Origin of the sequence: Eisenibacter elegans DSM 3317, from assembly GCF_000430505.1 — a bacterium.
Classification (GTDB): Bacteria; Bacteroidota; Bacteroidia; order Cytophagales; family Microscillaceae; genus Eisenibacter; species Eisenibacter elegans.
Genome location: NZ_AUMD01000011.1, coordinates 576,716 through 634,386, shown reverse-complemented (window position 1 = coordinate 634,386; position 57,671 = coordinate 576,716). Strand labels below are relative to the sequence as shown.

Here is a 57,671-nt window from a genome sequence, read left to right as displayed (position 1 = left end):
TTCATAGTAGCCTTAGGTGGATTTTATTGGTTGAATTGAAATACCACAAGGATTTAACAATATTTTTACTCTTATGCAAATATTAATGCTTTTTTTGATGATTGTCATTTTTTTGAATCAAAAATGTAGGTACTCCTACTTTCATACCTCATACCAAGATTTATTCGATTGTCATACTACTGGATATTTTGAAACCCTTAGTGTTTGCTTCACACACCGATACACGCTACCTTTGCAACACAGTAACTCAACTGGGGTGCTCCTTTGGCGGAGCTGAGAATATACCCATAGAACCTGATGCGGTTAGTACCGACGAAGGGAGTTGAAGACAAAAATATTTTTTGCCTTCTGACATAGGCTCTGGCCGATTCCAACGGTTTTTCTCACTTATCACAAGCGCGTGTTGGCTTCTTGTGTGCAGACCCCAATATTTCAAACTCTAACTTTACTTTCACCGATGAAAGGTTTAAATATTGGACTATGGCTCTGCTGTGTGTTTTTGTCGCTACCCTTGTGGGGACAAGGCACTACAGGCAATGTAATCGAAGGACGTGTACTAGACGAAAACGGCCAAGGGTTGGCCGGCGCAGCGGTACTGCTCCAAAACACCTACAAAGGCACTACTACTGACCATCAGGGGCGCTTCCGGCTAGGCCAGCTTCAGGCAGGCACTTACCAATTGCAAGTTTCTTTTATTGGCTATCAGCCACAGGTTTTGACCGTAAACACGGGCAGCAGTGCTGGCGAAATACGTCTAGTGCTCAGTACTACGCTCACAGAGGAGGTGCTCATCACAGCGACACGAGTGCCCGAAATCGCCCCAATGGCTTTTCAAAACATAGACCGCGCCACGATTCAGGCTCAAAACTTCGGTCAGGACTTACCTATCTTGCTCAATTTCAGCCCCTCCGTCGTAACTACCTCCGATGCAGGTGCGGGCGTAGGCTATACCGGCATGCGTATTCGAGGCTCAGATGCTACCCGAGTGAATGTAACCATCAATGGTATTCCACTCAATGATGCCGAAAGTCACGGAACATTTTTTGTCAATATGCCTGACTTTGCCTCCTCCGTAGAGAGCATCCAGATACAGCGGGGCGTGGGCAGTTCTACCAATGGGGCTGCTGCTTTTGGTGCTACAGTTGACATACAGACCAATGCCCGACGCGATACGGCCTACCTCGCTCTCGACAACAGCTACGGCGCTTTCAACACTTGGAAGCATACCCTACAGGTAGGTTCGGGTCTACTTCACGACCGCTTTACGGTCGACGCAAGGCTTTCGCGCATCAGCTCGGATGGATTCATAGACAGGGCTTTTTCTGACTTGCGCTCTTTTTATGTATCAGGGGCATATTGGGGCAAGAACAGCAGCTTGCGCCTCAATATATTTTCGGGTCAAGAACAAACCTATCAGGCTTGGTATGGCATTCCGGAAGCCAAGCTGCGCAACGATGCAGAGGGGATAGAAGCCTTCATTGTGCGCAACGGGCTCAACGCCGAACAAGCGGACAACATCCGTAACGCCAACCCGCGACGCTATAACTCTCAACTCTACGACAACGAAACCGACAATTACCAACAAGACCACTACCAATTATTTTATGACCACCAGTTCTCCCAACGTTGGTATGGACATCTGGCGCTACACTATACCAAGGGGAGGGGCTACTATGAACAATTCCGCTACAACGACCGACTGAGTGGCTACAACATCGCCCCTGTGGTGATTGGTACCGAAACCATCGAGCGCTCCGACCTCATACGCCGCCGCTGGCTCGATAATGACTTTTATGGAACTATTTTCTCTGTCAACTACCTTGCCCAACGCCTCAACTTTACCTTCGGCGGCGGGTGGAACCACTACGAAGGGGCGCACTTCGGAGAGGTTATCTGGGCGCGGTTTGCTGGCGACTCGCAAATCCGCGACCGCTACTACGACAATGATGCTACCAAAACCGACGGGCACCTCTTTGCCAAGGCTGTTTATCAGCTCAACCCTAAGCTTATGGCTTTTGCCGATATACAATGGCGGCAAGTAGGGTACAATTTTGTGGGCAAGGCCGTAGATGACAACCTCGGCGCTCGGGAGGTCGACCAAAGTGTACAGCTCAACTTCTTCAACCCCAAACTCGGCCTCACCTACCGCCACGAAGCCCATACTTTTTATGGTTCTTGGGCTGTGGGCAACAAGGAGCCTAACCGTAATGATTTTACCGAATCAAGTGCCGAAAGCCGCCCCCTTCCCGAAACCCTCCACGATTTCGAAACCGGCTATCGTTATCAAGCCCAACGCTTTGCAGCCAGCCTCAACTACTACTATATGTGGTACCAAAACCAACTCCTGCTCACGGGGCAGGTCAATGATGTAGGGGCATACACCCGTGTCAATGTGCCTGAGAGCTACCGCACCGGCATCGAGCTAGAGCTAGCTTGGAAGCCCTCTCGCCGTTGGACGCTACAGGGTAATGCTACTTGGAGCCAAAACATCATCCGAAACTTTCGGGAGTTTGTCGACGACTTCGACAACGGAGGCCAGCAGGTTACCGAGTTTGCCCGTACCACTATTGCCTTTTCGCCTACTTGGGTGGCCTCCGCACAAGTGCTCTATAGCCCGGTCAAGGGCTTGGAAATCGGCTGGCTACACAAGTACGTCAGCGACCAATTCTTGGACAATACCCAAAATCGGGCCCGCAAGCTCGATGCCTTCTACACCCAAGACCTGCGCATACGCTATCACCTGCCCACACGCCTCATCCCAGAGGTACAGCTCGGCTTGCTTGTCAACAACATCACCAATACCTTGTATGCGCCCAACGGCTATACCTTTGCCTACATTGCCGGCGGTGAACGCATCGACGAAAACTTCTTCTACCCGATGGCCGGCACCAACTTTCTGCTTTCTGTAGGGTTGCGGTTTTAACCTTCTTAAACGGCCTTATCTTGGAAGGATTTTAGCACGTTTGGCTTCCCTTGCCTCTCTCCGTGAAGCAAGGGAATGCTTTAGACTCCAACAATAAATATATTGTTGGATATCATTTCTTCGATTCTGTCCCGTTACTCAGTTGCACTGATTTTTTTAGACTTCAAGAAGCTTTCTAACAGAAAAATACTGATTTCGTGTTTGTTGTTGCCATCGCCCACCAGTGAGTATCGTATGGCAAGGTCTGCTCTACGTGTACTTACACGTTTGAGCTTCATTTGCTCTCCTTCGAGGTCTTCCATAACTTCACCTTCTTTTAGCTGGCCAATATCATAACAAACAATCATCTTGATGTTTTTGAAGGCGTGGTTGAATTTTTTATTCGTTAAGTTCTTTTTCAGTTCCACATATCCAAACGCTGTTTCAGGTGTCCCCGACAATGGTTTAGGTTTGTAGGTGAGGTCTCTAACCAAAAAGTCTACCCCCTTGCTGCTGTTATAGTCTACAATTTCGTATGGCAATACAGCCTCTTCTTGGAACTCTTGTAATACAGCAGCCAATAAAAGCGCTACTTCACTTTCAGATGAGGGAACTAAAAACCGATTTTGGCCTATTTTCAACATCTTTGGATTTCGTTTGGCTTTTTTGATACGCTTGCTCAGCTCTGCTTTTTCTTCGTCAGCCTTTCGCTCATTTTGAGCTTCAGTTTCGATTTCCAACCACTTAACATAATCTTGATTATCACCTTCTCCGTTTTCAATGCTTCTATAAAGCTTGGCTACTTCTTTTTTTAGTGCCTTCAATCGCTCTGTTGGGGTATTTTCAATACTGCTCCGATTAGCCGTAAGTGTAAAGCCGTCATAATTAACAAATCCGTGCAACTTCGTGTATGACCCTTTTCCTTCGAGCCAATGATCAATTCGTTGTATGGGGATAAAATTCTTACAAGCCCATAAACCATAGCGATCGGCTACTTTATACTCTATTTCTTCACTACCTTGTTGTAAGCGCTCAACAAGCATCGGGTTATAAATTCGTTTTTGAGAATCTCCCTCTGCCCATATTACGATTTGAGCTTTCACTTGCGTACCCCTAGTTTCACATCACCATCTAGAACTATACGTTTGGCAAAAAACTTTTCCCAATACTTCTCCGCATTTTGCTTTACAGATAGCGGAGCCCGTATATCGCCCTCTGCGACCTTTTTAGCATATCTTTTCAATTCCTCAGTGCTGGATACTTCCTTTTCTGGGAATCGATGCCCAAAAGGTATATGCTCATAACCATCTTTACCAATTTTGAAATCATACTTCTCTTGGTCTCTAGATTCATCATAGTTTACCCCTCTGAGCTTAATAATTTTCTTGGCATTTTCTTGACTGCCAAACTCTGCCTCTACTGACCCCCAAGCAGAAAACCATAATAAATAATCTTTAACTGCCGCATGATGAAAGGTTTTATCATTCCCTGAATCATAATCATCAGTTAGGTAGCCTTGAATTGTGATGCGTGTTCCCTGTTGTTTTTTCTCTTTATGGGGTACTTCCGCAGGCTTGGTATAACTAGGGACTTCGGGTGGCGACTTTTTGGTGAGTTTATATCTAGGCATATCCATTTCACTATAATACTTCTTTCCTTCGCACCAAGACTCTAACACCAGTTTATCAGAGTTGTAGCAGATTTTCGTCCCATGCCCTTTTTCCCCAATGTATTGTTTGTTTTTGGTACCTCTTTTAGTAGAGTTGCCTAAATCAAAAAAATTGCTAAATTGCTTTGGTAGTAAGCCTTCTCCATTGTCTTCAATGACAATGTCCAACCTTTTTGTCTCTTCGTTGTTATCGAGTGTGATGATGATTTCTGTTGCTCCGGCATCATAGCTGTTTTGTACGGTCTCGCGAAATATTTCTAACGGATTAGTGAAATCAGTCATAATTTCCTTAAACTCATTGACTGATAAAACTTTGGCTTGTACAGTATCTTTCATAGGTTAGAACTAAGGGTATAAATTTTTTCGATTAAAAGTTATTCAAATCCATCGGCTTGTCCAAATTCATATCAAGATTTACTTGATTTTAGGATTCATTGGAGTTGATTTTCAGTTTTTTGGCAATAAAGCTTGAAGCGCTAAGGAATTTGCATTCCCTATAGTACTCAAACTGCAAAAAAACCATATCAGGATGCTGGTTTTGCCTTCAACCCAACAGCCACTTCCAAGCCTGCTCTTGTTCTTGTTCGGCAAAATGCCGAATGACAAACTGATTGGGCAAGTTCATATCATAAAACTTCTGGAACATCTGGTCTGCGGAAAGGTTAGAGACAAGCTCTTGGGGCATAATATGCGCATAACGTTTGACCCCTGCGGCAATCCACCCCGGGTTGAGCAACTGTGCCATATAGGTCTGCTCTTCTATGCTGATGGGATACAAAAACTGCACGCAGTGGTCATAAATACGTGTGATACTAAGCTTCTGTGTAATCCGAAGCCATTCTTCCATTTCGTAGCGGAAATCTAGTTCACCCATCCGCTCTGTCGCCGGATGCCAGCGGGTCTCCAGCAACTGCTGAGTTTCATCCACCCAATGGGTTACATAGTGTGTGTGATATGCCTCTCGCATCATAAAAATCTGATAGTAATATGTGATACTGTTTTAGCACAGTTACGAACTATTGAGCCCGATGGTTTTCTTTGATTCAAAATATTCTCCACCCTTTTGCTTCTATATTGTGTGTTTGTTGTTTTGTGCTACTATGAAATTCACATTCAAGATTTTCATCTTTAGGCTTTTATCCTAACTTTGCATAGGCTAGGAAAAACCGCTATTCCATCGTGGAATAATGATATTTTGCCTGTGCGTCTATCATACACTTTTCCTTTTGAATAACTCCAAAACACCCAATAATATGTCTACAAAATACGATTTGATTGTCATTGGTGGCGGGCCGGGAGGCTATGTAGCTGCTATCCGTGCCTCACAGCTAGGGCTCAAAGTAGCCGTAGTTGAAAAAGAGTCGCTAGGCGGTGTATGCCTCAACTGGGGCTGTATCCCTACCAAGGCCCTACTCAAGAGCGCCCAAGTATTTGAATATATCCAACACGCCGACAGCTACGGCATTCAGGTAGGTAATGCCAAAGTAAACTTTGACGGGATGGTAAAGCGCAGCCGCGAAGTAGCTGGGGGGATGAGCAAAGGGATTCAGTTTTTGTTCAAAAAGAATAAAATTGATACCCTTGAAGGCTTTGGCAAACTAATGCCCAACAAACAAGTAGAAGTAACCGACGACAAAGGTAAGAAAACCGTCTACAGTGCCGACCATATCATCTTAGCCACCGGTGGTCGTGCGCGTGAATTGCCCAACCTGCCCATCGACAACCAAAAAATCATTGGCTACCGCAAGGCGATGGTGCTGGAGCAGCAGCCTAAGTCGATGGTAGTGGTAGGCTCCGGCGCTATCGGGGTAGAGTTTGCTTATTTCTACCATACCATCGGCACACAAGTAACGATTGTAGAGTACCTGCCCAATATTGTTCCTAATGAAGACGAGGAGGTATCGAAACAGTTGGAGCGTACCTACAAAAAAATGGGGATGAACATCCTCACCAATGCCGAGGTAACAGCCGTAGACACCAAGGGCAAAGGCTGTAAGGTAAGTGTGAAGACCAAGAAGGGCGAAGAAATTCTGGAGTGTGATGTGGTACTCTCTGCCGTAGGCGTAGTCGCCAATCTCGAAGGTATCGGCCTAGAGGATGTAGGCGTTGCTACTGACAAAGGCAAGGTGCTGGTCGATGAATATTACCGTACCAATATCCCCGGAGTGTATGCCATTGGCGACATTACCCACGGCCCGGCGCTGGCACACGTAGCCTCTGCCGAAGGCATTATCTGTGTCGAAAATATCGCGGGTCATCATCCCGAGCCACTCGACTATGCCAACATCCCCGGCTGTACGTATTGCAGTCCCGAAATTGCCTCTGTCGGGATGACCGAAAAGGCCGCCCGCGATGCCGGATATGATATCAAAGTAGGTAAATTCCCTTTCTCGGCCTCTGGCAAAGCCAGTGCCGCCGGCGCCAAAGATGGCTTTGTCAAAGTAATTTTTGATGCCAAATATGGTGAGTGGTTGGGCGCTCATATGATTGGAGCCAACGTAACAGAAATGATTGCCGAAGTTGTGGTGGCGCGCCGTCTCGAAACCACCGCACACGAAATCATCAAGTCGGTACACCCACACCCTACCATGTCGGAAGCTGTAATGGAAGCCGCCGCCGCCGCCTACGGTGAGGTAATCCATATGTAAGCTCTCGGGACACACACCCCTTTCACAATATGCTACCACAGCAATAGGATAGCTCCTGTTGCTGTGGTTTTGTTGTTTTTTAGCTAGCTTGTGTCATCAGAATCAGCCGCCTATTGTAAATCTTAGCAAGTAGCTATGCGTTTTTAGTTTTGAGTGCTCAGTTGTTTTATTCTCTTGATTTTCAATATACTACATCATAAACAAAACACAGGCTGTTTGTGCATTGCTACTTATGATATGAATCTTGTTATAAAATAAGCACAATAACGACAACAACGAAAGTCAAAAATACCAATGGTGGTATTTTCTTGATTCACATAGGTATCTAAGCCGTCTGTTTTGGAGCTTCACTAGGTTGCGGGCTGAATTTGCTGAGCAGGTATACCAGTCCGAAGCCCAACACGGCCAACAAGACACAGTACAGTAGATAGTCTGCTTGGCCGGTGAGGTCGGTATACTCCCAAGGCCATACATTCTGTTGTACCAGAGGCTTCGCCTCCCCGTGTCGGTCGGTATACGTTTTTAGTGTCTGTTTCCAAGGCCATACCTTGTTGAGCGCTCCTACCATAAAGCCCGTCAGCAGGGCGATTGTCAGGTCGTGGTAGCGGCGCAAGGCCCACGAAATCAGGTGAGAAAAAGAAAGCAAGCCCATTACTGCCCCTACTATAAAAACGGCGATATCTTTGATTTGCAAAGTCTTGATGGCCTGCATCATATATTCATACTTGCCCAAAAGCACCAAGATAAAACTACCTGAGATACCGGGCAAAATCATCGCACAAATGGCAATGGCTCCACTGAGGAAAATAAACCACAGTGCCGTTGGTGTTTCGGCAGGAACGGCTACGGTGATAAAATAGGCCACCAAAGCCCCTACAATGCCTACAAGCCAAACAGCCACATTGGCCTGCCGCACCTGTTTGCTCACCACGAAGGCCGAAGCCGCTATCAGTCCGAAGAAAAATGCCCATAGCATTTCGGGGTAAGCCTTGAGTAAAAAAGTAATGAGTTTGGCCAAGCTCACAAAGGCTGTCCCCACTCCCAATACCAGCACCAGCAAAAAAGTAGCGTCGGTGTGTTTCCAAAACTCGGCGATACGCCCTCGTAAGAGTAGCTGCAATGCGGTGCCGTTGACAGAACGAATCGCATTGAGCAAGCGCTCATAAATACCAGTAATAAAAGCGATGGTTCCGCCGGAAACTCCCGGCACCACATCGGCTGCGCCCATAGCCAGCCCTTTTAGAAACAAGAAGAAGTATGATGCTTGCATATTTTTGAAAGGAGAAGCATTTGTTAGTGATGAGTATATTGTTGAGGCTGGGTAATTAGGAAAAAAGAAGGCCTGTTAGGGTTTTGTCAAGCCCAACAGGTCTTCTCAAGACGAATATTTCACCCTATTTGGCGATGTTGCCGCGCAACTGCATCCCTTCATTGATGTCTTCAGCGCGCAAGAAATGGCTAAAGGTATCGGAACGCAAACCTAGTCGGAGCGTTTCGAGTGGGATTACCTCATTGGGGGCAATATTGCCTAGGTTTACATTGGCTCCTAGGAGCTTGATAAACCAAGTTTGCTGTGATTTTTGGGGGGCTTCCCAGATAATCTTGTCTGAGGGGATAGAGTGAATAATCTCTTTGACCAACCCCTGACGCACCTCGCCCGAATCACGGAATAGGCCGACGTTTCCGCCTTCGCGGGCTTCGCCAATTACTTTCCAAGCCCCTGCGTCTAGCTCTGCCTGCATCAGCTTAATCCACTGATAAGGGGGGATGATATCATTGACATCCTTCGAGCCTACTTCCGAAAGCACAGTTACCTGCTCTTTGAGGATGCTGATGTATTTACATTTTTCTTCGTGAGGCAAAGAAATAGACCCATCCGATACCTCTACATACTCCATATCGTACTTCTCGAGTACACGGCGGTAGTCTTCAAACTGCTTGCGAATCAAAAAGGCCTCAAACAGCGTCCCCCCAAAATAATAGGGGATACCGGCCTGCTTGTATACCTGTAGCTTTTCTTTCAAATTAGGCACTACATATGAAGTAGCCCAGCCTAGCTTGACAATGTCGATATAATCAGCCGAGACGCTGAGCATATCTTCTACTTCGCGTGTCGAAAGCCCTTTGTCCATTACCATGGTGTAGCCGTTGTCGCGAGGTTTGAGGCTACGTTCGGGGACTCCGTTTAAAACGTAGTTAGGATGTTCGTTCATGAATGGTCTTGTCTGTATTGATCAATGATTTTGAAAAGCGCTTTTTGTACGTCTAGGCTCGTAAAAAAGTCGAACAGTACAGTGTGCTTATCAAAGTCCAAAGTTAGGGCATTTTCTAGAAACGAGAAGGCTTGTTTGTATTTTCCTGCGTCGATGAGGTAGGCCGCCATCCGATAGTAGAGCAATGCTTCTTCAGGGCATTCTTCTATTCCTTCACTCAGGAGCTGTACGGCCTTGTCTTCTTCGCCTTGCTCGAAGCAAAGCAAAGACCAATTGAGCCATACTTCTGGGTTGGTCGGGTTGATTTCGCTGGCGCGCATATATGCTTCGAAGCTGGCTACGGTATTGCCGATTTGGTATTCGGCATTGGCCAAGACGAGCCAGTAGAGGTCGTTGTCATCGTTGTAAGTAACGGTTTTGCGCAAAAAATGTAGCGATTCGAACCATTTTTCCTGATAAAAAAGGCAAGCTCCAACCCCAAACCAAGCGTCGGCATAGGTAGGGTCGAGCTGTAGGGCTTGGTTATAATAGCGTATGGCGGGGCTATACTGTTGGTCTTTTTCGTAGGCCGCGCCTAGGCAGCAAAGCATTTCAGGGTCAGGGCTTGGGGTGTGGTCTATGGCCAGCAGGTAGGTTTGTTGGGCCTCGCGGTAGTCGCTATTGTTCATGTAGGCGTGCCCCATGGCATAGTGAGCAGCGGCAAAGTCTTCCTGAATCAGGACTGCATAGCTGAGCGCTTGTAGGGCTTGGCCATATTGCTCCATATTGGCGTGTAAGAGGCCAAGGTTATACCAAGCATAGTGTGCATAAGGATTTTCATTGATGACCTCTTCGTAAAAACGCACTCCCTCGGCAAAGTCATCGATAAAGTCTAGGCAGAAGGCCAACTCAAGCGCGGCGGCCTCGTGAGCTATATTTTCGCGCAGGGCTTTTTGGAAATAGCTGATGGCTTGCGGCATCTGCTCTTCTGATTGGGCATAGACATAGCCTATACGAAAATAAATCTCATCTTTGTCTTGTGCAAAAGGCAGGGCTTGCTCCAATGACTCAATGGCTTCGGTATACTGGCCACAGAGATAGAGTACATTTCCCTTCAAAAAAATCAGGTCTTTGTCTTGCGGATAGAGTACTTCGAGCTGCTCGATGAGTTCGAGCGCATCCTCAAACTCATCTAAACTTGCCAGTACCTGTGCTTTTTCAAATTTAATTTCGTTAGAAAAGGGATATTGCGATAAGGCCATCTCACAGGCCTGAAGGGCTGTTTCATATTCTTCGCGCTCACGGTAATACTCGATGATGCGCTCATAAGTTTCTACATCGAAAAAAAAGAATTCCTCTTGTCGGAGCATCTGCTCAAATCGGACAACGGTTTCTTCAGTTTCATCTCTGCTGTCAAAATCGTCTATCATAGGGCGCTTCTTGAGTGAAATACAGGGTCTATAGGTCAACAAAACCGTTCCTATGCCTAGCCCCGTATGGGCCTAGTAGTTTTGCTAAGTTAGTAAATTATACAACAAAAATGCTAGGCTTTTGGGTTTTTCTCACGCGCCAGCAAGGCTTGCCCAGTCCATTGAATTGCCTCTTGGGCGCTTTTGAACTGATAGTCGAGCCTCTTTTTTATTTTTTGATTGTCGAAAGTAAAAGAGTTTTGGGCTATCTGAGCTGTTTCGCGGGTGATGAAGGGGCGGCCTCCGGTAAGCCAAGATTGGAGGCTGGCCAAGCGCCAAGCTATCCCGGCCATACGGCCATTGACCTTGATACGAGGAGCCTTTTTGCCCAATGTTTCGGCCATATAGCCAAACATTTCGAGGTAGGTAATCGTGCCGGCGCTGACCACAAAGCGCTCCCCACGTATTTGGCGGGCAAGCAATAAAAGTATGGAAGTGGCTACATCGCGCACATCGACATAGTTGAGGTAGCCATCAATATAAAACGGCTTTTGGGTATAAACATAGTTGAATAGCTGGGTACTGCTTTTGTCTAGCTCTCCGGGGCCCAACACTACCGATGGGTTGACAATCACCGCCGAGAGGCCTTCGGCAATCCCGCGCCAGACTTCCATCTCGGCTAGGTGTTTGGACTGTGCGTATTGGCTGTTGAGGGGAGAAGTCTCCCATTGATTGCTTTCATCGATGAGCATCTGCCCCTTTTTGCGACCTAGCGCAGCCACTGAGCTGACAAAGCAAAAGTCTTCTATGCCTGTTGTGAGGGCCACATTGACCACATTGGCCGTCCCCTCTACATTGACCTTAAACATATGCGCGTAGTCGCGGGGGTGAAAAGAAACTGTAGCGGCGCAGTGAATTACAGACTGAACGCCCTCCATCGCTGCTTCGAGGCTATCCACATCCAACACATCTCCTTCGTGCCAATGTATCTGTTCATCAAGCCCTTCTAGCAGTAGTGGGGTACTGCTTTGCCTGCGAAGGGCGTGTATGGTAGCGCCTTGTTGGAGTAGGAGTCTGACAACAAAGCTACCGATTAGGCCGGTAGCCCCGGTAACCAATACCGTTTTGTCGTATGTAGGAAGGTGGTTATAGTCTTGAAAATCAGAGTTGAGCATTGAGTAGGGGTTGTTCTGCTAATTTTTGAAAGCCTTTGAGTTTGTGTGTTACTTGCATTGCCTGCATGTGTCGCACCCCGTGGCAGTCAGAGCCTACAAAACTAAGCATTTTTTTCTGAATGATGTATTTGGCCAAGCGTTTGGCCTCTGAGCCATAGTATCCTGATAGTGCTATTTGATTGACTTGCAGCAAGATACCTCGCTGCGCGATTTCGTCCAATAGGCGGAGGTCTTTTTGCAAATAAGCATAGCGCTCGGGGTGTGCCAATACAGGGCGATAGCCTAGGACTTGTAGCTCGAAGAGCATCTCCCAAAAATTGAGCGGTCGATTGATAAAGGCCGTTTCTACCAACACATAGCGGTCGCCAAAGGTCAGCAGCGGGTCATCGCGCTTGATCATTTCGGCCAAGCCCTCATCCATATAATACTCTGCGGCAGCTTCTATACATATATTGATGCCCTCTTGTTTGAGGTAAGCTTGCAGTTCTTCGAGTCGTTCTTGGATGATACAGGGCGTATTGCGGTAATAGTCCATCATGATGTGGGGCGTGGTGATGAGCTTTTGGTAGCCCAAAGCCTGAAACTGCTCTATGAGCGCAGCGGCCTCGGCCAGCGTCTTCACCCCATCATCGATGCCGGGCAATAGATGCGAGTGTATATCTGTGTGTAGCCAGTTATCGGTACGTAACCAAGGGTTGCTATGGGCTGATTTGGAGAAGAGTAGTCCTATCATGATTACTTACGTTGGTTGATAATTGCCCATATGTTTTGAAGAAAAGTCCGCCAAGCAGGCGTATCTTCTTCATAGTAGGGCGATTGGTAAGAGCCGTAGCTGCCATATCCGTATCCATATCCATATCCTCCGGTTGCTTTGGACGCATTGAGAATGGCGGCTAGGTTTTGTACATTTTTTTGTTGTAGCAATTTGTTGAGTCCTTTGACAAAAACTCGACGCGAATAATTTGCCCTAAAGACAAACAGCGGTACATCAGCTTTTTGCATAATCAATATCCCATCTGTAACCAAGCCCACCGGCGGGCTGTCGATGAGGATAATGTCATATTTTGCTTTGAGCGAGACTAATAGTTCTTCAAATTCCGTGCGAAGAATCAGCTCAGAGGGGTTAGGAGGTATGGGGCCGGCAGGTATAAAGTGTAGATTTTCGACGCGTGTTTGTTTTTTGATGACAGACTCCAGCGTGGTTCGACCAATGAGCAGGGTGCTCAAGCCGCCGGCCTCGTTGTCATTATCCAAATAGTCAAAGGCTAGATGGACTTTGGGGCGGCGCATGTCGCAGTCCAACACAATGACCCTCAGCCCCGACATGGCAATAATACCGGCGGTATTGACCGCCACAAAGGTTTTGCCCTCGCCGCTGACTGTAGAGGAGACCGCAATGATTTTGGCCTCGGCGCGTTGGTGTAGGCGTTGGCCAGGGGGCAACATAAAGTCGATATTGGTACGGATAGCCCGTAGGGCTTCGTTGAGTACGGAGCGTGGGTTGTCGGCCACCATCAGGCGAGAGTGTTGGCTTTTGTATTTGCGTGGTCGATAGTGGGGCACAGCTCCTAGCACCGGCGCATAGAGCAGGCGCTCTAGTTCGGCTTGGTTGCCGATGGTATCACTCAAGATGTATCGCCCTCCTACCAAAAGCAGCGAAAGTATCAGTCCTACCCCTAGCCCGATGGGGTAGATGGTGCGCTTTTGGGGGTAGATGGCTACACTGGGGAGATTGGCCGGCGACAAAATCACAAATTCCGGAATAATGCCTGCCCCGGCTATCCCTATTTCGGCCTTACGGTTGAGCATGCTGAGGTAGTAGCCCTCATCAATGTTATACAGCCGTTGGATACGGTTAAAGGCTTTTTCTTTGGCAGGAGCACTAAAAAACTGTTGTTCCGATTCGGCGATTTTACCCCTTACTTCAGCCAATTGTCGGTAGAGGCGTTTTTGTTGGGCCTGAATCTGCTGGGCGGCTTTGCTCTTGGCTGTAGCGTATTGTTCTTCGAGATAGCGCAAAGACTGGCTATTGGCTGTGCGGGTAAGCGCCATACTGTTGCGGCGTTCCTTGAGCTGGTTTAGCTCAGTGAAAAGCGTGGTCAGGCGAGCATCGTCTACAGCTATTTCGGGCAGGGTTTCGAGGTTGAGCGAGTCCTGTTGTACCCAATTATCGAGCTGCTGGAGGGTGGTGAGTTGCTCTACCAACGTGTTTTTCTTGACCAGCATTTCCTCTATGCCGCTCAGCGCTTTGTTAAAGATTTCTTCTCCACTGCGCACCTTATTGGTCAGGATAAAGCGCTCTAGGGTATCTTCGTAAGAGGCCAGTTTTTGCTCTATCTTCGCGATTTGCTCATCGAGGTAGCGTAGTTGTTGTTTGTAGCTTTGATTTTGTTTTTCTACTGTTTTCTCTAGGTAGATGCTGTCGATTTTATTGACAATATCACGTGCCTTATAAATGTTGTGTTCTTTGAAGGCCACACTGATGATGCGGGCAGTTTGGTTGATAATGCCTACGCTCAGGTTTTGTTGAAGATAATTGATCAGGGCGCTACGGCTGTTGACTACAAAATAATAATAGCTATAACTACTGCCGGGGCTGAAGGTGTTTTTTAGCACTAATTGGCATACCTTCCCACCCAGATTAATTGCCTGTCCAAACTGATATTGCTGTTTGACTACACTATTGCCTATCTGATAAGAGAGGATGTATTCCTGCTTGCTCAGAATTTCGACAGAGATTTTTTGATCCATCAACGATTCGTCAAACTGTTCGTACACCAGCTCAAAAGGCGAAGAGCTATACAGCTCATTGTCTAAGATATTGCCCTTGGCATAGTAGCTTACGTGCAATTCGGGAGAGCGCTTGAGTAGCTCGTCATAGATGATTTCGGAGCGAATATATTCTATTTCACCGTATAGGTCGCCCCCATCCATACTTACGCCCCGCAGCCCCAACACATTGTTGCCTGTGCTTTTGATTTCTAGCTTGAGATTAGAAGCCGACTGGTATAGCGGCTTGGTATAGCGGATATAGAGGTATGCACCAGTGATGGAAAGCGTTACTAACAACACAATCCAAATCAAGCTTTTTCGAAAGATGAGCCATATTTTGTGAAAGTCTAACTCACTCAAAAAATTACGGTCATCATCTGTTTCCGGTGGGCCTATGGTAGGTGATATGTGGGTATGTTTAGACAAGCAAGCTAAAGCGTCAACAGGTTAATTAGAATAAGAATGGTGATTGGTTTAACAACGTAGCACAAGACTTAATTATTCGTGCTTCTGATTAATACGGCAAAAGAGAAAATAGTAGCCAACAGCCCCAACAAACCTGACAAGTCGCTCAAGCCCTCTAAGATGCTCTTGCGAATAGGCTCTACATAAATGATGTCGTTAGGCTCAATGCGAAGGTAGGCTTTGCGCATATCCTCTATCGTTTTCAGATTGACAATAAAGACCGTTGGGTCTTTGAGGTCTCCCCTGATGATGCGGATGTTGGTAGCGCGCACCGAGTTGTCGAAGCCGCCGGCAATGGCCAACACTTCGATGAGGTGCATATTTTCGTTTTCGAGCGGCACTACAGTCGCGCCAGCCCCTCGAAACACAATCACACGTTTGTTGAGGTATTGCGTACGCACATACAAGTCTTTATAAAACTGGCTGTAGGCCTCCGTCAAGACGCTGTCGGCTTGGTGTAGAGTATAGCCTTTTAGCGAGATATTGCCAATCAGGGGTAGGTCTGCTGAGCCATCGGTTTGAATGAGGTAGCGTTGTTGGAGGCCGCCTTGCTGTGCGCCCATCATCATTCCGCCACCGCCAACCATTCCGCCCTGCTGCCCCATCAAGTTGGCCGGCAAGATGGGCTCTACCAGGGCTTCACCCTCCACACTAAAGAGCCGCACACTGATAAAATCATCTGGCTTGATGATATAGTTGCGCTCGGCGATAGCTCGAAGCGCCTCCACCTCTGGGATGTTGAGCTCGGTTTCTGTTTTAAAAATCACGTTCTGATTATAAATCTTACAAGAGGACAAGAGTACTGCAAAGGCAACAAAATAAAGTATGTTTCGCATAAGCGCTCAAGATTGAGGGGATACAGAGATAAAAGTAGATGTATGCTTAGCAGCTTGAGCAAAGCTACATCAAAAAGGCTACAATCACAACCCCCTTTTGCGGTTGGTGTCTTGCGTTTTTTATGCAGATTGGGCATAATTTCGTACAAGGCGCAGGTAGGCATTGAGCACAATTTTCTCGTCAAACTCCTGCTCTACCTTATATCGGCTATTTTGACCCATTGTGGCTCTAGCTTCGGGGCTGAGCTGAATCATAGCCTGCATCTTTTCGGCTAGGTCTGTGGCATTTTTGACCTCACACAAAAAGCCGTTGTAGCCATCGGTAACAGTTTGTCGGCAGCCGGCGATATTGGTTGTAATGAGCGGCTTGGCCATTCCGGCGGCTTCGAGCAAGGCGCGAGGCGTTCCCTCACGGTACGAAGGCAACACCACTGCGTCGGCCAACGCAATGACCTGTTGTACGCGGTCGGTAGTGCCGAGATATTCTACCAGCCCCTCTGCCACCCAAGCCTCTAGTTGGCCTCGGCTGATACCCAAGCCCTTTTGTTCTTCTATGGCACCTAAAAGCTGAAAGCGCGCCCGAAAGCCTTGAGCCTTGAGTAGGCGGGCGGCTTCTACATACTCTACAATGCCTTTGTCATAAATAAGACGGGCTACCATCAAAAATGTAAATTCCTCATTTTCAGGCATTGGCTCAGGCATAAACCGCTCCAAAGGCAACCCCGATCCGGGGATGAGCGCTGTTAGCTCTGGCGAGATGAGCTTTTGTTCCAAAAACACCTGTAGGTCGTCTTCATTCTGAAAGAACACCTTGTGAGGATACCTAAATGCCCATTTGTAGAGCCATTTGGCCACCGAAGAAGAGAAACCATCGCGCAAAAAAACAGTACCCAATCCACAAACATTGTTGATGGTCGGGATACCCAGCAAGGCTGCCGCCAAAGTACCGTAGATATTGGGTTTGATGGTAAACTGCAAGACCAAATCGGGCTTCAGTTTGCGATAGGCGCGATAGAGTTGGTGTAGGTAGAAAACATCTTGCAGGGGGTTGGTTCCCTTGTTGTTCAGCTGTACAGGATAGTATTGGCAGCCGATGGCCAGCAAATGTTGTACATATTCGTCTTTAGGGGCTATTGCCACTACTTCGTGCCCTTCGGCCAATATTGCCTCTACAAGGCCTCGTCTGAAATTATAAATGTTCCAAGATGTATTCAGTACAATAGCGACTTTCATGTCAGATATCCTAGCTTGAATGTATGATGAGCTTGGGCAGTGGGTTGTCGTGTTGCTTTTGTAAGCCTATGCTTTTCCACTACCTTGGTGTATAACGGTGCTTTTGGAGGTTTATGTACATAGGCACAAAAAAGTGTCCACTCCCTTGACTAGTCCCTTACCAATAGCCGTACCATATTTCGCTACAAAGCTACAATGAATCCGTGATTTTAGCATATACATCATTTATCTTACACCAATATTTCTTTATAATTTCTTACTGGCATTATCTAGCCTTCACAAATAATCGTGTTTTTTGCTGTTTGCTTGGTCGTAGCTGTGTATGTTTGTGTGCTGACCGAAGCAGAACCTTGTGGGATACATACGGGCTTTTGTGACTCCTCTGTTCGGTGGTGTGAGCATCGCACACAAGCCTCCGACGATGCTATTGCGAGATTTACTTGACGCTCGATGATTTTTAGCGCATAATTTCCCCAAACTATACCTCGTCAAAATTGGTTTGGGAGAGCCAAGTACTGAAAGTCCTTGAGAGTCAAGAAAATCAAATCTTGGTATAATTTCCATCGAGTATAACCTCAACAGAATATGAAATACTACCTCATAGCCGGAGAGCGCTCCGGTGATATGCACGCTGCCAACCTAATGCGGGCACTCAAAGAAGAAGATTCTGCGGCTAATTTTCGCTGCTGGGGTGGCGACCAGATGGAGGCTGTGGCTGGCGAACTGGTACAGCATTATCGCGATATGGCCTTTATGGGCTTTTGGGAGGTATTGAAAAACCTCGGCACTATCCGTAAGTTTATGCGGCAATGTCAGGCCGATTTGCTGGCGCACCGCCCCGATGTGCTCATCCTTGTAGATTATGCGGGGTTCAATATGCGAATGGCCAAGTTTGCCAAGGCACACGGCATTCCGGTGTTTTATTATATCTCTCCCAAGGTGTGGGCTTGGAACACCAAGCGCGCCTACAAAATCAAACGCTTTGTCTCACGGATGTTTGTGATTTTGCCTTTTGAGGTGGCGTTTTTCAAACGTTTCGACTACGAAGTAGACTATGTGGGCAACCCCATCTGGGATGCTATCCACAACTTCCGGCCTTCGGCAGACTTCCGGCAGCGGCATCAGCTTTCGGAAGCTCCAATTGTCGCAGTATTGCCGGGTAGCCGTTTCCAAGAAGTTAAGGCTGTCTTGGGAGATGTATTGCGCATCCGAAGCCAATTCCCTGACTATCAGTTTGTGATAGCAGGCGTTAACAACCTTCCACCAAGTCTCTACAAAGCCGCTCAACACACCGAAGGTATACACTTGGTATTTGAAGAGACCTATGACCTACTCTCGGAAGCAACGGCGGCAGTGGTAACTTCGGGGACGGCCACGCTAGAAACAGCACTTTTTGGCGTGCCTCAGGTGGTGGTTTACCGAACTAGCGCGCTCACTTACCGCATCATCAAGACCCTGATTCGAGTACCTTATATTTCGCTTGTCAACCTGATTGCCAATAAGCCCGTCGTTACTGAGTTGATTCAACACGAGTTTCGCCCCGAACGCCTACGGGAAGAACTGAAACGTATCTTGCCCAACAACCCGGGACGAAAGGCTGTGCAAGATGGCTATGCACACCTACTGAGCCAAATGGGGGAGCCCGGCGCCTCCAGCAAAGCTGCAAAGAAAATGTGGCAGTATCTGAACGAAAAATAACACAACTCGGATACCAGCCATCCCCAAAAACTTGGGACGGCTGGTGGCTTTCTTTTGCTGTTATCTGTTTTGAGGCGAAGGCTAGGGGAAACCCAAATTTCGCCACGAATGCCCGACGTTTGTTTTTATTCGTTTATCCGAGGCTGATTTCACATCACAAACACACAGATTGAAGTTGTGAAATCTGATAATCTCAGCGCTTCCCTGATTTTGATGTTAAACCCTGACGTTAGGGATTTTGCCATCCTGTTGACAGCCCACACTCATTTCAGAAACGCTTGTATGGCCTGATTGACTGCGGTGGCTTTTTCGAAGCCCACAAAGTGTCCTGCCTCATCGATAAGCGTGAGGGTGGCATTGGGGATGCGTTTGGCTCCCTCTTGGGCTACCTGTTCGGTGGTGAGATTGGGATGCAAAAAAGCATTGGGGATAAGGCGGTCTTGTTTGCCAAAGAGCAGTAAGGTAGGCTGTTTTAGTTCGCCTAAGCGCTCATAGACGGGAGCTTCAAGCATGCCACGGACATTGTCCGACACAGCCTTGGCATATTGCGCAAAATCAGAGGCTTGCTTCATTTTTACACGGTCTTGGTGCATATACTTAGCCGCCTCGGGTAGGGTAACGAAATTGAGTTTTAGGTTTTCGAGAATTTGTTCGTCGGAGGTGGCTGCAATGGCTTCGGGCTTGGTAAATCCGGTCAGCATTTGGGCTTCGTTGTCATTGAAAAGCTCCAAGCCTGCGGGTGCGACTAGAACAAGGCGCCGCACCAAGTCAGGGTGTGTGAGGGCAGTGAGCATGGCAATTTGCCCGCCCATCGAATGCCCTACCAATACTACTTGCTTGAGTTTGCGGATACGGATAAAGTCGGCAATCTGGGCAACGTAATAGGGAAGGTCATAGGTCTGCTCGGCAGGCTTGTCGGACTTGCCATAGCCCGGCAGGTCGAGGGCAATACAGCGGTATTTTGCCTGCAACTCCGCCATGTTGGGCTGCCAAGCTTTGGCGTAGCTTCCCAAGCCGTGTATAAAGACGAGGGTTTGTTTGCCCTTGCCACTTTCGATAGAGGCGAGCTTGAGGCCGTCACTCAGGGTGGTCAGACGGGTGTCGAAGGGGTACTCCAACTGGTCGAAACTGAATGAGGACTCTTGGGCCATCAGTACGGCACTACAAAAACAAAAAACAAGGCACAACGTGCGTAAAGGGTGTAACATATTCATCGGAGGGGTTTGGGTGGGGTTAGATTCCGTCGTCAAATTGCTTGATTATTACCAAACTATGTGCCATCTTTACATCCTTTGAGGCTTTTCGACCCTCCAACCAACTCGTTGGGGGGTTATCTGATTCATACTTCACTTCATAGTTCATCATTCATATTCTATCGTTCATAGTTCATTTTATGGCAGTCGATATATTACTCGGTCTACAATGGGGCGACGAGGGCAAGGGCAAAATCGTAGACTTTCTGGCACCCCAATACCAAGTGGTGGCGCGCTTTCAGGGCGGCCCCAACGCTGGGCACACCCTAGAGTTTGATGGCATCAAACACGTCCTCCACCAAGTGCCTTCGGGCATTTTCCGCACCGAAATCCAAAACATTGTCGGCAATGGTGTCGTGCTCGACCCAGTGGTTTTCAAGAAAGAGCTTGATGCGCTGGTCGAGAAGTTTGGGATTGATGTCCGTGCCAACCTCTTTATCTCCAAAAAGGCGCACCTTATTCTCCCTACCCACAAATACCTCGATGCGGCTCAAGAGCAGGCCAAGGGGGCATCCAAAATAGGATCGACTTTGCGCGGCATAGGCCCTACTTATCAAGATAAAATAGGCCGCCAAGGCCTTCGCGTGGGCGACATTCTAAGCCCTGATTTTGAGCAACGTTATCAGAAGCTCAAAACACTGCATCTCCAAATTATCAAAAACTTGGCTTTTGACTGCCAAGACCTCAGTGCCCAAGAAGAGGCCTTCTGGAAGGGCATCGAAGCTTTGCGCAGTCTCAACTTGGCCGATACTGAGTATCTCCTCAACGATGCGCTTCAGCAAGGAAAGACAATCTTGGCCGAAGGCGCACAAGGTACCCTGCTCGATGTGGACTTTGGGTCTTACCCCTTCGTTACTAGTTCCAACACCACGGCTATGGGTGCTTTTGCCGGTCTCGGCCTTGCTCCCAAACACGTGGGCGAAGTATTGGGGATTTTCAAGGCCTACTGTACCCGTGTGGGCAGCGGCCCCTTCCCGACTGAGCAAGACAACGACACCGGCGCTCAAATCCGTGCCATCGGGCGTGAGTTTGGCGCTACTACCGGGCGCGAGCGCCGCTGCGGATGGCTCGACCTACCGGCGCTCAAATACGCTGTCATGCTCAATGGCGTTACCCAACTCTATATGATGAAGGCCGACGTACTCAATAGCTTTGAGCAAATACAAGTCTGCACTCACTACCGCCTCCCCGATGGCAGCCTCACCGAGCAAGTGCCTTTTGATATGCTCCAAACAGATGTTACGCCTGTCTACCAAACTCTCGAAGGCTGGAACTGCGACCTAGAGGCCTTCCGTCAGTTTGACCAACTACCCGAGGCGCTCTGCCAGTATATCGCCTTTATCGAGGCTGCCGTAGGTGTACCGATTACCTTGGTATCTATTGGCCCTGACCGTACCCAAACCATCAAGCGCTAAGGCTTACACCATACACACGCTACTGGATATTTTCGAAACCCACGGTGTTCGCCGTGGGTTAGGTTGACTCAAGCTCTCCTTTTAGTCTCACACAAGCCTATTATCAATCTAATCGAGTAAATCCTCCAATCAAATAACTCTTGGTATCAAAACTGATGGACTCACTCGCGCACAAAGACCAACAATACATCTGGCACCCTTTTACCCCCTATACCGAGGTGAGCAAGGTCATTCCGCTCAGCCATGCCCAAGGGGTATATCTCTACACTGCCGAAGGGCGTGAGATTCTGGATGCCATTAGCTCGTGGTGGGTCAATCTACACGGGCACAGCCACCCCCATATCGCTCAGAGCCTCGCGACACAAGCGCTCAAGCTGGAGCACGTCATCTTTGCGGGCTTTACACACGAGCCTGCCGTAACCTTGGCCGAGCGCCTGTTGGCGATTTTGCCTGATAATCAGGAGAAAATTTTCTACTCCGACAATGGTAGTACGGCCTGTGAAGTAGGCATCAAGATGGCTTTTCAATATTGGCACAACCAAGGCATCCGCAAGCCGCGCATTGTAGCGCTAGACGGAGGCTACCACGGCGATACCTTCGGCGCAATGTCGGTCGGCGACCGTAGCCCTTTTTCGGCTCCTTTTGACCCCTATCTTTTTGAGGTATACCACCTCCCCTTCCCTACCTGTAGTCAAAGCCCCTGCTGCGGCGCTAGCCAAACACACCACCAAGATTGTGCCCGTGCTGCTCAGGTAATTGCTGAGTTTGAAACCCTTGCAGCCACTGGCGAGGTGGGGGCTTTTATTTATGAGCCGCTCATCCAAGGAGCTTCGGGAATGCGGATGTATAGCCCTGAGATTCTGGATAAACTACTGGGGATTGCCGCCCGCTACGATATCATCACCATTGCCGACGAGGTAATGACTGGTTTTGGGCGAACCGGAAAGCTATTTGCCTCCGAATATTGTACGCTCAAGCCAGATATCCTCTGTCTTTCCAAAGGCCTGACAGGCGGTACTTTGGCACTAGGCGTAACGAGTTGTACTGGCCGCATTTTTGAGGCTTTCAAAGCTGCGGAGCTGGCCAAGACTTTCTTCCACGGACACTCCTTCACCGCCAACCCGCTGGCCTGTGCGGCGGCCAATGCCAGCCTTGACCTGTTGCTTACGGCCAACTGCCAACGCGATATCGAACGCATCAGTGCCAAACAGGCTGCCTTTGCCCAAACTATGCGCCAACACCCTGCCATTCGTCAAGCACGGCACTTTGGTACCATTGTGGCGCTCGAAATCGATACCGACCGCGAAACCTCCTACTTTAATGAGGCGCGCAGCTGGCTCTATGATTATTTCCTGAGCAAAGATATTTTGCTGCGCCCCTTGGGCAATGTGCTGTATGTATTGCCGCCTTATATCATCACCAACGAAGAGCTGGAGCGCATCTATCGCGTGATTGGACAGCTTTTGGACGAACGCTTTGGAGCTTAGACCAACATTTATACCCACTGACTGGTTTGTTAGTTATGCTCAAAATTGCTTGGAACCCCTGTTATGTCTTACCCTTGCCTCCTAAGCATCGCTTTCCGATGGAGAAGTACCAGTTGCTCCCCGAGCAGCTACGCTATGAAGGGCTGGCTACCGAGGCTAATTTTTTCAGCCCCCAGCCTCTGCCCGAGGCCGATATTGTGCGGGTACACCTCCCCGACTATTGGGAGCGCCTACGCAATCAGACCCTCAGCCCTGCCGATGTGCGCCGTTCGGGTTTTCCGCTTTCTGAGGAACTGATACAGCGTGAGATTACCATTGCCCAAGGCACGCTCGACTGTGCGCACTTTGCGCTCCAATATGGTATTGCGATGAATATTGCCGGCGGTACACACCACGCCTTCACCAACCGCCCCGAGGGCTTCTGCCTCCTCAACGATATGGCCATTGCAGCCCAGACCTTGCTCGACCAAGGGCGCATTCGTCAGGCGCTTATCATCGATCTTGACGTACACCAAGGTAATGGTACTGCCGAAATATTTGGCCACCGCCCCGAGGTATTTACCTTCAGTATGCACGGCCAACACAACTACCCCCTGCGCAAGGAACACTCCGACTGGGACATTGGCCTGCCCGACCATACCGACGACGCGCACTACCTCGGCCTGCTGCGCGAAGCCTTACCCCGCCTGATGGACGAGGTACAGCCTGATATGGTCTTCTTCCAAGCTGGGGTAGATGTGTTGGCGACAGACAAGCTCGGCAGGCTCGGCCTGAGCATGCAGGGCTGCGCCGAGAGAGACCGACTTGTATTGGCCACTTGCCGCCAGCACCGCGTGCCGGTAGTGGTCAGTATGGGCGGCGGATACTCCCCGCGTGTGGCGACCATTGTCGATGCACATACCCAAACCTTTCGATTGGCACAAGAGCTGTTCTTTTGAATCACTCATATTGGTACAACCTTGTGGCAAAAAAACAGTATATCTGTACAGTATTACCAATCTGAACTATATGAAATATCTCATCCCTTTCTGCCTTATGCTTTTAGTGGCCTCTACAGCCTGCAATCGTAAGAAAAACAACGAAGACCCTGCCCCCGATACGGCCAACCTCACTAGTACCAACACCGTAACCGATGCGCAAGGAAATGTCTATACGGTCGGCTTTGACCAAGCAACGAGTATCAACCAGAATCCTTTTGTGCGCAAAGTAAATGCCCAAGGTCAAGAGCAGTGGCGCTTGGTCTATGAAAATACACCAGTAGACGGACGAGCAGTGCTCGTTACCCTTGATGAAGCCCAAAACCCTTGGGTAGTCTTTACAGTCGATGGGGGTAGCAATGATGCCGGCGCTATCCAACGCCGCCAAGTGGCTAGCAACGCCTTTCAGGGGGTGTATAACAATAGTTATGGATCGGGTGGCGGGCCTAAGGTCAGCCTCGTTGCGAGGCTCAACCCCAACACCGGCATCATCGAAAGGGGGACTTTTGTCGCGGCTAGGCTCACCAGTGGCAATACCAATACACTTAATATCACCAAGATTGCTGTAAGCCAAGGCAAGGTGCAATTTGAGATTTCCTCAGCAGCGTGGCCTCCGGGCGAGGGCACAAGCTATGTCCGCTTTCCCAATATTACCGATGCTGACCGCATAGACAATGCCTTCAAAATTTACTACGAAATGGATACCGACCTACGGGGTATTACCAAAGCAGTATTATTGCGGCAATAGTTTTCGGGCGAACTATTGTCCCACAAAATAGCCTGCCCTATCGGCCTTATCAACATCACTGTTGGTGGGGCTTTTTTTGTGTGGCATAGTGGCAGTGTACAATTAGCAAAAACGGTACCGGCAGTCTGGCCAAATATGACGGCAATAGCCTGAGTATCCTACCACAGCCTACAGGCAATGGCATGCGTTATTTGGGGCTGCCCGCCTTTGTCAATGGGCACTTGTGCTTGCGCTATGGCAACAACGATTTTGTGTTCAACTTGACGGTGCTCAAATTCCCTCAGATGAACATCCAGCAGAATTTCGCTACTATAGCTTCTGGGGGTACTTTTACTTTTGGAAATACTGCGGTGGGGGCTATCTCTTCCCACGACTTCCTCTTACAAAGTACCGGAGCTGCTGACTTGGTTCTCTCTGGTGCTGCGGGCAGCTTCATTTGAGCGGAGCCAATGCCAATCAGTTTTCAATCACCCAAACCAATATCAGCTCCCCTATTGCTAGTACCAATCAAATCTTCACGGTAAGGAGCGCTGCCCAAAGCGGTAGTGATGTGCGCAGCAGCTTTGTCGTTCAGCGCCTTGAGCTACGCCCCCGACAACAGCTATACCGTAACCCTACCCGGAGGTAGTACCGATACCAGTAGCTAGTCAGCCAATGCCGAAGCCCGTACGCTGACGCTCAGCAAACAAGAGCACGGCGGCGTTTGGCAACAAGTAACTGTCAATGCTTCGAGCCTCAGCGCTACCATTACGGCCTCCGGCGGGCAAAAAAACCGTCCCTGCTACTGTGAACGCTACATACACTAAGCCGTAATAACACAAAATCCTCCAAGGTCTTCCCAGACTTTGGAGGATTTGAAAATTAGTCCTTAATTCCCTCTATATGGCCATTAGCGGATGCGCAGGCGTTGCCCTACTCTCAGCGTGGTAGAGGTAGTCAGTTGGTTGATTTGTGCCAATACCGTAACCGGTACATTGTATTTGTGGCTGATAGTCTGGAGCGTTTCCCCCGGCACTACTTGGTGGTAAAGCGTCAGGCGCATTTTATTGCCCAAATGCGCAAAATGTTGTGGAAGGAGGACAAACTTGTCCGAGCGTAGTTGAAAGCGTTGATTGATATTATAAATCTCCAGTGGGTTGAAGGTATGCCCTGCATAGAGTGTCTCGAAGTGTAGGTGAGGCCCGGTACTCCAGCCTGTACTCCCTCCAAGCCCTATCAATTGCCCCGCTTTGACCTCTTGGCCGGAGCGGACTTTGAGAGCGCTCATATGGCCATAGAGTGTTTCGAGGCCGTTATAGTGCCTCAGTACCACATAATTGCCATACCCCCTGTTGAAGGTAGAAATACGTACAATTCCGTCAAAAGCCGCATAAATAGGGGTGCCGACATTGAGTTGTAAATCTATCCCTCCGTGAAAGTGCCCCCAGCGTGGGCCAAAACCAGAGGTAATGAAAGTCTTTTCTAGAGGAGATGCCCAAAGCAGGCCTTTTTCTCCATCAAATAACTGTATTTCTTTTGACTGGTTGAAGCTAGCCGCGCTGCGCTGATAGGGGTTGATGTAGGTCGCATCCCATATTTGGTAATAATCCTCTAGCTTTACCCATACACAGTCAATTTTCATCTCCCTTGAGACCGCCACTACTTGGTTTTCAAAATGTCGAATGCTGTTGGTATCTTCTCGTACCAAGGCCGTGGTTTTGTATAATTGAAAGGACTCATAGGCCTTGCGCAAATCGTCTTGAGACTCATAGCCCATATCGACCGCATCGAGCAACTGCTGAGCCGACTCTTCGGGGCTGAGTTTGGTATTATTTTCAGCACCTCTGCGCAGCGTGTCGCGTGTTTGCGCGGGGATAATGATTTTCTGTTGGCCATCAAATCTTTTGTTTTCCCCCTTTTTCTCTGGCTCTGAGCCTTGGGCATAAAGCCCTGAGCTGTTGCCCAAACAACTGCCGAAAAGCCAAAAACTAACCAGAATAATCTGTAAAAACCTCATATCACAAAAATTAGCACACTCGTCTCAGGTGTGGTGTGCAAAAATAGAAAATCTTAATCACAAACGTAGTACTAGCCTAGACCAATGTACCTAAAATAGTATATTTTTAGTGTTTTTACCTGAGGCTAACCCCGACTGCCGAAAAAAAAACAATCCATTGCAAGCTTTCCTAGCAGATTCACTATTTTTGTACCCTACCTATTTGTTGTAATGAAGTACCTGCCGAAGGAATCTACAGCCTTGCTGTACACCCAAACGCAAAAATACCTTGGTTGGTCGCCCTCACAACAACACTATACATTATCACTCCCCTCCTAACCAAAGGCCTGTGCCTTTCACCTTATTAGAGCTTGTTATGTTTAAGAAAAAAAACAAGGACGCTGCTGAAAAAGCCCCCGAAACACCAAAAACTTGGCAACAATCGGCCAAAGAATGGGGTAAATCCATCATTGCGGCAGTCTTTTTTGCTACATTGATCCGCTGGCTACTACTGACAGCCTACACCATCCCAACCTCTTCTATGGAAGGCTCGCTGTTGGTGGGCGACTTTTTGTTTGTGAGCAAATACCATTATGGTGCGCGCACCCCACAGACTTTGCTCCACTTCCCCCTGACCGACCACCAGTTTTGGGGAACCGGTATCCCCTCTTACCTCACCTGGATTCAGTTGCCTATGTATCGCCTACCGGGCATTAGCAGTGTCAAAAAAGGACACGAAGTTGTTTTTAACTTCCCCGCCGACTCGTTGGGCCACCCTACTGACCTCAAAATCAACTACATCAAACGCTGTGTGGCGGTAGCTGGTGATACCCTGCAAATTAAAGATACTCAAGTGTTTATCAACGGCAAAGCCCAAGAAAACCCCCAACATTTGCAATTCTTGTATCTTGTTTATACCAAGGGCAATATCAATGAGCTCTTTTTTGATAAGTACAACATTACCGAATACAGCAAGTTTATTGACGGCGACCAAGAAGGCTATCTGATGCACATCAGCGAAGCTACTGCCGAGCAGCTCAAAAATGTGGGCAATGTGGTTCGTGTGGTCAAAAACATCCAAAAACCCGACAACTATGATGCGTCAGTATATCCTCATCACCCTGACTTTGCTTGGAATAAAGACAACTTCGGCCCCTTGGTCTTGCCCAAGAAAGGAATGCAAATCGAGATCAACGCCAAGAACCTTGCCCTCTATGGAGAGGTGATTCAAAAGTATGAAAACCACCGGAAAGTAAGCATCGAAAACAATCAATTGCTCATCGATGGCGCTCCCGTCAAACAATATACCTTCAAACAAGACTATTATTTTATGATGGGGGACAACCGCCACAACTCTCTCGACTCTCGCTTCTGGGGCTTTGTGCCCCATGACCATATTATTGGCAAAGCAGCGGTCGTTTGGTTGTCAATGGCTTACAACAAGCCCCTCTCCAAACGAATTCGATGGAATCGTTGGTTTAAGACCAATTTCACCAAATAAAAAACCGAAAACCTCATTCGGGCAAAGACCAGCAAAATACAAAAAAACTTGTTCCTTTTAACACAGGGGCAAGTTTTTTTGTTAAAATGCTTTGACTTTTGATGGTTGAACAGCTATATTTGTAGCCTAGTTAATGCTGATTTGAATTCATTTGCATCATATGCCACAAAAGGTATTGCAGATAATTTAATGATTTAGGTTGATTAGTTTTGATAATAGGTTTAGTAGAGCAAAAAGCCAAGTTGATTTTCAGCTTGGTTTTTTTATTATACGTCGTGCTATTTTAAAGGTTGTGTTTTGCAATGATTTTTTTGAAAAAATAATGCGATAAGTTATTCATCGAAAAAAAACGACGTTTTATCGATGTAGGCCGTGTATTATCCTTATTTTTGCGACTTCAAACGATTTATAAACTATGAAAACAATACGTACCCTGTTGTTGCTGGTTGGTTTGCTGGCATTATTCCCATTGGCTACCCAAGCCCAATCAAAAAACATTGCCGTAGGTCTACGCCTAGGTGAGCCTACCGGTATCAATGTGAAAAAATATCTCAGCAACGGAAACGCCCTAGACTTTGTTTTGGGCGGCAACGGATACGGATACCACCGTGGCCGACGTTACTGGCGCGACGAGTATGAGTACCGCCCCGGTCTCGTACTAATGGTCAACTACCTCTGGCAAAACCAAATCAGTGGTGTTGATGGGCTGGAATGGTATGCCGGTGTCGGTGGTCAAGTTGGCTCTCGCCGCTATTGGAACCGCCGTGAGCGCCGCGAATACCAAACAGGTAACCTCGGCCTTACCGGAATGATCGGCATCGAGTATTTCATCCCCTCTACCCCAATCTCTTTGGGTTTGGACTTGGGGCCCTATATCGAGCTCACTCCCGCCCCAGCTTGGGTATGGTTTGATGGAGGATTTAGCATCCGCGTCAACTTCTAACCCTGCCACAACTTTGTATAAAAAGCTCTGCTAGGCAGGGCTTTTTTTGTGCCAAATATTTGGTAATTTCGCTAAAATTTAAGCCAACTAGCCAAGACAATTGGCAGGTTTTTCGTTATATTGGGTGATATACCACATCTGAAACTATGGAACTCGTACAGCTCAAAAAACTAGTTCGTCAAGGAGAAGGTAAACAGCTGGAGTTCAAGCTAAAGGCGAATCACCCAGAAAAAATCATCCGCGAGGTGGTCGCTTTTGCCAATACAGAAGGCGGTATTTTGTTGATAGGAGTAGCCGACGACAAGACCATCAAGGGGCTCAAATACCCCCGTGAGGACGAATACGTCCTCACACGTGCCATCGAAAACCAATGTTTCCCCCCAATAGACTACCAGCTGGAGCGTGTCCTTATTGACGATACCCGCGAAGTATTGGTCTTTCATATTGCTAGGGGGGAGGTATTACCTCATTATGTAGCCGAAAATGCTCATACCCGCGCTCGTACGGCCTATATTCGGATAGATGACAAGAGCGTAAAAGCCAGTAGGGAAATGCGCGAAATTCTAAAAAGCGCCAACAGCGGGCGCAATTTTCAGTTTGAATTTGGCCAAAAAGAGCGTCTACTGATGCGCTACCTAGAGCAACACCAATCCATTACCGTTGATGATTTTGCCAATACGGCCAACATCCCTAGGCGGGTGGCTTCCCGAACCTTGGTGTTGCTGGTGCTCTCGAAGGTCCTGCAGATTCTGCCTAGCGAAAACCAAGATGTATTTCAGGTGGCCGATTCTTGAGCCTAGCCCCCAACCTGTTATTTATTTGGCTTCTAGTTTACGTTCTTGCTGGATGTGGTTTCTTGAAACCAGCCAACCAAAACCAATGGCCGTGAAAAAAGTAAACAACGCATAGATAGAAGCCGGAATAGCCATTGTTTGATTGTTGAGCATTAGTCGGCTTGTAGCGATAAAGATGGCCATTCCAGTGTTCTGTAGCCCTACTTCGATGGCGATGGTCATCTGTACTTTGGGAACAAACCCCAACCACGCCGCACTCCAATAGCCCAAAAGCATTCCAGCTATATTGAGCAAGAATGCAAACCCACTTACCTCCCAATAATCGCGGGTAGTCAGGCTGATGCCCTCTCCCTCTTCCAGAAAAATAGCCGCAATCATTACCAATGCCAAAATAGAAGGCATTGCGACCTTGAGCGGGCGCTCCAACCGAAGCGCCACTGTCTCGTTGCGCTGGCGGATATAAATCCCCAAGACACAGGGCAACACGGTAGTACTCATCACCTGCGCCAAAGTTGTCCAGAAAGGGAGCACTATTTCCTGCCCTTGGGTACTGTCCATCAAGAGCCAAAGCGCTGTTTTGATGATAACAGGGATGGTAAACATTGTGATAAAGCTGTTGACCGTAGTCATTGATACAGACAAGGCCAAGGCTCCACCCAGTAAGTGTGTGATGAGGTTAGATACGGCACCTCCCGGGCAGGCCGCAATCAAGACAATTCCTACCTGCAACTCCGGCGAAAGCCCCGAAATACGCGCAATCACCAAGGCTATCAAGGGAAGGAGTATGAGCTGACAAGTCAAGCCCCAAGCCAGGGCCTTGGGTCGGGCAAAGATATTGATAAAATCCTTTGTGGTGAGCGAAAGCCCCATTCCGAGCATAATCATCGCCAAAACAAAGGGTAGCAGAATAGTAGAAAAAAAAGTCGTAGCTATCATATTTGTATACCAGTGTACTATCGAATCAGTGTAAAAGTACCCTTGGTTTGAAACTTCTGCCCTCTCCGGTCTTCGGCTTCCGCCGTATAGATGTAGAGGTCGGCCTGCGCTTCGCGCCCGTTGATGGAGCCGTCCCATCCTTGCTCAAAGTCCGTTGTTTGGAACACCAGTTGCCCTGCACGGTTGTAAATCATCAGCCGATAGCTGGCTACAAACAATCCTTTGGCGGCAAATACATCATTCAGACCATCGCCATTGGGGCTGAAGGCATTGGGGAAAAATAAGCGGAAGGGTTGCTCTACCGTGACAATATTAGAATAAATCATTTGCCCGGCAGCAGCTCCACCTACAAGGCTGCGGATGCGATAGCGAGTAATTTGGCGCTCCGTGTCGATTACGTTTTCGATAAAAAAATTCAGCCCGCCGATGGGGATAGTTTCAAATACTTGGTCGTTTTCGTCAAGTTTTTCGACTACATAACTCTCAAGACTGCTCTCGGTATTGCGGTAGTCTGTCCACGCTAGGCTCAGTTGCAAGCCCGAAAGTCGCTCTATTCGCAAAGACACAGGACAGATAATTGGCGCAAATGAGGCTGTATTGCCGCAAACATTGGTATACCGGATTTGATAGCAAAAACGGTTGAAGCCATTGTTAAAATTGGCGTTTTCGTCTAACAATGTGGGTCGGTCGTCGGCCACGATAATGGTATCTATACGGGTTTCGTTGTTGCGGATATTGGTAGTGTAACGGATGACTTCATAGCGACGTATACCGGGCACCGCGCCTACTTGCCACTGCAAGAGCACACGCCGGTTGTCTTCTACACTTCCTTCGCCCTGTGTGATAATGGGGGGAATGGTACTAGAAAAGGCCCGCACGCAGCTGGTGTCTGACAGAGATTCAGCCATATTGACCCCTTGTGTGTTGACTTGTAGGCTATAACAATAACGCTCTGTACAGATAATGGCTGTATCGACATAGCTAGTCTGATTGACATTGTTGATGATGGCCAAGAGGTTGCCATTGCGCAATAAGATATACTCTCCGAAATCGGGCAGCGGATATACCGGCCACGTGATGGCGTTCTGACTGTCTTGGGCTTGAGCCTGAAGCCTTATAGTGGCTACCACAGGCGATACATTGGTGGCTCCACAAGCATCAAAAGCACGTACTCGGAAATACAAAGGCTGTGTGGTGTTAAGCGCTTCAGCAGTATATATCTGTGCGAAACCTGTGCCGGCAAAGCGGACTAGGTCTACAAAAGTTGTTCCGTTGTCAATGCTTAGCTCTACAGCATACACGAAGTTGCTGTCTGTAGGGAAACGTAGGCTGACCCTGTTGCTGCCCAATACCTGTACCTGCTCCAACAGGGGTTGCGTGATGACATTGATGGGGTTGATGAGTTGGGCATTTTCGCCACCACAGCCACCAGGCACATAGTTGCCCGTAACGCGCAAGGCAAAAGTTGCCGTAGAAGGGTAAGTATGTCGTATGGCTCCGGCATCGCGGTTGACCGTCTGTATGGGAGAGCCATCACCCCAATTGATTTGGTAGGTTTCGTACTGCCGGTCGGTGATTTCGAGCGATACCTCCCGCCCCTCACAGACTGTGGCGATAAACTGTGGTGGGGGTGAAGGCAAGACTTCGATGTATTCGTTGCGGCGGACACTGTCGCCTTGGCCACCTATGCTCAGGGCTTGGGTGATGGAATAACGTCCGGGGGTAGTATACGTGTGGGTAGTACGCGATACAAAGCCCTCTGCATCCGAAAATTTGTAGACCTTCGTGGCAGGGCTGCCGCTACAGTCCGTTACACTGATAGTAAAGGGAGCACAGCCGCGCTGTACACCATTGTCTACACCGGCTGCCGTAAAACAGGCTGTTTGGGCAAATACTGCCGTAAAACCCAACCAAAGCCAACATAGTGTTGAGACTAGAACACGACGCAATTGTATCACAAATGAGGGCATAAGTATCAAGTAGAGTTGCAATCAGGATGAAGGCTTGTAAGCAGCTTCTATTACCAACAAAAGTAAGCAATTTTTGTGCAAAGCAAGGAAGTAGGGGCTTTTCAATAAAACATCCACGTCCTTTGTTGCGTTGTTTGATGAGAAAGCGCTTCGGTGGGGAACTAATTGCTACCCGCTTTTGCTTCATTACAATACATCAACGAACACACAATCAATAAATTTTGATGCCTTATGAAAAAAAGCCTCAGCTCCCTCTTCCTGCTAATTGCCTTATTGATAAGCACAAACGCGCTTCAAGCACAAAAAGTAATCGAACCTAAGGCAAAACAAAGTCCTTTTAACATTACTACACTTCGTGTAAACGATACCTATCTCAAGATTACTTATGGGCAACCTTATAAGCGTAACCGCGAAATTTTTGGATCGCTAGTGCCTTATGGCAAAATATGGCGTACCGGAGCCAATGAAGCCACCGAAATCACCACCAACAAAGATATTGTGTTAGGGGGCAAACGCATCAAAGCCGGAACATATACGCTCTTCAGTATCCCCGAGAAAGACAAATGGACGATTATCATCAATAGTGATTTGGGCCAGTGGGGCGCTTATCAATATGATGAGAGTAAAAATGTAGCTATTTTTGATGTGCCCACAGAGCGTATCGATGATACCTATGAGGCGCTGACCATCGTGATTGAAGAAGCACAAGGTGGTGCACGTATCCTCGTAACTTGGGACCAGACATTGGTCAGAATCCCAGTAACTTTCAATTAATGATTCCGGATTGACGAGTTTAGATTGACGAATTCGGATTGAATCATCCATCCAAACTCGTTAGTTGTTTTTCCTTTTTTTCCAGACAATCGCCAGTCCCAATAGCGTCAACAATCCCCCTATTCCCAAGCCTATTATCCACCAAGTCAGGTTTTTAGACCACGATTTGAGGGTTGTAGTATTGAGGATAGGGGTTTTTAGTTGAGCCAACTCTACTTCTGAGCTAGCAAGGTCTAGCGAGTCTTTTAAGTTTTGGTAATAGCGTCGATACTGCTCGGCCTTTGGGTTGTTGTGCAGCCGTTCGTAAAGGGCGGCCAAACTTTGGTACGCCTCCATTGTCAAATCGGCGGCTCCTATTTCGGATGAAATTCGCAAACCTTTTTTGAAATACACCAGCGCTTGGGCTTCATCAGCTTGGTTGGCATACAATTGCGCTATGCGGTTGAGAGAAGCTGCCGTGCCACGTGGGTCACCAATTTTTTCACGCAAGTGCAGGGCTTGCAGCAGGTGTTCGAGGGCCAAAGTGGTTTTCCCCATTTTTTCGTAGATATTGCCTACATTACTCCGCGTAACTGCCTGCGTATAAGGATCATTGAGTTGTTGGGCGATATTGAGCGCCTCTAAGTGCTGGGCTAGGGCTTTTTCAGGTTGGCTGCGTTGGTCATATACGGCTCCAAGATTGTTGAGCGCCTGCGCGATACCGGCCTGGTAGTTGAGTTTTCGGCAATACTCCAGCGAAGCTTCAAAGTAGCTCAGTGCCTTATCAGGCTGGTTCAGCTGTTGGTATACTGAGCCAATATTGTTGAGCACGAGTGCGCTGCCATAATCATCGGCCAAGGTCTGATTGAGCTTATAGGCTGCCAAATACTCTTTGAGCGCCTCGGCATAACTAGCTGTGGCATAGTAGAGCACCCCGGTTTTGTTGTGTACATCGGCTTGACCTTCGAGGTCGCCCATTTTTTCAAAAACCACAAAAGCCTTTTGGTACGCATTGAGAGCCTCCTGATAGCGCCCTTCGTAATAACAACTCAACCCAATTCCGCTATGGGCGTAGGCTGTGTTGTATTGGTCATCGATGGTCTTGAAAATACGCAAAGCCTTTTGATAGGCTTGGGTAGCCTGTGTGTACTTTCCTAAGACTGTATAGACCTCCCCCATTCCGCGAAGGCTATACCCTTCGCCCGCTTCATAATCCAGCTTTTGGGCGGCTTTTAGTGCCTGTTGGGCATATTGAAGCGCCTTTTCGGGGCGGGTTTCGGTAAGGTAGAGGGTTAGTTGGTTCAGGATAAAGACCTGCTCAATAGAGGGGAGCATTTCGGGCAAGAGCTGTTCGAGCCGCTGTATGACCGCCTCATCAGTAGGCGCCTCATCAATAATACTTTGAATTTCTTCTGTGGAGATACGTTGCGCCAACAACGACGACTGTTGACAAAATACACAAAGAATGATTCCCCAGAAGAAGAGTATCCGGCTTATAGGTTTTGGTGTCATGGGCTTGGCCATTTCATAGGTGTCAATACATCCGAAAAATAGCCATACACTCAGGATTTTCCTAATTTTCAGGGCAGCATCTATCCACCGAGCCACTGAACGGCTTCTGCTTCGGTATCAAAAAAAGCGATGGTAGGGGGTTTGTCTATCAGTTTTAGTCCTTGTTGGATGACGGTTTCGTGTTGGTGGCTTTCTAAGCTAGTAGACCTGAGGACGGCCATCCGCAACTGCGCGCCCAACATTGCCGCCGCCAACGGGATAAACTCCTGTGTGAGCCACTGGATGTCTGTAGGCAGCGCCATTCCCGTGCGCTCACGTTGGTCAATCAGCCAGTTTTGCGCTTCCCGTTCCAATGAGAGCGAAAGTAGCCGGTGTAACCCTTCGCGATAATCAGCACCTTGGATCACCCCACGCCAGACTAAGCGCAGCCGTTTGGCTCCTTCATCGTGCCAAATGATTGTGTTGAGTGTTTGGTAAATACTCATACTACCAAAGATATTTTAGTAGAGCTTGTAGAATAGGTTTCTGTCCGGGTAAGGTCGGGACAACCACTCACAAGCTATTTGATACGTATCAGCCTCATTTTAGCTCCTTCTTCGGCTATCCCCCCTACCTCTTGATTAGTAACGATTACATAAACCTCTTCGTTGGGTTTTTTGAAATAGTATTTTTCTCGGGCAAATCGTTCGAGAGCGTTTTTGTTGCTAGAGAGGCGATTTTGCTGTGTTTCTATGCGTTTGATTTCTTTTTGATAAAAAACCTGTTCTCGTTGCAATTGCTCCAGCCGCTGTTTGCGTTCGCGTTGGGTGAAGAAGTCATTACTATCAAAAAAAAGCATCCATAAGATAAAAAGTACCGCACTGACAAAATAGAAGTTGCGCGCAAAGCTGGGCAACAGCCATCGTTGCCACGAAACCCCTTGTAGGCGTTCGCGCCAGTCTTGGGCTAGGGCACGCAAAAAAGCACTGGTAGAGATTTGTTTGTTGTCAGAAGAAGTTGCCATATACACAAGATAAGTTTTAGCCACGCGGCGCAATTGTTCACAAATGTACTGTTTTGGTTCAAAAATAAGAAGTTTGCCCTGCTTTTTATCCATATCTTCCTTTGGATGCCAAACAAAGCCGAATATAAAGCTGTTGTTATTATTTTGTGATTTTTTTTGTACATTGAGCGCGATTAACTCCCAACTATTTTATTAATCTAACCTTTAACACCTAATACTTATGCAAAAGTACCTACAGTTTATTCGTTACAGTATTTATCTCGCCTTGCTGGGCTTGGTACTCTGGCAATGTAAGCCCAAGGACGAAGAGGCACCATTAAGGGGGGAGTTTCTGGTAGAAGCTACCCTGATTAAATCTTATACCACCGCAGCGCTGAGAGCAGACTTGGCAGAGACCAGCGCAGACTTGGAGGCCTTTGGCCGCTTTTTGGTGTATGACATTGATGTGTATAAGGTGGTATACAATACCAAAGACTTCAACGGCAATGCAGTACAGGCTTCAGGGGCGATGATTGTACCGCGAGCTTCTGTGCCTGTGGGTTTGTTGAGCCAACAACACGGCACCATTACCAACCCCCAACAAGTACCCTCTAGCTACAATCGCCAGAGTGAGGCATTCCAAACAGGTAGCTTCTTGGCCTCTTCGGGATATGTACTTGCCGCCCCCGATTACTTGGGCTATGGTGTTTCGGCAGACCAAGACCACCCCTACGAAGTATCTACCATTACGGCCACCACCTGTATCGATATGTTGCGTGCTGTGCGGGAGTTTTGCAACATCCGTAAAGTAGCGCTCAATGGTAAGCTCTTTCTTACGGGTTATTCCCAAGGGGGCACAGCCACGATGGCCATGCACAAATACCTAGAGGAGAACCTCAGCAGTGAGTTTCGGGTAACGGCCAGTGCTCCCGGCGCAGGCGCACACAACAAAACCGCCTTTGCCAAGTATGTAGCCAGCCAAAACACCAATTTGGCTTTCTTATCTACCTACATTTGGGTGTTGAATGTGTATAACCGCTACTTCAACCTCAACCTGAGCACCACAGATGTGTACAATGCTCCTTATGCGGCCAATATCGCCGCCGTACCCAGCCCCCGCTTGCTCATAGGGCTAGCGCCGCCGGCCATCAGCCTAAACCCCACCATCTTGTTTACGGACAATTTCCGGAATCAGATTGCCAACGATACCAACCCTGCCCTCAATGCTGCCTTGGCAGCCAACAATGTGTTTGACTGGCGGCCTCAAGCGCCTATCCAAATGGTACACGGCACTGCCGACGACTATGTGCCTATTTTCAACTCCCAAGATGCGCTCAACGCCATGCGCGCACGAGGCGCTAACAATGTTGAGCTGATTCCTATCCCGGGAGGCAATCATTTTACTACTGTTCCGGCATATATCTTGAGCACTTACAGCTTTTTCAAGCGTTTTTAACGTAGTCTTTGTACCAACTATTTACGCACACAAGGTTTCTCCCTCAAAAGCGTATAGCCCACAGTTGTAACACGTTGGCAGGCCCAGTCTCCAAACCGCTCGCACGCCATTAGCATCCTATGTTTTATGGTGAATTGGACGAGACATCAATCACTGCCGGCGTGTTGCCTTGTTGAGGCCTTTTGAGTAGCCTCTGGAACAAATTACTCAGGACTACTTGTAGGCTAGGGCTTTGGCATCAAAGAAATCAAATTGGGTAAATACTCAAGTCCGGTGAATCTTGGCATAATTTGAGCAGAAATCTGTGTCTTTTGCGTTTTGGTTAAATGATGCAACTGCTTTCACGTTATTTTTTGAGTATCCCTCGGGTTTGTGCCTTGGTTTGGGTTGTCTGGGCGCAAGCCCTGTCTGCACAGTCTGCCGAAGACTGGCATCAGCCCCAGCATTGGCGTTGGCAGTGGGCCTGTGATTGGCTTCAGACCCAAGCCGCCATCCAACAAGAGGCCTTAGAAGCATTTACTCCCACACAACAGCGATTTATTGTTGCTATTGCTTTTCCCGAAATGTTGCGATACCATAGTCTACAAAATCTAGCCGAAACCACGACTCTACAGTGGCTCTATGTGCAATATGGTACTGCTTACGCCGACTTTTCTATCGGGGTCTTTCAGATGAAGCCCTCTTTTGCAGAGGCTTTGGAAAAGCTACAGCCCAAACTATTGGCCTATCCCAAAGTATCGCTGGAAGAACAACGCCGCCTACGCATTGAGCGCCTCAACGATCAACTGTGGCAGTTTCGGTACTTAGCAGCATTTTATCTTGCCCTAGAGGCGCGATATGCCCACAAAACCTTCGACAGCGAGTTGGCTAAGCTCCGGTTTTATGCGGCCTCCTACAACCTAGGGCTGGCAGCTCCCATATCCAAAGTAGATGCTTGGGTCAATCAGAGAGCCTTCCCACACGGCCTACGTTATGCCTACCGAGGCAATACGAATTATACCTTGGTGGCTGCCGCGTTTTTTGAGCAAGGCTGCTCACCTAAACGCTAACATCTTTCAACGCAACGCCACACAGGCTTAAGAACTTGTCTAAAATTCTCTTCATCGACACCAAAATCAGCTGTTTTGAGTGCCGCGCTGAAAATTTAGACAAGCTCTAATACCCATATCAAAAATCCATCTTGTTTTTTTATTTGGTTATTCCAAGTTCAGCGTGCAACTAAATAACCTTTGCATAGATACATGCGTGTTAGCAATAAAGTTTTAAAAAAAACAACCATAGCAAGGCAAACAGATGGTATCTACTTATTTTTAAGTATAAAGTTTTGATGAGTGCTTGCAAGCAAATTGTATTATTCGTACAATTGCATTGTTATGTACTAATTACCTTTACAAACTCTAAGCTCAGATGAGAAAACCCTTACTCTTGAGCATCCTGCTACTACTACTGGCAGGAGGCTTTTTCGGGCGAAGCTATGCCCAAAACCAAGCAGAGCGTGCCGCAATTATCTCACAATCAAATGTGGTGGCGCTTGAACAACTATCATCAACTTACGATGCGTTATATAGCCAACGCAAAGCTGAAGCTTACGCCATTGCCCGCCAAAAAGGCTGGGATATTATCCGCATTCACCCTGACGGAAACATTTCGGAACTACAATACATCCAAGAGGATGGTATCCCTATTTACTATATTACGATGAGCAATTTGGCCGCTGCCCAAACTACCCGCGCCAACCGTTTGTGGAGCGGAGGGGGAATGGGCTTGAACCTCAATGGCCAAGGAATGATTGTCGGTGAGTGGGATGGCGGCGCTGTCCGTGGTGCCCACCAAGAGTTTGGCAATCGTGTAATCCAACGCGATGGGGTGGCTTTTACCTCTCACAATGGCAACACCAACCACGCCACCCACGTAGCTGGTACTTTGATGGGCGGTGGCGTGCAGGCCAATGCCAAGGGGATGGCGTTTGAGTCTACCTTATGGGCCAATGATTGGAACAGCGACTTGGCCGAGATGACTTCACAGGCTTCTCAAGGTTTGATTCTTTCTAACCACTCCTATGGTTATCGTTCTGACCTTTTGAGCCAGTGGCAGTTTGGTTTTTATGATGCTACTGCGGCCAACTGGGACGAGCTAGCCTACAACGCGCCTTTCTACTTGATGGTCAAGGCTGCGGGCAACGATCGTGGAGCGGGCTACAACCCCGGTGGTGTGTTTGGCACTTCGGGCTATAACCTCATCACAGGCTCGGCTACTTCTAAAAACGTCTTGGTGGTGGCTGCGGTATCAGCTGTAACCAACTATACTGGCCCTTCAAGCGTAACCATGTCTTCTTTCAGCTCTTGGGGACCTACAGACGACGGTCGTATCAAGCCTGATATTTCTGGCTGTGGCGTGAGTGTATATTCTGCCTCTAGCAGCAGCAACTCGGCCTATGCTACGCTCTCTGGTACCTCTATGGCCAGCCCTAACGTAACCGGCACAATGACCTTGCTCCAGCAACACTACCGCAATCTCAACGGCGGCAGCTTTATGCGCTCAGCGACACTGCGTGGCCTAGTCATTCATACCGCTGACGAGGCCGGCACTACTCCCGGCCCTGACTATCGCTTTGGCTGGGGCTTGCTCAACGCCGAGAAAGCGGCTAATGTGATTACTCAGCGCGGTACGGCCGCCATCATTGCCGAAAACGTGCTCAATAACGGTAGTAGCTATACCATCAACGTAACTGCCAGCGGCAGCGGTCCACTTGAGGTAACCATCTGCTGGACGGATCCCAAAGGAACTCCATTGGCCAACAATACACTTAATTCTACATCGGCACGACTAGTCAATGACTTGGATGTGCGTGTAACCCGCAGTGGTACTACCACTTTCCCTTGGCGACTTGACCCCGCAGCCCCTGCCAACGGTGCTACACAAGGGGATAACTTCCGCGACAACGTCGAAAAAATCATCATCGACAATCCTGTAGCCGGAGGTGTATATACCATCACTGTAACACACAAAAACTCTCTACAAGGTGGTTCGCAGCCTTACTCCCTTATTGTATCGGGGCTACAACAAAGCGCTCCTAGCTGTGCTATCCCTAGCAACCTGAGTGTCAATGGTATCACTAACAGCGCTGCCACTCTCTCTTGGGCTGCCGTAACAGGAGCCAACACCTATGATGTGCGTATCCGCGTAAACGGTACTACTACTTGGTCTGACTTCAACGGGCGTACGACCAACAGCATCGGTTTCACTGGTTTGGCCGAAGGCACTACTTATGAGTGGCAGGTACGTACCAACTGTGCCAGCGGCAGCAGCGCCTACACTGCCAGCAACACATTCACAACAGCATCCAGCTGCGCCGCACCTACAGGCCTGAGTGTGAGTAATCTGACTAGCACAGGAGTAACCCTTTCGTGGAATGCCGTATCGGGAGCTAGTACCTATGATGTGCGTATCCGCGTAAATGGCAGCGCTACTTGGTCTGATTTCAATGACCGTACTACTAACAGTATCGCCTTTACAGGACTCACCGCAGGCACTACTTATGAGTGGCAAGTACGCACCAACTGCTCCGGCGGTAGCAGCGCCTATACTGCCAGCAATACCTTCACTGCGCCTACGGCAGCATTGACCTATTGCGACTCTCGTGGCAACAATACCAACGACGAATGGATACAGCGTGTACAAATAGGCAGCATCAACAACAACTCCGGCAACAATGGAGGTTATGCCAACTTTACGAACCTCTCTACCTCTATGGGCAGAGGCGCTAGCCAAAGCATCACCATCGTTCCGGGATGGCGCTCAACGGTATACAATGAAGCCTATGCGGTATGGATTGACTGGAACCAAAACGGTACTTTTGAGTCTACTGAGTTGGTATTCTCTCGTACCCGTACTACTGCTACCTCTGTATCAGGCTCCTTTACAGTGCCTACAGGCGCAGCATTGGGCGCTACTCGTATGCGTGTATCAATGAAATACAATGCCAACCCTACGGCTTGTGAAGTATTTACTTATGGCGAAGTAGAAGACTATACTGTCAACGTAACGGCTTCTGGCGCTAGTGTAGAAACGACAGCCCAAGCCCAAGGCCTGAGCAGCAGCGGTGTGAGTGTGATGCTTTACCCCAACCCTGCCCACGAAGTAGTCAATGTACAAGTAGAACAAAGCGAAGGTACCTATGCCTTGCGCCTCTACAATATGAATGGCCAATTGGTTTATAACCAAACCACGGACGCGCCTAGCCAACAAATTGATGTGCGTAGCCTACCCAACGGGGTATATGTGCTTCAAATAGAAGGGCGTGGCGGTATGCGCGAAGTTCAAAAATTGATGATTCGCCGCTAAACTACCATCTCATACGAGACCTTTTTCCGGCCACTGCCCCGTGCAGTGGCCGTTTTTTGTATATATGCCTTATTGGCCAAATCTTCCCTCAAAGGCCATAATTTGTTGCCATAGCGCTTCGGGTACTTCGGCCTTACGCAGGTTTTGGTAGTCATAAGCTACAATTTTGGCCCGCACCTCGGCAGCCACCCGCTGGTGGCGCTCACTGATGATATATTGCTCCATCCAAAAGCTATATGCATCAGGACGCTCAACCAATACCTTTGTTCCTACCCAAGCCGTGTCTGGAAAAGTAATCGGCAATTTATACCGACAATTGATTTCGGCCAAGATAGGCCCTGCCTGCGCGCTGTCTGTGGCTACTCGGAAGCCCAAAGCCTCGAAATACGCAATCCGCCCCGTTTCGGAGTACCGCAAGTATACCGTATTGTTGATGTGTTGGGCGGCATCCATTTCTCCCCAAGCTACCTGAATGGCTACTTTGGAGGCAAAGCCCTCCAGCAATGAATCGAGCATAGTTTTTTGGTTTGATTTTAATATTGTAAGAATTAAGCTTAACTTTGGCCACCTAATTTATAAACATTATTGCCATCCATTGGCCTAACCCCACACATATTTAAAACTTTATTTTAATATGGCGTATTTATTCACCTCCGAATCGGTTTCTGAAGGACATCCTGATAAAGTATCCGACCAAATCTCTGATGCCATTCTTGATGCAATGTTGTCTCAAGACCCTGCCTCTCGTGTAGCTTGCGAAACCCTCGTTACGACTGGGTTGGTAGTAGTAGCCGGTGAAATCACCACTAAGGCCTATGTAGAAGTGCCCGATATTGTGCGCGCTACTATCGAAAAAATCGGCTATACCAAGGCAGAATACCGTTTCGATGCAGACTCTTGCGGTGTGATGGTAACACTACACAGCCAGTCACCCGACATCGCTCAAGGCGTAAACGAAGGCCAAGGGCTTGACAAAGAGCAGGGTGCAGGCGACCAAGGGATGATGTTTGGCTATGCAACCAAGGAAACTCCCGAATATATGCCAATGGCTTTGGCTTTTTCACACCGCCTACTCCGCGAGCTAGCACGCATCCGCAAAGAAGAAAGCCAAACTATCCCTTACCTCCGCCCCGACGCAAAGGCTCAGGTAACTATCGAGTATAACGACAACAACGAGCCTGTACGCATCCACACGATTGTGATCTCTACCCAACACGACGACTTCGACAGCGAAGAGGCGATGTTGGCCAAAATCCGTAAGGATATGATCGAAATCGTGATCCCACGAGTAATCCCTGCCAACCTCATCGATGCCAATACTATCTATCATATCAACCCTACAGGTAAGTTTGTGATTGGCGGTCCTCACGGTGATGCCGGTCTTACTGGCCGCAAAATCATCGTAGATACTTACGGTGGTAAAGGTGCACACGGTGGTGGCGCTTTCTCAGGCAAAGATGCCTCTAAAGTAGACCGCAGCGCGGCTTATGCAGCCCGCCACGTAGCCAAAAACTTGGTTGCCGCCGGTGTAGCCGACGAAATCTTGGTGCAGGTAGCCTATGCCATCGGCGTATCGAAGCCCGTGTCGCTCACTATCAACACTTATGGTACTGCCAAAGTACAACTCAACGACGGTGAGATTGCTACCCGCGTATCTGAAATCTTCGATATGCGCCCCAAAGCCATCGTAGAACGCTTCGGCCTCACCAACCCTATCTTCTCCGAAACAGCTGCTTATGGCCACATGGGCCGCGAGCCTTTCACCCGCGAGGTAGAAATGATGATTGCTGAAGTAGAAGAAAACAACCAACACAAAACAGAAGTACGCCGCAAAGTGAAAAAAGCGGTAGAGTTCTTCGGTTGGGAAAGACTCGACTATGTAGACAAAGTAAAACAAGCTTTCGGTCTATAATCATTATCTAAAAGCATCTGCTGATAAGCCATCCCAAGTTGGGGTGGCTTTTTTTATGGGTCTGGCCTTATGATACCATAAAAATAAAATACTAGTAACTTCTTTACAACAAACACATAAAAAACTCATAATCAGTGTATTAACTTATAACAAGCGCCATATATTAGTCCTGCATTTTCCCAAAAATGCCACAAAACCCTAAAAACTACGTATTTTTGCCTAAAAGTCTAGCCTAACAATTTGCGCTAGCCCAGTAGTCTGGATATTTTCAACACAAAACACTATTCCTTAGCCCAAAACCAAATAGCCCACACACTACATCACCGGCAACCCGCCTGACATCGTATGCTTGTGTGTGCATCTTGGGGGCTAAACCCAAAGACCTACATCACCAAAAACCGAGAACAATGGCCATTTTAGGAACACTGCTCAAACAAGGCATCAAGCTGCGCCGCAGCATCGAACAAGACAATAAACCGCCCTTATCCCTTCAAGCCCGCCAACTGTATCAACTGCTCAGTGCCGCACGTGGTACTGCTTTTGGTAAATATTATGACTTTGACGCTATCCTCGATATGTATCCGCAAGGGGTGCAAGCCTTTATGCAAGCCTATCAAGAGCGTGTGCCTTTGTTCAACTATGACAGCATCTATGAGCAATGGTGGCATAGAGCTCACAAAAATGCAGAACCTAATGTGGCTTGGAAAGGCCGGGTGAAGTATTTTGCGCTCAGCTCAGGTACGTCTGGCTCTCCTAGCAAACATATTCCCGTTACACAGCAGATGCTCAAGGCTATCCACCGTGCCAGCATTCGGCAGATTCTCTCTCTGTCGAACTTCAAAGAAGTCCCTAGTAAGATGTATAGCAAAGGATTACTGGCATTAGGTGGCAGCACACACCTCAACCGTCGAGGGACTTTCTTTGAGGGCGACCTCAGTGGCATCACTGCCAGTAATATTCCTTTTTGGTTTCAGCATTTTTACAAACCCGGCAGGCGTATTGCCAAAAATACCGACTGGGACGCAAAGCTGGAAGAGATTGTCCGAAAAGCCGAAAAATGGGATATTGCCTTTATGGCTGGTGTGCCAGCTTGGATTCAGATTATGATGGAGAAAATCATTGAGCATTACAAACTCAATAATATTCACGAATTGTGGCCCAACCTTACCGCCTATGCCTTTGGTGGCGTATCCTTTGACCCCTACCGCAAAGGCTTCGAGAAGCTGCTCGGCAAGCCCATCATCTATATCGAGACATATTTAGCCTCCGAAGGTTTTATCGCCTTCCAGACACACCCCAACCAACACCTGCGGCTAATCCTCAACAATGGGATTTTCTTTGAATTTGTACCCTTCAACGAGGATAACTTCGATGCAGATGGTGAGCTATTGCCACAGGCCAAAGCCCTGACAATAGATCAAGTAGAAGAAGAGACACACTATGCGCTCTTGCTTTCTACTTGTGCAGGCGCTTGGCGCTATCTCATTGGAGATGTAATCCAGTTTGTAAACAAAGAACGCAGTGAAATCATCATCACTGGGCGTACAAAACATTTCCTGAGCCTCTGTGGCGAACACCTATCGGTCGATAATATGAACAAGGCCATAGAGCTAGTGAGCGAAGAGCTGAACCTCGCTATCAAGGAGTTTACGGTAGCCGGTGTGCCCCACGATACCCTATTTGCGCACCAGTGGTATATTGGCTCTGACGAAAACATAGATGAAACCCAGCTCCGAGACCGCATAGACGCACACCTACAACACCTCAACGATGACTACAAAGTAGAGCGCAGCGCAGCCCTCAAAGAGATTTGTGTGAAAGTATTGCCCACAGCGCTGTTTTACAAATGGCTGGAAACTCAAGGCAAGGTAGGCGGGCAACACAAGTTCCCCCGAGTCCTCAAAAAAGCCCAATATCAAGCGTGGCTTAGCTTTTTGGAGACACAGGGGATTCCCTTGCCCAAGGCAAGTTTCTAGCACAGTCAAGTTACCTCAAAGCTCCCAATGGTATTAACTCAAGTCGGTCGCCGGTATACAAAAACCCATTGGGGGCTCCTAAAACAGCTATCTGCTATAACACACATACATAAAACAGCAAAAACAACCGAAAAACTTGTCCAAACCTCAAAAAGACTTGTAAATTTGCTCGCTCACAAAATCAAATCAACCTCAGTTTTGATTTAGATGACTCTCAGCAGTATCACAAATAGTACTCAAGATTAGATATTGAAGGTTTGGGAAATACAGTTGTCAGCTGTACACATTCCCAGTAGTTTTATTCATCAGATATGGTATATCCCATCTTACAAGGCATTGCCTACGGAGTTGTTATGGCCTTTATGATTGGTCCCGTATTCTTCACCCTCTTGCGTACCAGCATCGACCGAGGCATCCGCTCCGGCGTGATGCTGGCCGCCGGTATCTCTATCAGCGAAGCCTTTATTATTGCAGTATGCTATGCAGGCATTGCTATTTTGGATAATAACCTCAACTTCCAGTCGGTAATGGGCGTATTGGGTGGATTATTGATGATGAGCTTTGGGATTGCGATTGTACTCAAATCGCGCCGCCCCGAGGCACTTATCCACAAACCTGAGCCTAGCACTCGCGAAACCCGCAACCACTATATCCGCTGTGTGGCTGAGGGTTTTTTGCTCAATGTGCTCAACCCCTTTGTGTACATCTTTTGGATAGGCATTGTAGGTGCTACTGTCATCAAGACCAATTATGACATCAGTCAGACGGCAGTGCTCTTTGGCTTTACAGTCTTGACAGTCTTCCTGACCGATGTGGGGAAAGTCTACATCTCACACCACATCAGCCAGTACTTGACAGGCCGCACTCTTTCGCTCATCGACCGGTTTGTGGGGCTTGCCTTGATGAGCTTTGGGCTATATTTGTTTTATTTTGGTGTTTTTGGAGAAACAGTATACCAAACCGTTACTCGATGGGGCACACTCTTGGTTTAGCGCAACTGTTTATCGCGCTCTTTTTCGTATGCTTGCATCTCGTGTTCTTTGATTTGGAGCTTGTCTAGCGCCTCTCGATAGGTATTCATCTCCCCCAAGTAGCCATCTACATCATCAGCAGTATCTACTTTGATGAGCTTTAGCAGCCAATAAAGCGCTTCCATCCGTTGATCCTTCGTACACACCAACAAGGCATTGTATACCTGTTGTGTGAGCCGGTCATAATCCCGGGCTTTGGCCTGCTCTATCACAAAGCGATAATCCAAGGGCGAGAGTACGTGGACTTCGCTCGTTAGTTCGATAATCAGTTGTTTTTCATCTTCTTGGAACACGCCGTCAGCCCTAGCGCCCAAAAGTACCAATCCTAAGATAGCTTGTTCGTAGTTGAATGTGTTTGATTCCATCACGGTGTGATAAATAAGTTTTGCAAAGTTGAAAAGATACAAATATACACGATTGGCGCGACAATACGCCGCCTGATTGTATGATGTATTGGGGGCTGCGGTATAGTACTAAACAAAAAAGCGCCTCCCGGACGACAGCCCTGTACAACTACACTTGCGCATAATTGCCAAAACTACCACGAGAGACGCTATTTTCATTGATGTCAAATACTATACCAAAGTGCTGGTTGTAATCCTATACTTTAGGAAAAAAATCCTGCAATGATGACCCCTACTCCAATCACGGCAGACGCTATTGCGCCTATGAGTTGCCATTGGGCGCTGCCTTCTGCTGATTTGACGATTTCTTCCTCCGACTTGGTCGAGACAATATAGTTGACCTTTTTGTCAGCAGGTTTTACAATCGCCAACCCACCGCGGCGGTCTGAGGCTTCGCCTAAGACATAGAGATTAGCCCCTATAGGGATGACCTCTTCGCGGTAACGATAGCCAAGGGTACGAGAACCGGAGATGGCACTGCCCAAGACTCCACCAACAGAAGGGGCTTCGTTTCGAAACTCATTCAGGGTTTGGCGGGGGTGCAGCTCTGCCCCTTCGAGGTCTAGGCGGATAACCTGCCCACTACCATCCTCTACATATGCATCTTGGGCATATTGAGAATTAGTAGACATGGTGTCGCTACGGCGCTCTTTTTTGCGGGTAACGTTACCTTCGTTGTCTCGGCTTTCAACCGTTACTTCGTATTCACGGATGATTTCGGCCTTATAATACAAGACCTCTTGGCCGGTATGTTCTGCGCGCACAGGATTGTTGGCTTTCCCCACTCCCTTCAGCTCTACCACATCGCTAAAGTGCCCTTCGCCTACGCTGTCTTTGATACTATTATAGTTATCGACTACGTCGGCTATCTTGGATGTTTCATAATATTTGACATTCAAGACTTTGTTGAGGGCACTTTTGCGCAGGTATACCAACAATCCGCTCAGGCCGAACAATAAAAATCCGATGAGTAGATTGACACCCATATCAAGCCTTATTCGGCGCTTAGCGCACCTTCCTTGATTACTTCGTCATACTCATCTGCTGTTTTGGCGACCATCTGTACGGCGGCCTGAAACTCATTGAGGTCGATATTGGCACCGGCCAATGAGTAAGAGAATACAGCTTGTTTCTCAAAGTTCATCCCAAAAGCACCGAAGGGGATATTGGCGTTGAAATGGAGCAGCGTGCCCGCTTCTTGTGCGCTCAGTTCTTTGCCTTCGGCAATGTAGGCGTATACCTTCACCAACACATCTTCGCTATGCCAAGGCAAGACCTCGATATTGACGGTGATGCTACCAAAAGAAAACGAGTAGAGATCATCAACGGCGATGATTTCATAGTCGTGGAAGAGTTCGTTGGTATAAGCTTCGATTTTTTTTCGGGTGGCGGCAATCAAGGCTTCGTTAACACCTGATTTAAGTACTTGGAATTTAGGCATGGGAATGTGGTTCAGTTTGGGGTGAAAAAATCATTTTATACAAAAGCATCATAACAATTATTGACCTTGGTTGAGCTTGGCGCGTAGCTTTGCCAGCTCATCGTCTACTTGAGAGCTTTGGGCAAGTTGCTTGAACTCATCATTGAGGGAGGCAGAGCCATCGCTGGCCAGTTCGGTAAAGGCTTGTGCTTCGGCTTCAGCTTTGAGGATTTTTTCTTCAAACTTATCAAACTTAGAGAAGTTGCTGCTCGCATCGAAGCTGCCGACTTCTTTGGCTAGTTTTTTCTGTGTTTTGGCCATTTGGCTGCGGGCAATGAGGGTGCTTTCCTTCATCTTGGCTTCGTTTAGTTTGGCCTTGAGATTGTCGACCATTTCGCGCAGTTTGCGTGTTTCGGAGGCGGCATGGTCAAACATTTGCTTGTATTGTGCGGCCTGTCCGTCGTGTTGTGCTTTTTGCGACAAGGCTTGGCGGGCTAGGTCTTCTTTGCCTGCATTGAGTGCGGCTGCGGCTTTACTTTCCCACTCTTGGGCAGCCTGAGCGTGCTTATTATACTCGCGCTCCATCTTTTTCTCCTGTGCCATGGCCGTCGCGAGGCTAGAGGTTGCTTTAGACAAACCTTCCTGCATTTCAATGATCATTTGCTTGATCATTTTTTCAGGATCTTCCATTTTGTCTAGCGCGTCATTGACATTTGATTTAAAGATGTCTGAAATTCTTCCGAAGATTCCCATGGTCGTGATGAGTTTAGTGGTTCTAAAATTAAGATTGATTTTCGTAGGTAAAATACGAATTTCGAGTCATTCTACAAATCTTTGGTTTGAATTTATTTGTTGGGGTGCGCGAAAACTCGTGTTTATACTGAGTAACCTTACGTTTGTACCTGTTTTTTGTTGCTTTTTGTGGCGGCATTTCTTGCTTTGAGTTGATGAGCAGCGAGTTTGAGTTGATGACAAGTGGGGCTTGTCTCACCAACAACATCAGGAATTAGCTGATAGTATAGCCTTGGGGAACAAGCTAAAGTCTATGACACTAGCCCATACCGAAGCCAAAATAGCATAAATCTCGGCAGTCTTTTCTGTTTTTATAGCTAAGCGGCACACTTTGTGCACGCTTTTTGTTTATAAGTTACACAAGTACAAAACACTGTATACGAAATCCACACTGTTGACTTATATGCAAATCTCCGAACGCCGCAAACTCGAAATCGAGTCTCTCAAAAAACTTATCATCGAAACAGCACTCGACATCGCTATCCAAGATAATTGGGAAGAAGTATCTATGCGCAAAATCGCCGAAGTAATCGACTACAGCCCGCGTATGCTTTACAATTATTTTAAGAACAAAGAAGACATCCTCGAAAACGTATCCAAGCGGGGCTTTTTCAAGCTTCGCCTGATGGTAAGCAAGCGTTTGCTCAACACCCGCAAGCCTCTGGCAGCCTTGGTAGCCGCTGCCGAAACCTACTGGGAGTTTGCTGCCGACAACCCAGAGCTGTATGAGTTGATGTATCTGATGGCTACGCCTATCGACAAAGAAGAAGATGAACGCATCTTAGAAGCTGTCTCCGAGGCGCTGCTCAAGATTCAGCCTAACCTCCAAGCAAGCGATTATCGGCGCTATTATGAGTCTTTTTTGGCCATCGTACACGGGCACATTTCTTTAGTTTTGCAGGAAAAGTTACATCTTTCAGCAGAAACTGTATATGAGCAAATGCGCCAGCAAGTCAAACTATTTACACAGTACTTACAAAGCCAAAGCTTGTTGGCTGCCTAAAAATCAAAATTGTACGTTTTCGGCAAGGTTGTTGCCAATATTGGGATAATACCATTACACCAAAAATGATGATTGTCTACCAAATATCCCCAACACAATGAGAGCATCACCTATTTCTCCACTTTTGGCCTCTGTAGTCGTTGCTATTTGCCTACAGCTTAGCGTTCAAAATATATGGGCACAGGACATTCAAACCTATCAATGGCCGGCAGCTCGGTTGGCGTTCCAAGCGCCTATGGGCTGGCAAATCAAGGCCCAAGACAACGAACAGTTTTATCTGGGCGGTACTCAAATGAGTTTGTTAGTACGCAAAAGCATGCAAGATTATTACGGCGCAGCTGAGGCGCTCTGGAAAACCCTCGAAGGACAGCAAAAAATAGATAAAGTAGAGGAACGCAATATCAAGGTAGCAGATCGACACGTACTGTTGATTGGTGGCCTGACGGCGCAAGGCGCTGCCACAGACTGGACTTTTATCGTAATGGGAGTAGAGAATGAACTCGCCGGCGGGAGCTTGGTGTTCTTATGGACTGTCAAGGACTCCCGAGAGCCTAGCGACGAGCTCAAAGAGATGTTGGCCATCTTGTTGCGTAGCATCACCTTAGGCTAATCGTTACCGGGCCGCCCTAGACTCAGATCAACCCAAACACAGCGCCCAAAAGTATGTTCAGGGTGTTACAAGAAGCCCGCCTATTTGAACACGCTTTTGGGTGCTATCCTATTGACCTTCTTATTTCATCTAGACACACACATATGTCTTCTCTATTGACGCGCTTAGGCGCTTTTTATTTGTTAGTTTGTCTGATGTCTACATCATTTCAAGCACAAGAAGCAACCTCGACGATACCAGCCAACGATGTGTTTTGGCAAAACCTCACTCAGCTTTGTGGCAGAGCTTATGAAGGACAGGTAGTAGCCGCGCCTGAACAAGATACGACCTTCAAAAACAAAAAGCTTTATATCCATTTTATCCGCTGTACCGAAGACGAAATCCGCATCCCCTTGACAGTAGGAGATGACCACTCCCGTACTTGGGTGCTGACACGGCGCGGCGACGGACGGATACAACTCAAACACGACCACCGACACAAAGACGGTACACCTGACCGCCTGACACAGTACGGAGGGACAGCCAACAATGTAGGGCTGCCAACACAGCAGGTGTTCCCTGCCGATCAAGAGACCGCTGACCTACTCCCTAGGGTGGCCAATAATGTCTGGTGGATGGAGTTGATAGCAGACAATACCTTTAGCTATGGTCTACAACGAATGGGCAGTAACACGCGCTTTTGTCTTCAATTTGACCTAAGCAAAGAAGTCGAAGCCCCGCTCCCACCTTGGGGTTATGATACTTGGGGTAATCAAGACAACCTATACCAAGATTACACCACTGGATATTTTTGACTTTCGTCCACGCCACTGGACATTTTTCAAATCCCACAGTTAAAACTGTGGGTTAAGTCTCATTGTACCCCAAAATGAGGCCTCAGTTTGTCTCGGAGCCGGAACTCCGAGCTACTTTTTCAAAAATGTCCAGTGAGGTAACTTTGTCGTTGTTGTGCTCATGTTGCCCCCTTATTATGGAAACATATTTAACCACAAAGTATGCGCAAAGAAGCGCCAATATGGGGATCTTTGTGAACCTGTCGCAAGTTCTTGTGTGGTGAAGCAGCTTGTTGAATCAAAGTCAAATTAGAAAATATTCAGGGGTGTGTACCAAGATTTATACCCAGATTCTCAAGATTTGATTCTCAAGGATTCTCGGCGCAGACATTTTCCCAACCAATTTGGGTTGGGTATAAGTGATTTTGAAGCTATTGTTGCTTACTGCGCACCCTCTGCTCTCAAACAAGTTGAAGCCCAAAGTATAAAAATACAAACAAAGAACCGCAAAGTAGAGGGGGCGCTTGCTTCACAGCCTTTGTTTGAACTTTCCTGCCTGTGTTACTTGCGCAAATACACTTGGTATCGGTAAGTAAGTTCCTTTTTTTCTCCAGCTTTGAGTTTTACTTTCCACCGGATTTGGTGTTGGTCGTTGAGACTTGAGCTACGACTAGGAACAGCCGTAGTTTCCCAGTCATAGTCGGAGCGTAAGGGCGTGCCCGTAAGTGAGCGGTTGATGTCGAGGGTGAGGCTTTTTTGTTGGAAGTTAGCAATCTCTATCTTGGCCTCTACCGTGATGAGGTCATAATAAATCTTATCCTTGGTTCTTTTGTCTTCTTCTTTGGCTACTTCGCGTTCAGTGCTTTTGACAATGATATTGGGCGACATAGTGAGTTTTATTTTGCTTTCCATCCCAACAGCCGTATAGCTCAGTTTGTCTTGGCTAATGGGCTTGTCTATGCCTTCTACTTCTTTGGTAATCATCACAGTGCCTGTAGTCCAAGGGAGCTTGGTTTGATTGCTGAGGCGAATAGCGTGCCACACTTGGTGTATATCGTCACGCTTGGTATCATAGTCTCTGATGCTGTAGCTGGGGTTGGTCGGGATAGTGGTTTCGTAAATATCCTCGTAGCCCATTCGTTGGTTTAGGATTTCGACAAAGGCGCGTTCTCCTTTTTTGAGTGTGAGGCGATTAGCATTATAAAAAAACAAATCTTCGGCTTCTATCCCATCTAGCTCGCTAGGGTCAAACACATTGCTCATATAGGCGCTTTCGTCGACTACATTGACCATCGACTGAGACATAATATCGGCACGCGCCATAGAGCGGTCTGTATAGAGGTTGCTACGCCCGTTGAGGGTTTGGATAAAGCTTTGCAGGCTTTGGTTGCTGACCAAAGGCGATTCCAGATAGGTATAGGCAAAATTGGGAACCCCTACCACAAAATTCACCTGAGCGTCTTCGAGGTCTTCGGCATCATTGATGAGTGTTGCTCTGAGACTTAGTTGAGCCTGATTGTTGGGCAATAGCCGAATAGCATAACTGGGAACCCAGCTGATGCCGTGTTCCATATACATCATCGTCAGAGCCTGTTGTGCGCGAGGCTGTTGGAATTGGAGGTGTAAGATGCGTTGTTTTTGTGTGGTACGAAAATCGAGCGAGGGCGCTTCGAGTAAGTCGAGCAGTTGAATTTGGCTGGGGTGAAAGCTAAGCCACTGCCCTGTCTGAGTCTTGAACACTACTAGCTGCTCTTGTAGCTGTGTGGCTACCCCATCATACACCACACCGCTTTGTAACGTTATCCGAACCCGTTTTTGGAGGTTGGCTTGGAGCAGTTGGGTCAGGTTGGTAGCTTTGTTGGGCGCACTCAACACTTCGGCCTCAGAGGAACGTACGGCGGTGATGCTGTTGTCGGGGGCATACAACCATAAAGAACCAAAAGTGGCTTTGGGTAGTGTTTCGAGAACATAACTGCCTTGTGGTGCGGCAACTTGTTGCTTTTTGACCACAAAGGCGGTTCCGTTTTTGAAGGCCGCCACTTGGGTTTGAGCTTGTAAGCACGAACAAACACAGCTGCCAAAAATGCCCAACAGGACTGCGCCTAAGCGAAGGTGTTTGAGTGATAACATAAGTGTAAGATTAGGGTTGGGAAATATCGATATTGCTAGGGTATACCTACTAGCCCTGGTCCTTGTTACAAGGTAAGCGTATTTTCTTTTGGTAATTTAGCGCAAAAAATGCTCATAATTGGCGAAACCAAGCTCCGGAATCACTACTTGGGCGAGCGCCTGACGCGCTGCCGGTGTCCACAGACTGCGTAGGTAATCCAGTTGCGCATCTGGTGTGCCAATGCCTCTACGCGTATGGGTGTCGATATAATAGTATAAATAGCTGCCTTCTAGCGACACACGATGCCCTTGTTGTTGGAGTGTTTGGACGATGCGTTTGCGCAGCTCAAAATAATCTGCAAGACTGTGTGCGTAGAGTTTGTCGAGCAAGGTAAAAGCTACTTTGAAATGTTGGTTAGCGATGATGGCCTCGTACACTTCTGGAGCATTTTGTTGAGCATACTGTAGATACCAAGCCATAAACAAGCGAAACTCTTCGTAGGCATAGATTTCACTGCTGATATGGCCTAGATAGTATTCTACCCAAGGTCTTGCATCGTTGTAGCCATAGTGTTGCTCCATCCACCGAAAAAGCTCTAAATGTGCTTTTGTACCGTGGTAGTAGGCCGAGAACTCCTCCAGCAAGCCATAGATGCCGTGTATTTGCGCGTCTTGTTTGTTGGCGGTACCAACATAGTTGGCATAGCGGAAAATTTGCGCCTGTGTTTCAGCTTTGACGAAGCTATTGAGTTTGAGCGAGGGGAAAACGGCTGTTTGTTTACGGGGGATGCGGATGCCTTGGGTAATGAAATAACCTTGCTCCGGCCTGTTGTGTAGGCGGGTAAAATTGTAACTATGGCAGGCTTCGTGTACAAGTGTAGAAAAAACCGTCAACAACTCGGCAGTAGTTTGGGCTTGTGCAGCATATTTCATATATACTTCCGGCTCCGATTGTGCTGCGAAAATTTCGGCAGCATCAGAGCAATATTGGCTTGCCCATAGGTCTACGAGTGTTTGTTTCTGCGTAGGGCTGAGCTGTTGGGCTAGTAACAAATCAGGGCTGAGCGCTAATTCAAAACACCAGAAGCCCAAAACCAATGCCATCAGGCGGTTTATTGAGAATATATATTTGAGCATATACTCACGAATATACTCCATGAAAATGGGTTTGGGAAATTGATGGGCTAAAAAATCCTTGAGAATCAAATCTTCTGAATCTTGGTCAGAGACTATCCAAAAACTAATCTCTTTCTACCAACGTTACCGCAACTACTTGCTAAAAAAAACCAGAGAAGCGATGTTGAATAGTTCAGGAGTGAAGCACAACCTCCGTAGACCGTATATGTATCCATACGAAAACCTAGGGGGCTATGCCATACCACAATCTCATCACTTACCCGCCTCTGACAAATAACCAACGGACTCCTCTGTACAAACCTTTGAAGACATAGCCTAGTACACCGGGTTTTACCTTTTGGTCATACTGTACATAAATTTCGGAATAAGACACCTGATTGTCCATTCGTTGTAGGCGGCCTTTGAAGGTTTCGATTTCTGTATTGACACGCTCTAGTTCTTTTTCTACCTTCAAGATTTCCTCCACCGTTTGGGCTTGTTCGAGCAGCTCTAGGTAGCGTTTGCGTGCTTGGATGAGGTTTTCGAGGCGTATTTCGGCATCGTTATATGCGTCGGTTACGTCTTGTGCAACAATTCGCTTTTCTTTGACCTTGCCCAAGGCACTCATCGCTTCTACGGCTTCGTTGAGACGGGCAGCGGGCACTTTAATGGTAGCATTGCGTTCGCTGATGCGCACGATATAGCCCTCATATTGTGCCGTAATGGCCTTGATGCGTTCTGGAATTGTGGCAGCTTCTTTTACTTTGACCTCGATAGAGGCCGTGTAAATCATTTTCTGATTGAATACTTCCGGCGTAGCCAATGCGTTCTCGCTCAGGTGGGCTGCGCTGCTTGGGTAGCTGTCAGCGCGGTAATAACTACTGCTGCCACTGACACTGCTAGGGCCGCTACACATCAATAAGATATTTGAAAAAATAACAAGGGGCAAGCTTGCGAAGAGTTTCATGTGGTGTACTGGGGTTTGGTGTATGTATATATACTCCGACGCTGCCAAAACGTTACGGTAATAACTATTTTTATGACAAGATTCACAAGATTTGATTCTCAAGGATTCTCAGCACACACATTTTCCAAACTAATTTGGGTTGGATATAACAACTCCCCTACATATCGAGGAGTGGGACAGCCCCATATATCACAAACAAAAACACAAAATAAGCCCTATCTTTGGCGCAAATACTCCTGTTGGAGCAAACCTTATGCAAACAAACATTCATTCATACTTCTGGCTGACGATTTTTTGTTTTGGCTTATTTTTTTGGACAAATGCAATTGGGTATGCCCAAGAAGCCGCAGTTGTTCGGCCTTTTCGGATTGTACTTCAGAAAAAAGCCAGCGGTGAGGTAGAGGTTTGGGCTTATAATCGCAACTACATTGCTTACCAATGTCAGATAGACGAGTACCGCCCCACCGCCGACTACCAAACACCGCAGCTTTTACCTGCTTACTGGATTATTCCCCCTCAGACAGACTCGCTCTTGTTGGTATTGCACCCTGCCAAGGCCGATCCAGGCCGAGCAGTGGTCAGTTACAGCTCTTTTATGGGCAACCCAAAGGCTGTCCATATCGATACGACACGCTATTGGTTGCCTTTCGCACACGGCAAGGCACGATTGCTTTCGCAGGGTTATAATGGTGCTTTTTCGCACAAAAAACAATATGCGTTGGACTTCAAGCTACGCGCCGGCACACCACTCTATGCTGCTCGCGGTGGCGTAGTGGTCGATACCAAACACGATTCAGACAGCGGTGGGAAAGGCGCAGAGTTTAGCGACAAAGCCAATTACATCCGCATTGTGCACACTGACGGCAGCCTTGCCTCCTACCTACACCTGAAGAAGGACGGTGTGCTGGTCTCCATAGGCGACAGTGTTGTGGCCGGGCAGCTTATCGGTTTTAGTGGCAGCACCGGGTGGTCTACCGCACCACATCTCCACTTTGAAGTACGCCAGCCCGTATATATGGGGCGCAAAAGTATCCCAACCTATTTTATCAACAAACGTTGGAAAAACAAGCGCTTGCGATGGCTTTGTATCTACCAAGCCTATCACCCAGATAAGGATACGCGCCGCCCTGAAAGGATTCAGCGTTTACAGCAAAAACGATATACCACACGATTCAAACCTCATAAATCGATTCGATGAAGTGTAGGGCTTTGAGAAAATTGAGTGCCATATGGCTGCTCGCCTTTGCCCTTGGCTGGCATTGTGGCCTACAGGCGCAACAGCTCCAATGGGGTGCACAAGCAGGGGTAGTGCTACAGTGGGGTACACACGAGCAGCAGTTAGGACTGCAAGGGAGCGTTTTTTGGCTGTCGCAGGGTTGGCAAGTCAAGTTAGGCACACGCCTGCTGTGGGGCAATAAGTACCTAGGGCCTCCACTGCAAGGGCTGGAGGCGCAGTGCTTTGCCGGACTACTCAAAGCTTGGGGTGATACGCTCTTACAAGCGCCGGTAGCCA

At 47.8% G+C, this 57,671-nt stretch carries 50 protein-coding genes and 1 riboswitch (1 of these 51 cut by a window edge); of the genes, 23 read left to right on the top strand and 27 right to left on the bottom strand.

What is annotated here, in order from left to right; genetic code table 11:
* Nucleotides 1-242 precede the first annotated feature (242 nt).
* Nucleotides 243-338, top strand: a riboswitch (TPP riboswitch).
* Nucleotides 339-457: 119 nt separating this feature from the next.
* The gene (locus G499_RS0103465; RefSeq protein ID WP_026998793.1) at nt 458-2,923 is read left to right on the top strand and encodes a TonB-dependent receptor; all 2,466 of its coding nucleotides are present in this window, start codon (nt 458-460) and stop codon (nt 2,921-2,923) included.
* Between the two features lie 134 nt (nt 2,924-3,057).
* Here the strand turns inward: G499_RS0103465 and G499_RS0103460 are convergent, their stop codons facing one another.
* From G499_RS0103460 to G499_RS0103450, 3 genes are all read right to left on the bottom strand, one after another.
* Complete coding sequence (locus G499_RS0103460) at nt 3,058-4,005, bottom strand: hypothetical protein (RefSeq protein WP_161627686.1); 948 nt, start codon at nt 4,003-4,005, stop codon at nt 3,058-3,060.
* On the bottom strand, nt 4,002-4,907 hold the full coding sequence (locus G499_RS18575; RefSeq protein ID WP_026998791.1) for an ATP-binding protein: 906 nt from the start codon (nt 4,905-4,907) through the stop codon (nt 4,002-4,004). The genes G499_RS0103460 and G499_RS18575 overlap by 4 nt, the downstream gene beginning before the upstream one ends.
* A 208-nt stretch (nt 4,908-5,115) precedes the next feature.
* A complete protein-coding gene (locus G499_RS0103450) occupies nt 5,116-5,541 on the bottom strand; it encodes a hypothetical protein (protein ID WP_026998790.1) in 426 nt (141 codons plus the stop codon).
* 283 nt (nt 5,542-5,824) lie between these two features.
* On the opposite strand from G499_RS0103450, the gene lpdA reads away from it, so the two are divergent.
* Complete coding sequence (lpdA, locus tag G499_RS0103445) at nt 5,825-7,219, top strand: dihydrolipoyl dehydrogenase (protein ID WP_026998789.1); 1,395 nt, start codon at nt 5,825-5,827, stop codon at nt 7,217-7,219.
* Nucleotides 7,220-7,544: 325 nt separating this feature from the next.
* Here the strand turns inward: lpdA and G499_RS0103440 are convergent, their stop codons facing one another.
* The 8 genes from G499_RS0103440 to G499_RS0103405 form a co-directional block, all read right to left on the bottom strand.
* Nucleotides 7,545-8,489 carry a polyprenyl-phosphate transporter gene (locus tag G499_RS0103440; protein WP_026998788.1) on the bottom strand — a complete coding sequence of 315 codons (945 nt, stop codon included), beginning with the start codon at nt 8,487-8,489 and terminating at the stop codon, nt 7,545-7,547.
* A gap of 124 nt (nt 8,490-8,613) precedes the next feature.
* Entirely contained in the window at nt 8,614-9,432 is an 819-nt protein-coding gene (locus tag G499_RS18570) for a phosphosulfolactate synthase (RefSeq protein ID WP_035726308.1), read from the bottom strand.
* Nucleotides 9,429-10,841, bottom strand: coding sequence for a tetratricopeptide repeat protein (locus G499_RS0103430; RefSeq protein ID WP_026998787.1), 1,413 nt, complete (start codon nt 10,839-10,841; stop codon nt 9,429-9,431). Before G499_RS0103430 ends, G499_RS18570 begins: the two co-directional genes overlap by 4 nt.
* 113 nt (nt 10,842-10,954) lie before the next feature.
* Entirely contained in the window at nt 10,955-11,995 is a 1,041-nt protein-coding gene (locus tag G499_RS18565; protein WP_051295868.1) for an SDR family NAD(P)-dependent oxidoreductase, read from the bottom strand.
* Nucleotides 11,982-12,728 carry a tyrosine-protein phosphatase gene (locus G499_RS0103420; protein WP_026998786.1) on the bottom strand — a complete coding sequence of 249 codons (747 nt, stop codon included), beginning with the start codon at nt 12,726-12,728 and terminating at the stop codon, nt 11,982-11,984. Before G499_RS0103420 ends, G499_RS18565 begins: the two co-directional genes overlap by 14 nt.
* Before the next feature lie 2 nt (nt 12,729-12,730).
* Nucleotides 12,731-15,067: a polysaccharide biosynthesis tyrosine autokinase gene (locus tag G499_RS18560; RefSeq protein ID WP_161627685.1), complete on the bottom strand. Its 2,337-nt coding sequence runs from the start codon at nt 15,065-15,067 to the stop codon at nt 12,731-12,733.
* Between the two features lie 194 nt (nt 15,068-15,261).
* The gene (locus tag G499_RS0103410) at nt 15,262-16,068 is read right to left on the bottom strand and encodes a polysaccharide biosynthesis/export family protein (protein WP_026998785.1); all 807 of its coding nucleotides are present in this window, start codon (nt 16,066-16,068) and stop codon (nt 15,262-15,264) included.
* A gap of 120 nt (nt 16,069-16,188) precedes the next feature.
* A complete protein-coding gene (locus G499_RS0103405) occupies nt 16,189-17,301 on the bottom strand; it encodes a glycosyltransferase family 4 protein (RefSeq protein WP_026998784.1) in 1,113 nt (370 codons plus the stop codon).
* Between the two features lie 585 nt (nt 17,302-17,886).
* On the opposite strand from G499_RS0103405, the gene lpxB reads away from it, so the two are divergent.
* Nucleotides 17,887-18,999 carry a lipid-A-disaccharide synthase gene (gene lpxB, locus G499_RS0103400; protein ID WP_026998783.1) on the top strand — a complete coding sequence of 371 codons (1,113 nt, stop codon included), beginning with the start codon at nt 17,887-17,889 and terminating at the stop codon, nt 18,997-18,999.
* Nucleotides 19,000-19,262: 263 nt separating this feature from the next.
* Here lpxB and G499_RS0103395 read toward each other — a convergent pair whose 3' ends face one another.
* Nucleotides 19,263-20,213: an alpha/beta fold hydrolase gene (locus G499_RS0103395; RefSeq protein WP_051295867.1), complete on the bottom strand. Its 951-nt coding sequence runs from the start codon at nt 20,211-20,213 to the stop codon at nt 19,263-19,265.
* 179 nt (nt 20,214-20,392) lie between these two features.
* Between G499_RS0103395 and G499_RS0103385 the strand changes: the two genes are divergently transcribed.
* From G499_RS0103385 to G499_RS0103365, 5 genes are all read left to right on the top strand, one after another.
* Nucleotides 20,393-21,667: an adenylosuccinate synthase gene (locus tag G499_RS0103385; RefSeq protein WP_026998781.1), complete on the top strand. Its 1,275-nt coding sequence runs from the start codon at nt 20,393-20,395 to the stop codon at nt 21,665-21,667.
* A gap of 155 nt (nt 21,668-21,822) precedes the next feature.
* Nucleotides 21,823-23,154, top strand: coding sequence for an adenosylmethionine--8-amino-7-oxononanoate transaminase (gene bioA, locus G499_RS0103380; RefSeq protein ID WP_035726303.1), 1,332 nt, complete (start codon nt 21,823-21,825; stop codon nt 23,152-23,154).
* Between the two features lie 35 nt (nt 23,155-23,189).
* On the top strand, nt 23,190-24,092 hold the full coding sequence (locus G499_RS0103375; RefSeq protein ID WP_026998779.1) for a histone deacetylase family protein: 903 nt from the start codon (nt 23,190-23,192) through the stop codon (nt 24,090-24,092).
* Nucleotides 24,093-24,162: 70 nt separating this feature from the next.
* Nucleotides 24,163-24,879 (top strand): hypothetical protein, encoded by a 717-nt coding sequence (locus tag G499_RS0103370; protein WP_035726501.1) that lies wholly within the window; start codon nt 24,163-24,165, stop codon nt 24,877-24,879.
* 182 nt (nt 24,880-25,061) lie between these two features.
* Nucleotides 25,062-25,319: a hypothetical protein gene (locus G499_RS0103365; RefSeq protein WP_026998777.1), complete on the top strand. Its 258-nt coding sequence runs from the start codon at nt 25,062-25,064 to the stop codon at nt 25,317-25,319.
* Between the two features lie 207 nt (nt 25,320-25,526).
* On the opposite strand, the gene G499_RS21670 is transcribed toward G499_RS0103365, so the two are convergent.
* Together G499_RS21670 and G499_RS18550 are read right to left on the bottom strand one after the other, a co-directional pair.
* Nucleotides 25,527-25,700 carry a hypothetical protein gene (locus G499_RS21670; RefSeq protein ID WP_154658297.1) on the bottom strand — a complete coding sequence of 58 codons (174 nt, stop codon included), beginning with the start codon at nt 25,698-25,700 and terminating at the stop codon, nt 25,527-25,529.
* Between the two features lie 68 nt (nt 25,701-25,768).
* Nucleotides 25,769-26,875 (bottom strand): M23 family metallopeptidase, encoded by a 1,107-nt coding sequence (locus G499_RS18550; RefSeq protein WP_026998776.1) that lies wholly within the window; start codon nt 26,873-26,875, stop codon nt 25,769-25,771.
* 355 nt (nt 26,876-27,230) lie between these two features.
* Between G499_RS18550 and lepB the strand changes: the two genes are divergently transcribed.
* From lepB to G499_RS0103335, 3 genes are all read left to right on the top strand, one after another.
* On the top strand, nt 27,231-28,355 hold the full coding sequence (gene lepB, locus G499_RS0103345) for a signal peptidase I (RefSeq protein ID WP_026998775.1): 1,125 nt from the start codon (nt 27,231-27,233) through the stop codon (nt 28,353-28,355).
* A gap of 415 nt (nt 28,356-28,770) precedes the next feature.
* Nucleotides 28,771-29,298: a hypothetical protein gene (locus G499_RS20880; RefSeq protein WP_051295866.1), complete on the top strand. Its 528-nt coding sequence runs from the start codon at nt 28,771-28,773 to the stop codon at nt 29,296-29,298.
* 146 nt (nt 29,299-29,444) lie between these two features.
* A complete protein-coding gene (locus tag G499_RS0103335) occupies nt 29,445-30,092 on the top strand; it encodes an AlbA family DNA-binding domain-containing protein (RefSeq protein ID WP_026998774.1) in 648 nt (215 codons plus the stop codon).
* 21 nt (nt 30,093-30,113) lie between these two features.
* Here the strand turns inward: G499_RS0103335 and G499_RS0103330 are convergent, their stop codons facing one another.
* Together G499_RS0103330 and G499_RS20875 are read right to left on the bottom strand one after the other, a co-directional pair.
* Nucleotides 30,114-31,028, bottom strand: a complete 915-nt coding sequence (locus G499_RS0103330; protein WP_026998773.1) for a bile acid:sodium symporter family protein — start codon at nt 31,026-31,028, stop codon at nt 30,114-30,116.
* A 17-nt stretch (nt 31,029-31,045) separates the two neighbouring features.
* Entirely contained in the window at nt 31,046-32,998 is a 1,953-nt protein-coding gene (locus G499_RS20875; RefSeq protein ID WP_081413616.1) for a T9SS type B sorting domain-containing protein, read from the bottom strand.
* Nucleotides 32,999-33,229: 231 nt separating this feature from the next.
* Between G499_RS20875 and G499_RS0103320 the strand changes: the two genes are divergently transcribed.
* The gene (locus G499_RS0103320; RefSeq protein ID WP_026998771.1) at nt 33,230-33,772 is read left to right on the top strand and encodes a DUF2911 domain-containing protein; all 543 of its coding nucleotides are present in this window, start codon (nt 33,230-33,232) and stop codon (nt 33,770-33,772) included.
* Nucleotides 33,773-33,832: 60 nt separating this feature from the next.
* Here G499_RS0103320 and G499_RS0103315 read toward each other — a convergent pair whose 3' ends face one another.
* The 3 genes from G499_RS0103315 to G499_RS21425 all read right to left on the bottom strand — a co-directional run bounded on the left by G499_RS0103315 (nt 33,833) and on the right by G499_RS21425 (nt 36,266).
* A complete protein-coding gene (locus G499_RS0103315) occupies nt 33,833-35,263 on the bottom strand; it encodes a tetratricopeptide repeat protein (RefSeq protein ID WP_161627684.1) in 1,431 nt (476 codons plus the stop codon).
* An 80-nt stretch (nt 35,264-35,343) separates the two neighbouring features.
* Complete coding sequence (locus tag G499_RS0103310) at nt 35,344-35,748, bottom strand: STAS/SEC14 domain-containing protein (RefSeq protein WP_026998769.1); 405 nt, start codon at nt 35,746-35,748, stop codon at nt 35,344-35,346.
* A 74-nt stretch (nt 35,749-35,822) separates the two neighbouring features.
* Nucleotides 35,823-36,266 (bottom strand): FtsB family cell division protein, encoded by a 444-nt coding sequence (locus G499_RS21425; protein WP_081413625.1) that lies wholly within the window; start codon nt 36,264-36,266, stop codon nt 35,823-35,825.
* 220 nt (nt 36,267-36,486) lie between these two features.
* On the opposite strand from G499_RS21425, the gene G499_RS18530 reads away from it, so the two are divergent.
* The 3 genes from G499_RS18530 (at nt 36,487) to G499_RS18520 (ending at nt 42,045) form a co-directional block, all read left to right on the top strand.
* Entirely contained in the window at nt 36,487-37,701 is a 1,215-nt protein-coding gene (locus tag G499_RS18530; protein WP_035726298.1) for an alpha/beta hydrolase family protein, read from the top strand.
* A 326-nt stretch (nt 37,702-38,027) separates the two neighbouring features.
* Nucleotides 38,028-38,750 (top strand): hypothetical protein, encoded by a 723-nt coding sequence (locus tag G499_RS20870; protein WP_154658295.1) that lies wholly within the window; start codon nt 38,028-38,030, stop codon nt 38,748-38,750.
* A gap of 358 nt (nt 38,751-39,108) precedes the next feature.
* Entirely contained in the window at nt 39,109-42,045 is a 2,937-nt protein-coding gene (locus G499_RS18520; RefSeq protein ID WP_051295864.1) for a S8 family serine peptidase, read from the top strand.
* Between the two features lie 69 nt (nt 42,046-42,114).
* On the opposite strand, the gene G499_RS0103285 is transcribed toward G499_RS18520, so the two are convergent.
* A complete protein-coding gene (locus G499_RS0103285; protein WP_026998768.1) occupies nt 42,115-42,561 on the bottom strand; it encodes an acyl-CoA thioesterase in 447 nt (148 codons plus the stop codon).
* Between the two features lie 118 nt (nt 42,562-42,679).
* Between G499_RS0103285 and metK the strand changes: the two genes are divergently transcribed.
* From metK to G499_RS18515, 3 genes are all read left to right on the top strand, one after another.
* On the top strand, nt 42,680-43,957 hold the full coding sequence (metK, locus tag G499_RS0103280; RefSeq protein WP_026998767.1) for a methionine adenosyltransferase: 1,278 nt from the start codon (nt 42,680-42,682) through the stop codon (nt 43,955-43,957).
* A 407-nt stretch (nt 43,958-44,364) separates the two neighbouring features.
* Nucleotides 44,365-45,933 carry a GH3 family acyl-acid amido synthetase gene (locus tag G499_RS0103275; RefSeq protein WP_026998766.1) on the top strand — a complete coding sequence of 523 codons (1,569 nt, stop codon included), beginning with the start codon at nt 44,365-44,367 and terminating at the stop codon, nt 45,931-45,933.
* Between the two features lie 311 nt (nt 45,934-46,244).
* On the top strand, nt 46,245-46,925 hold the full coding sequence (locus G499_RS18515) for a LysE family translocator (protein WP_051295863.1): 681 nt from the start codon (nt 46,245-46,247) through the stop codon (nt 46,923-46,925).
* Here the strand turns inward: G499_RS18515 and G499_RS0103265 are convergent.
* The 4 genes from G499_RS0103265 to G499_RS0103250 form a co-directional block, all read right to left on the bottom strand.
* Nucleotides 46,922-47,329, bottom strand: coding sequence for a hypothetical protein (locus G499_RS0103265; protein WP_026998765.1), 408 nt, complete (start codon nt 47,327-47,329; stop codon nt 46,922-46,924). The genes G499_RS18515 and G499_RS0103265 overlap by 4 nt on opposite strands.
* 242 nt (nt 47,330-47,571) lie before the next feature.
* Nucleotides 47,572-48,354 carry an E3 ubiquitin ligase family protein gene (locus tag G499_RS0103260; protein WP_026998764.1) on the bottom strand — a complete coding sequence of 261 codons (783 nt, stop codon included), beginning with the start codon at nt 48,352-48,354 and terminating at the stop codon, nt 47,572-47,574.
* A gap of 8 nt (nt 48,355-48,362) precedes the next feature.
* On the bottom strand, nt 48,363-48,809 hold the full coding sequence (locus G499_RS0103255) for a T3SS (YopN, CesT) and YbjN peptide-binding chaperone 1 (RefSeq protein WP_026998763.1): 447 nt from the start codon (nt 48,807-48,809) through the stop codon (nt 48,363-48,365).
* Nucleotides 48,810-48,866: 57 nt separating this feature from the next.
* Nucleotides 48,867-49,541 (bottom strand): PspA/IM30 family protein, encoded by a 675-nt coding sequence (locus tag G499_RS0103250; RefSeq protein WP_026998762.1) that lies wholly within the window; start codon nt 49,539-49,541, stop codon nt 48,867-48,869.
* A gap of 442 nt (nt 49,542-49,983) precedes the next feature.
* On the opposite strand from G499_RS0103250, the gene G499_RS0103245 reads away from it, so the two are divergent.
* From G499_RS0103245 to G499_RS18510, 3 genes are all read left to right on the top strand, one after another.
* Nucleotides 49,984-50,583 carry a TetR/AcrR family transcriptional regulator gene (locus G499_RS0103245; protein WP_026998761.1) on the top strand — a complete coding sequence of 200 codons (600 nt, stop codon included), beginning with the start codon at nt 49,984-49,986 and terminating at the stop codon, nt 50,581-50,583.
* 97 nt (nt 50,584-50,680) lie between these two features.
* On the top strand, nt 50,681-51,193 hold the full coding sequence (locus G499_RS0103240; protein ID WP_026998760.1) for a hypothetical protein: 513 nt from the start codon (nt 50,681-50,683) through the stop codon (nt 51,191-51,193).
* Nucleotides 51,194-51,387: 194 nt separating this feature from the next.
* Nucleotides 51,388-51,987, top strand: coding sequence for a hypothetical protein (locus tag G499_RS18510; RefSeq protein WP_154658301.1), 600 nt, complete (start codon nt 51,388-51,390; stop codon nt 51,985-51,987).
* 540 nt (nt 51,988-52,527) lie between these two features.
* Here the strand turns inward: G499_RS18510 and G499_RS0103230 are convergent.
* From G499_RS0103230 to G499_RS0103220, 3 genes are all read right to left on the bottom strand, one after another.
* The gene (locus G499_RS0103230) at nt 52,528-54,096 is read right to left on the bottom strand and encodes a DUF4139 domain-containing protein (protein ID WP_026998759.1); all 1,569 of its coding nucleotides are present in this window, start codon (nt 54,094-54,096) and stop codon (nt 52,528-52,530) included.
* A 96-nt stretch (nt 54,097-54,192) separates the two neighbouring features.
* Nucleotides 54,193-55,233, bottom strand: a complete 1,041-nt coding sequence (locus G499_RS0103225; RefSeq protein ID WP_026998758.1) for a hypothetical protein — start codon at nt 55,231-55,233, stop codon at nt 54,193-54,195.
* Nucleotides 55,234-55,468: 235 nt separating this feature from the next.
* Complete coding sequence (locus G499_RS0103220) at nt 55,469-56,158, bottom strand: DUF4349 domain-containing protein (protein ID WP_026998757.1); 690 nt, start codon at nt 56,156-56,158, stop codon at nt 55,469-55,471.
* 253 nt (nt 56,159-56,411) lie between these two features.
* Between G499_RS0103220 and G499_RS22370 the strand changes: the two genes are divergently transcribed.
* Both G499_RS22370 and G499_RS0103210 read left to right on the top strand, forming a co-directional pair.
* On the top strand, nt 56,412-57,356 hold the full coding sequence (locus G499_RS22370; RefSeq protein ID WP_154658294.1) for a M23 family metallopeptidase: 945 nt from the start codon (nt 56,412-56,414) through the stop codon (nt 57,354-57,356).
* A gap of 20 nt (nt 57,357-57,376) precedes the next feature.
* Nucleotides 57,377-57,671: the beginning of a polymorphic toxin type 23 domain-containing protein gene (locus G499_RS0103210; protein ID WP_161627683.1), read on the top strand. 626 nt of this gene lie beyond the right edge of the window; the window shows 295 of its 921 coding nt (coding positions 1-295); the start codon lies at nt 57,377-57,379; its stop codon lies off the right edge, out of view.

Bases quoted from the DNA above. Each gene is read 5' to 3' on its own strand.
- G499_RS0103465 (WP_026998793.1), top strand. From the start codon at position 458: ATGAAAGGTTTAAATATTGGACTATGGCTCTGCTGTGTGTTTTTGTCG.
- G499_RS18575 (WP_026998791.1), bottom strand. From the start codon at position 4,907: ATGAAAGATACTGTACAAGCCAAAGTTTTATCAGTCAATGAGTTTAAG.
- G499_RS0103450 (WP_026998790.1), bottom strand. From the start codon at position 5,541: ATGATGCGAGAGGCATATCACACACACTATGTAACCCATTGGGTGGAT.
- lpdA (WP_026998789.1), top strand. From the start codon at position 5,825: ATGTCTACAAAATACGATTTGATTGTCATTGGTGGCGGGCCGGGAGGC.
- G499_RS0103440 (WP_026998788.1), bottom strand. From the start codon at position 8,489: ATGCAAGCATCATACTTCTTCTTGTTTCTAAAAGGGCTGGCTATGGGC.
- G499_RS18570 (WP_035726308.1), bottom strand. From the start codon at position 9,432: ATGAACGAACATCCTAACTACGTTTTAAACGGAGTCCCCGAACGTAGC.
- G499_RS0103430 (WP_026998787.1), bottom strand. From the start codon at position 10,841: ATGATAGACGATTTTGACAGCAGAGATGAAACTGAAGAAACCGTTGTC.
- G499_RS18565 (WP_051295868.1), bottom strand. From the start codon at position 11,995: ATGCTCAACTCTGATTTTCAAGACTATAACCACCTTCCTACATACGAC.
- G499_RS0103420 (WP_026998786.1), bottom strand. From the start codon at position 12,728: ATGATAGGACTACTCTTCTCCAAATCAGCCCATAGCAACCCTTGGTTA.
- G499_RS0103410 (WP_026998785.1), bottom strand. From the start codon at position 16,068: ATGCGAAACATACTTTATTTTGTTGCCTTTGCAGTACTCTTGTCCTCT.
- G499_RS0103405 (WP_026998784.1), bottom strand. From the start codon at position 17,301: ATGAAAGTCGCTATTGTACTGAATACATCTTGGAACATTTATAATTTC.
- lpxB (WP_026998783.1), top strand. From the start codon at position 17,887: ATGAAATACTACCTCATAGCCGGAGAGCGCTCCGGTGATATGCACGCT.
- G499_RS0103395 (WP_051295867.1), bottom strand. From the start codon at position 20,213: ATGAATATGTTACACCCTTTACGCACGTTGTGCCTTGTTTTTTGTTTT.
- G499_RS0103385 (WP_026998781.1), top strand. From the start codon at position 20,393: ATGGCAGTCGATATATTACTCGGTCTACAATGGGGCGACGAGGGCAAG.
- bioA (WP_035726303.1), top strand. From the start codon at position 21,823: ATGGACTCACTCGCGCACAAAGACCAACAATACATCTGGCACCCTTTT.
- G499_RS0103375 (WP_026998779.1), top strand. From the start codon at position 23,190: ATGCTCAAAATTGCTTGGAACCCCTGTTATGTCTTACCCTTGCCTCCT.
- G499_RS0103370 (WP_035726501.1), top strand. From the start codon at position 24,163: ATGAAATATCTCATCCCTTTCTGCCTTATGCTTTTAGTGGCCTCTACA.
- G499_RS0103365 (WP_026998777.1), top strand. From the start codon at position 25,062: ATGCGTTATTTGGGGCTGCCCGCCTTTGTCAATGGGCACTTGTGCTTG.
- G499_RS18550 (WP_026998776.1), bottom strand. From the start codon at position 26,875: ATGAGGTTTTTACAGATTATTCTGGTTAGTTTTTGGCTTTTCGGCAGT.
- lepB (WP_026998775.1), top strand. From the start codon at position 27,231: ATGTTTAAGAAAAAAAACAAGGACGCTGCTGAAAAAGCCCCCGAAACA.
- G499_RS20880 (WP_051295866.1), top strand. From the start codon at position 28,771: ATGAAAACAATACGTACCCTGTTGTTGCTGGTTGGTTTGCTGGCATTA.
- G499_RS0103335 (WP_026998774.1), top strand. From the start codon at position 29,445: ATGGAACTCGTACAGCTCAAAAAACTAGTTCGTCAAGGAGAAGGTAAA.
- G499_RS0103330 (WP_026998773.1), bottom strand. From the start codon at position 31,028: ATGATAGCTACGACTTTTTTTTCTACTATTCTGCTACCCTTTGTTTTG.
- G499_RS20875 (WP_081413616.1), bottom strand. From the start codon at position 32,998: ATGCCCTCATTTGTGATACAATTGCGTCGTGTTCTAGTCTCAACACTA.
- G499_RS0103320 (WP_026998771.1), top strand. From the start codon at position 33,230: ATGAAAAAAAGCCTCAGCTCCCTCTTCCTGCTAATTGCCTTATTGATA.
- G499_RS0103315 (WP_161627684.1), bottom strand. From the start codon at position 35,263: ATGACACCAAAACCTATAAGCCGGATACTCTTCTTCTGGGGAATCATT.
- G499_RS0103310 (WP_026998769.1), bottom strand. From the start codon at position 35,748: ATGAGTATTTACCAAACACTCAACACAATCATTTGGCACGATGAAGGA.
- G499_RS21425 (WP_081413625.1), bottom strand. From the start codon at position 36,266: ATGGCAACTTCTTCTGACAACAAACAAATCTCTACCAGTGCTTTTTTG.
- G499_RS18530 (WP_035726298.1), top strand. From the start codon at position 36,487: ATGCAAAAGTACCTACAGTTTATTCGTTACAGTATTTATCTCGCCTTG.
- G499_RS20870 (WP_154658295.1), top strand. From the start codon at position 38,028: ATGATGCAACTGCTTTCACGTTATTTTTTGAGTATCCCTCGGGTTTGT.
- G499_RS18520 (WP_051295864.1), top strand. From the start codon at position 39,109: ATGAGAAAACCCTTACTCTTGAGCATCCTGCTACTACTACTGGCAGGA.
- G499_RS0103285 (WP_026998768.1), bottom strand. From the start codon at position 42,561: ATGCTCGATTCATTGCTGGAGGGCTTTGCCTCCAAAGTAGCCATTCAG.
- metK (WP_026998767.1), top strand. From the start codon at position 42,680: ATGGCGTATTTATTCACCTCCGAATCGGTTTCTGAAGGACATCCTGAT.
- G499_RS0103275 (WP_026998766.1), top strand. From the start codon at position 44,365: ATGGCCATTTTAGGAACACTGCTCAAACAAGGCATCAAGCTGCGCCGC.
- G499_RS18515 (WP_051295863.1), top strand. From the start codon at position 46,245: ATGGTATATCCCATCTTACAAGGCATTGCCTACGGAGTTGTTATGGCC.
- G499_RS0103265 (WP_026998765.1), bottom strand. From the start codon at position 47,329: ATGGAATCAAACACATTCAACTACGAACAAGCTATCTTAGGATTGGTA.
- G499_RS0103260 (WP_026998764.1), bottom strand. From the start codon at position 48,354: ATGGGTGTCAATCTACTCATCGGATTTTTATTGTTCGGCCTGAGCGGA.
- G499_RS0103255 (WP_026998763.1), bottom strand. From the start codon at position 48,809: ATGCCTAAATTCCAAGTACTTAAATCAGGTGTTAACGAAGCCTTGATT.
- G499_RS0103250 (WP_026998762.1), bottom strand. From the start codon at position 49,541: ATGGGAATCTTCGGAAGAATTTCAGACATCTTTAAATCAAATGTCAAT.
- G499_RS0103245 (WP_026998761.1), top strand. From the start codon at position 49,984: ATGCAAATCTCCGAACGCCGCAAACTCGAAATCGAGTCTCTCAAAAAA.
- G499_RS0103240 (WP_026998760.1), top strand. From the start codon at position 50,681: ATGAGAGCATCACCTATTTCTCCACTTTTGGCCTCTGTAGTCGTTGCT.
- G499_RS18510 (WP_154658301.1), top strand. From the start codon at position 51,388: ATGTCTACATCATTTCAAGCACAAGAAGCAACCTCGACGATACCAGCC.
- G499_RS0103230 (WP_026998759.1), bottom strand. From the start codon at position 54,096: ATGTTATCACTCAAACACCTTCGCTTAGGCGCAGTCCTGTTGGGCATT.
- G499_RS0103225 (WP_026998758.1), bottom strand. From the start codon at position 55,233: ATGGAGTATATTCGTGAGTATATGCTCAAATATATATTCTCAATAAAC.
- G499_RS0103220 (WP_026998757.1), bottom strand. From the start codon at position 56,158: ATGAAACTCTTCGCAAGCTTGCCCCTTGTTATTTTTTCAAATATCTTA.
- G499_RS22370 (WP_154658294.1), top strand. From the start codon at position 56,412: ATGCAAACAAACATTCATTCATACTTCTGGCTGACGATTTTTTGTTTT.